The sequence below is a fragment of the Gordonia sp. NPDC003376 genome, assembly GCF_053589235.1.
Map to the genome: position 1 here is coordinate 159,279 of NZ_JBSFRM010000005.1, position 57,671 is coordinate 216,949.

General features: G+C 68.0%; 51 protein-coding genes and 1 pseudogene (1 of these 52 only partly in view). 41 read left to right on the top strand and 11 right to left on the bottom strand.

Annotation, left to right across the window (positions count from 1 at the left end):
• From ACWDUA_RS07975 to ACWDUA_RS08025, 11 genes are all read left to right on the top strand, one after another.
• Positions 1-875: the 3' portion of a DAK2 domain-containing protein gene (locus ACWDUA_RS07975; RefSeq protein ID WP_449750473.1), read on the top strand. 787 nt of this gene lie to the left of the window's left edge; 875 of the gene's 1,662 nt are visible here — the last part of the coding sequence; its start codon lies off the left edge, out of view; it ends in the stop codon at positions 873-875.
• Between the two features lie 45 nt (positions 876-920).
• The gene (locus ACWDUA_RS07980; protein WP_449750538.1) at positions 921-3,203 is read left to right on the top strand and encodes an ATP-dependent DNA helicase RecG; all 2,283 of its coding nucleotides are present in this window, start codon (positions 921-923) and stop codon (positions 3,201-3,203) included.
• The gene (locus ACWDUA_RS07985; RefSeq protein ID WP_449750474.1) at positions 3,157-3,945 is read left to right on the top strand and encodes an HNH endonuclease family protein; all 789 of its coding nucleotides are present in this window, start codon (positions 3,157-3,159) and stop codon (positions 3,943-3,945) included. Before ACWDUA_RS07980 ends, ACWDUA_RS07985 begins: the two co-directional genes overlap by 47 nt.
• A 163-nt stretch (positions 3,946-4,108) precedes the next feature.
• A complete protein-coding gene (locus ACWDUA_RS07990; protein WP_449750475.1) occupies positions 4,109-5,395 on the top strand; it encodes a glutamate-5-semialdehyde dehydrogenase in 1,287 nt (428 codons plus the stop codon).
• Positions 5,395-6,330: an AAA family ATPase gene (locus ACWDUA_RS07995; protein WP_449750539.1), complete on the top strand. Its 936-nt coding sequence runs from the start codon at positions 5,395-5,397 to the stop codon at positions 6,328-6,330. The genes ACWDUA_RS07990 and ACWDUA_RS07995 overlap by 1 nt, the downstream gene beginning before the upstream one ends.
• Positions 6,327-7,763 carry a vWA domain-containing protein gene (locus ACWDUA_RS08000; protein WP_449750476.1) on the top strand — a complete coding sequence of 479 codons (1,437 nt, stop codon included), beginning with the start codon at positions 6,327-6,329 and terminating at the stop codon, positions 7,761-7,763. The genes ACWDUA_RS07995 and ACWDUA_RS08000 overlap by 4 nt, the downstream gene beginning before the upstream one ends.
• A gap of 48 nt (positions 7,764-7,811) precedes the next feature.
• The gene (gene nadD, locus ACWDUA_RS08005; protein WP_449750477.1) at positions 7,812-8,504 is read left to right on the top strand and encodes a nicotinate-nucleotide adenylyltransferase; all 693 of its coding nucleotides are present in this window, start codon (positions 7,812-7,814) and stop codon (positions 8,502-8,504) included.
• Positions 8,505-8,529: 25 nt separating this feature from the next.
• On the top strand, positions 8,530-8,907 hold the full coding sequence (rsfS, locus tag ACWDUA_RS08010; protein WP_020792627.1) for a ribosome silencing factor: 378 nt from the start codon (positions 8,530-8,532) through the stop codon (positions 8,905-8,907).
• Positions 8,904-9,617, top strand: coding sequence for a histidine phosphatase family protein (locus ACWDUA_RS08015; RefSeq protein WP_449750478.1), 714 nt, complete (start codon positions 8,904-8,906; stop codon positions 9,615-9,617). The genes rsfS and ACWDUA_RS08015 overlap by 4 nt, the downstream gene beginning before the upstream one ends.
• A 5-nt stretch (positions 9,618-9,622) precedes the next feature.
• On the top strand, positions 9,623-10,384 hold the full coding sequence (gene octT / locus ACWDUA_RS08020; protein ID WP_449750479.1) for a diglucosylglycerate octanoyltransferase: 762 nt from the start codon (positions 9,623-9,625) through the stop codon (positions 10,382-10,384).
• A 29-nt stretch (positions 10,385-10,413) separates the two neighbouring features.
• Positions 10,414-11,280: a DegV family protein gene (locus ACWDUA_RS08025; RefSeq protein WP_449750480.1), complete on the top strand. Its 867-nt coding sequence runs from the start codon at positions 10,414-10,416 to the stop codon at positions 11,278-11,280.
• Positions 11,281-11,411: 131 nt separating this feature from the next.
• On the opposite strand, the gene ACWDUA_RS08030 is transcribed toward ACWDUA_RS08025, so the two are convergent.
• Entirely contained in the window at positions 11,412-12,569 is a 1,158-nt protein-coding gene (locus tag ACWDUA_RS08030) for a TerD family protein (RefSeq protein WP_449750481.1), read from the bottom strand.
• 185 nt (positions 12,570-12,754) lie between these two features.
• On the opposite strand from ACWDUA_RS08030, the gene ACWDUA_RS08035 reads away from it, so the two are divergent.
• From ACWDUA_RS08035 to holA, 3 genes are all read left to right on the top strand, one after another.
• On the top strand, positions 12,755-13,726 hold the full coding sequence (locus ACWDUA_RS08035) for a ComEA family DNA-binding protein (protein WP_449750482.1): 972 nt from the start codon (positions 12,755-12,757) through the stop codon (positions 13,724-13,726).
• A gap of 5 nt (positions 13,727-13,731) precedes the next feature.
• Positions 13,732-15,213, top strand: a complete 1,482-nt coding sequence (locus ACWDUA_RS08040; protein WP_449750483.1) for a ComEC/Rec2 family competence protein — start codon at positions 13,732-13,734, stop codon at positions 15,211-15,213.
• A gap of 382 nt (positions 15,214-15,595) precedes the next feature.
• Entirely contained in the window at positions 15,596-16,567 is a 972-nt protein-coding gene (gene holA / locus ACWDUA_RS08045; protein ID WP_449750540.1) for a DNA polymerase III subunit delta, read from the top strand.
• A gap of 193 nt (positions 16,568-16,760) precedes the next feature.
• On the opposite strand, the gene rpsT is transcribed toward holA, so the two are convergent.
• A complete protein-coding gene (gene rpsT, locus ACWDUA_RS08050; RefSeq protein ID WP_449750484.1) occupies positions 16,761-17,021 on the bottom strand; it encodes a 30S ribosomal protein S20 in 261 nt (86 codons plus the stop codon).
• 344 nt (positions 17,022-17,365) lie between these two features.
• Here rpsT and ACWDUA_RS08055 point away from each other — a divergent pair, with 344 nt between their 5' ends.
• The 4 genes from ACWDUA_RS08055 to ACWDUA_RS08070 all read left to right on the top strand — a co-directional run bounded on the left by ACWDUA_RS08055 (position 17,366) and on the right by ACWDUA_RS08070 (position 22,295).
• Positions 17,366-18,544, top strand: a complete 1,179-nt coding sequence (locus ACWDUA_RS08055; RefSeq protein WP_449750485.1) for a sulfotransferase family protein — start codon at positions 17,366-17,368, stop codon at positions 18,542-18,544.
• Between the two features lie 138 nt (positions 18,545-18,682).
• Positions 18,683-20,470, top strand: coding sequence for a circularly permuted type 2 ATP-grasp protein (locus tag ACWDUA_RS08060; RefSeq protein WP_449750486.1), 1,788 nt, complete (start codon positions 18,683-18,685; stop codon positions 20,468-20,470).
• A complete protein-coding gene (locus ACWDUA_RS08065; RefSeq protein ID WP_449750487.1) occupies positions 20,467-21,450 on the top strand; it encodes an alpha-E domain-containing protein in 984 nt (327 codons plus the stop codon). The genes ACWDUA_RS08060 and ACWDUA_RS08065 overlap by 4 nt, the downstream gene beginning before the upstream one ends.
• Positions 21,447-22,295, top strand: a complete 849-nt coding sequence (locus ACWDUA_RS08070; protein WP_449750488.1) for a transglutaminase family protein — start codon at positions 21,447-21,449, stop codon at positions 22,293-22,295. Before ACWDUA_RS08065 ends, ACWDUA_RS08070 begins: the two co-directional genes overlap by 4 nt.
• A 25-nt stretch (positions 22,296-22,320) precedes the next feature.
• Here ACWDUA_RS08070 and ACWDUA_RS08075 read toward each other — a convergent pair whose 3' ends face one another.
• Entirely contained in the window at positions 22,321-22,755 is a 435-nt protein-coding gene (locus ACWDUA_RS08075; protein WP_449750489.1) for a type II toxin-antitoxin system PemK/MazF family toxin, read from the bottom strand.
• Positions 22,752-23,414, bottom strand: coding sequence for an alpha/beta hydrolase family protein (locus ACWDUA_RS08080; protein ID WP_449750490.1), 663 nt, complete (start codon positions 23,412-23,414; stop codon positions 22,752-22,754). The genes ACWDUA_RS08075 and ACWDUA_RS08080 overlap by 4 nt, the downstream gene beginning before the upstream one ends.
• Positions 23,415-23,480: 66 nt before the next feature.
• Here ACWDUA_RS08080 and lepA point away from each other — a divergent pair, with 66 nt between their 5' ends.
• The 9 genes from lepA (at position 23,481) to ACWDUA_RS08125 (ending at position 34,627) form a co-directional block, all read left to right on the top strand.
• A complete protein-coding gene (gene lepA, locus ACWDUA_RS08085) occupies positions 23,481-25,397 on the top strand; it encodes a translation elongation factor 4 (RefSeq protein WP_449750491.1) in 1,917 nt (638 codons plus the stop codon).
• Complete coding sequence (locus ACWDUA_RS08090; protein WP_449750492.1) at positions 25,397-27,469, top strand: M3 family metallopeptidase; 2,073 nt, start codon at positions 25,397-25,399, stop codon at positions 27,467-27,469. The genes lepA and ACWDUA_RS08090 overlap by 1 nt, the downstream gene beginning before the upstream one ends.
• Positions 27,470-27,510: 41 nt before the next feature.
• A complete protein-coding gene (locus ACWDUA_RS08095; protein ID WP_449750493.1) occupies positions 27,511-28,419 on the top strand; it encodes a cation diffusion facilitator family transporter in 909 nt (302 codons plus the stop codon).
• Between the two features lie 167 nt (positions 28,420-28,586).
• Complete coding sequence (locus ACWDUA_RS08100) at positions 28,587-28,793, top strand: hypothetical protein (RefSeq protein WP_449750541.1); 207 nt, start codon at positions 28,587-28,589, stop codon at positions 28,791-28,793.
• Positions 28,794-29,005: 212 nt separating this feature from the next.
• Entirely contained in the window at positions 29,006-30,121 is a 1,116-nt protein-coding gene (locus ACWDUA_RS08105; protein WP_449750494.1) for a sulfate ABC transporter substrate-binding protein, read from the top strand.
• Entirely contained in the window at positions 30,118-30,999 is an 882-nt protein-coding gene (gene cysT / locus ACWDUA_RS08110) for a sulfate ABC transporter permease subunit CysT (RefSeq protein ID WP_449750495.1), read from the top strand. The genes ACWDUA_RS08105 and cysT overlap by 4 nt, the downstream gene beginning before the upstream one ends.
• Positions 30,996-31,925, top strand: coding sequence for a sulfate ABC transporter permease subunit CysW (gene cysW, locus ACWDUA_RS08115; protein ID WP_449750496.1), 930 nt, complete (start codon positions 30,996-30,998; stop codon positions 31,923-31,925). Before cysT ends, cysW begins: the two co-directional genes overlap by 4 nt.
• 1 nt (position 31,926) lies before the next feature.
• Positions 31,927-32,922 (top strand): sulfate/molybdate ABC transporter ATP-binding protein, encoded by a 996-nt coding sequence (locus ACWDUA_RS08120; protein ID WP_449750497.1) that lies wholly within the window; start codon positions 31,927-31,929, stop codon positions 32,920-32,922.
• Between the two features lie 469 nt (positions 32,923-33,391).
• Positions 33,392-34,627, top strand: coding sequence for an IS110 family transposase (locus tag ACWDUA_RS08125; RefSeq protein ID WP_449750498.1), 1,236 nt, complete (start codon positions 33,392-33,394; stop codon positions 34,625-34,627).
• Between the two features lie 1,316 nt (positions 34,628-35,943).
• Here ACWDUA_RS08125 and ACWDUA_RS08130 read toward each other — a convergent pair.
• The 5 genes from ACWDUA_RS08130 to ACWDUA_RS08150 are packed head-to-tail and all read right to left on the bottom strand — an operon-like array spanning position 35,944 to position 41,507.
• Positions 35,944-36,726, bottom strand: a complete 783-nt coding sequence (locus ACWDUA_RS08130) for a sirohydrochlorin chelatase (protein ID WP_449750499.1) — start codon at positions 36,724-36,726, stop codon at positions 35,944-35,946.
• Entirely contained in the window at positions 36,723-38,039 is a 1,317-nt protein-coding gene (locus ACWDUA_RS08135) for a sulfate adenylyltransferase subunit 1 (protein WP_449750500.1), read from the bottom strand. The genes ACWDUA_RS08130 and ACWDUA_RS08135 overlap by 4 nt, the downstream gene beginning before the upstream one ends.
• Complete coding sequence (gene cysD, locus ACWDUA_RS08140; RefSeq protein ID WP_449750501.1) at positions 38,039-38,983, bottom strand: sulfate adenylyltransferase subunit CysD; 945 nt, start codon at positions 38,981-38,983, stop codon at positions 38,039-38,041. Before cysD ends, ACWDUA_RS08135 begins: the two co-directional genes overlap by 1 nt.
• Positions 38,980-39,732 (bottom strand): phosphoadenylyl-sulfate reductase, encoded by a 753-nt coding sequence (locus ACWDUA_RS08145; protein ID WP_449750502.1) that lies wholly within the window; start codon positions 39,730-39,732, stop codon positions 38,980-38,982. The genes cysD and ACWDUA_RS08145 overlap by 4 nt, the downstream gene beginning before the upstream one ends.
• Positions 39,729-41,507 (bottom strand): nitrite/sulfite reductase, encoded by a 1,779-nt coding sequence (locus ACWDUA_RS08150; RefSeq protein ID WP_449750503.1) that lies wholly within the window; start codon positions 41,505-41,507, stop codon positions 39,729-39,731. Before ACWDUA_RS08150 ends, ACWDUA_RS08145 begins: the two co-directional genes overlap by 4 nt.
• Positions 41,508-41,965: 458 nt before the next feature.
• Here ACWDUA_RS08150 and hemW point away from each other — a divergent pair, with 458 nt between their 5' ends.
• Complete coding sequence (gene hemW / locus ACWDUA_RS08155) at positions 41,966-43,141, top strand: radical SAM family heme chaperone HemW (protein WP_449750542.1); 1,176 nt, start codon at positions 41,966-41,968, stop codon at positions 43,139-43,141.
• A gap of 9 nt (positions 43,142-43,150) precedes the next feature.
• Here hemW and ACWDUA_RS08160 read toward each other — a convergent pair whose 3' ends face one another.
• Positions 43,151-43,615, bottom strand: a complete 465-nt coding sequence (locus ACWDUA_RS08160) for a type II toxin-antitoxin system VapB family antitoxin (RefSeq protein ID WP_449750504.1) — start codon at positions 43,613-43,615, stop codon at positions 43,151-43,153.
• Positions 43,616-43,765: 150 nt separating this feature from the next.
• Here ACWDUA_RS08160 and hrcA point away from each other — a divergent pair, with 150 nt between their 5' ends.
• From hrcA to ACWDUA_RS08225, 13 genes and pseudogenes are all read left to right on the top strand, one after another.
• Positions 43,766-44,800, top strand: coding sequence for a heat-inducible transcriptional repressor HrcA (hrcA, locus tag ACWDUA_RS08165; RefSeq protein ID WP_449750505.1), 1,035 nt, complete (start codon positions 43,766-43,768; stop codon positions 44,798-44,800).
• A 96-nt stretch (positions 44,801-44,896) separates the two neighbouring features.
• On the top strand, positions 44,897-46,057 hold the full coding sequence (gene dnaJ, locus ACWDUA_RS08170; RefSeq protein ID WP_449750506.1) for a molecular chaperone DnaJ: 1,161 nt from the start codon (positions 44,897-44,899) through the stop codon (positions 46,055-46,057).
• Between the two features lie 10 nt (positions 46,058-46,067).
• Positions 46,068-46,817, top strand: coding sequence for a 16S rRNA (uracil(1498)-N(3))-methyltransferase (locus ACWDUA_RS08175; protein ID WP_449750507.1), 750 nt, complete (start codon positions 46,068-46,070; stop codon positions 46,815-46,817).
• Positions 46,818-46,870: 53 nt separating this feature from the next.
• On the top strand, positions 46,871-47,656 hold the full coding sequence (locus ACWDUA_RS08180; RefSeq protein ID WP_449750508.1) for an alpha/beta hydrolase family protein: 786 nt from the start codon (positions 46,871-46,873) through the stop codon (positions 47,654-47,656).
• A 128-nt stretch (positions 47,657-47,784) separates the two neighbouring features.
• The gene (locus ACWDUA_RS08185) at positions 47,785-49,947 is read left to right on the top strand and encodes a PhoH family protein (RefSeq protein WP_449750509.1); all 2,163 of its coding nucleotides are present in this window, start codon (positions 47,785-47,787) and stop codon (positions 49,945-49,947) included.
• Positions 49,944-50,528, top strand: coding sequence for an rRNA maturation RNase YbeY (gene ybeY / locus ACWDUA_RS08190; RefSeq protein ID WP_449750510.1), 585 nt, complete (start codon positions 49,944-49,946; stop codon positions 50,526-50,528). The genes ACWDUA_RS08185 and ybeY overlap by 4 nt, the downstream gene beginning before the upstream one ends.
• On the top strand, positions 50,525-51,946 hold the full coding sequence (locus ACWDUA_RS08195; RefSeq protein WP_449750511.1) for a hemolysin family protein: 1,422 nt from the start codon (positions 50,525-50,527) through the stop codon (positions 51,944-51,946). Before ybeY ends, ACWDUA_RS08195 begins: the two co-directional genes overlap by 4 nt.
• Complete coding sequence (locus ACWDUA_RS08200) at positions 51,943-52,284, top strand: cytidine deaminase (RefSeq protein WP_449750512.1); 342 nt, start codon at positions 51,943-51,945, stop codon at positions 52,282-52,284. The genes ACWDUA_RS08195 and ACWDUA_RS08200 overlap by 4 nt, the downstream gene beginning before the upstream one ends.
• Positions 52,281-53,192: a GTPase Era gene (era, locus tag ACWDUA_RS08205; protein ID WP_449750513.1), complete on the top strand. Its 912-nt coding sequence runs from the start codon at positions 52,281-52,283 to the stop codon at positions 53,190-53,192. Before ACWDUA_RS08200 ends, era begins: the two co-directional genes overlap by 4 nt.
• Positions 53,193-53,225: 33 nt before the next feature.
• Positions 53,226-54,623 (top strand): annotated as a pseudogene (locus ACWDUA_RS08210) (YhgE/Pip domain-containing protein); the annotation flags it as partial.
• Positions 54,624-54,935: 312 nt separating this feature from the next.
• On the top strand, positions 54,936-55,709 hold the full coding sequence (gene recO / locus ACWDUA_RS08215; protein ID WP_449750514.1) for a DNA repair protein RecO: 774 nt from the start codon (positions 54,936-54,938) through the stop codon (positions 55,707-55,709).
• Entirely contained in the window at positions 55,709-56,527 is an 819-nt protein-coding gene (locus ACWDUA_RS08220) for an isoprenyl transferase (RefSeq protein ID WP_449750515.1), read from the top strand. The genes recO and ACWDUA_RS08220 overlap by 1 nt, the downstream gene beginning before the upstream one ends.
• Complete coding sequence (locus tag ACWDUA_RS08225) at positions 56,524-56,934, top strand: hypothetical protein (protein ID WP_449750516.1); 411 nt, start codon at positions 56,524-56,526, stop codon at positions 56,932-56,934. Before ACWDUA_RS08220 ends, ACWDUA_RS08225 begins: the two co-directional genes overlap by 4 nt.
• An 84-nt stretch (positions 56,935-57,018) precedes the next feature.
• Here ACWDUA_RS08225 and ACWDUA_RS08230 read toward each other — a convergent pair whose 3' ends face one another.
• On the bottom strand, positions 57,019-57,534 hold the full coding sequence (locus ACWDUA_RS08230) for a Fur family transcriptional regulator (RefSeq protein WP_449750517.1): 516 nt from the start codon (positions 57,532-57,534) through the stop codon (positions 57,019-57,021).
• Positions 57,535-57,671 lie beyond the last annotated feature (137 nt).

Genomic DNA, 57,671 nt, shown 5'->3' on the forward strand with positions numbered 1-57,671 from the left:
TGCGTTCGGCCCTCGACGAACTCGGTGACGCGGTGGTGATCGTCGGTGACTCGTCCGGCGGCGACGGCGAACGCTTCTCGGTGCACGTGCACACCTGTGAGCCGGGCAAGGCCATCGAGGCGGGTCTGGCAACCGGCCGCATGTCCGAAATCCGGATCAGCTGTTTCGCGCTCGACGCCATCCGCTCCCAGATCGACTCCGCCGAACCGCCACCCCGGCACAAGCGGGCGGTGGTGGCGGTGGTCCGCGGGGAGGGTGCGGCGAGCCTGTTCACCGACGCCGGCGCGGCGGTGGTGCGTGCCGACGGGACGCTGCGCCCGGAAGACCTGGTCGCGGTGATCCGTGACACCGACGCCGCTCACGTCATCGTGATGGCCAACGGGGCCATGACCAGCCAGGACCTGGTGTCGGTGGCCGCCGAGGTGCGGTCGGCGCAGCGGTCGGTGATCTCGCTGCCGACCATGTCGATGACCCAGTGTCTGGCCGCGCTGGCCGTGCACGATCCCACCGAGACCGCCGACGCCGACGCCTATGCGATGGCCGAGGCCGCCGCCGGTGCGCGGTGGGGGTCGTTGCGCCGCGCCGACACCCGGATGATGACCCTCGCCGGTACCTGTGAGGTGGGTGACGTGCTCGGTCTCATCGGATCGGATGTGCTGGTGATCGCCCACGATCAGACGCAGGCCGCGACCGCGCTGGTGGACCTGATGCTCGCCACCGGCGGCGAGCTGGTGACGGTACTCGCCGGAGCCGACGTGGACGAGGCGGCGCTGACGGCGCTCGCCGACCACATGCGTCGCAACTTCGCGGGTATCGAACTCGCGGTGTATCCGACGGGCCAGTCCGACGACCTGATCCAGGTGGGGGTGGAATAGGTGGTCGCGCTGACCGACCCACTCGAGGAGATCCTCGGGCCGAAGATGACCGAAGGGCTGGGCACACTCGGTGTGCACACCGTCGGCGACCTGCTGCGCTACGCCCCGCGACGCTACCTGCACCGTGGTCAGGCCTCGGCCGGACAGGAGCTCGAAGAAGGCGAGTGGATCACCGTCGTCGGCCGGATCGGCAAGTCCCAGATGATCTCGATGAAGCGGCGGAACGGCAAGTTCCTCAAGGTCACCGTCTCCGACGAGAAACATGTCTACGAGGCGTCGTTCTTCAACGCCTGGGCGATCCAGAACGCCTTGAAACCCGGGGTCCGGGTGATGATGGCCGGCGCGATCAAGCTGTTCCGCGGCACACCGCAGCTGACCCACCCGCAGTGGATGGTGCTGCCCGAGCCGGACGCCGAACTCGAGAAGATCGTCGGCTCACCCATGATGGCCGAGATGTATGCGCTGGAGTTCGAGCTGACCGGGGCCAATGCGGGCAAGGCCGACGCCCCCGCCTCGAATCCGATGGCCCAGTTCGAGCGTCCGATCCTGCCGATGTACCCGGCCAACCGCACGTGTCAGACGTGGGAGATCTGGTCGGCGGTACGGCGGGTCCTCGACCTGATCGACACCATCCCCGATCCACTCGACGACGCCGAACGCGCCGAACGCGGCCTGATGGATGCCGACGCCGCGATCCGGGCGGTGCATCTACCCGAGCGGGAATCGGAGATCGAGCCCGCCCGCGAACGGATGAAGTTCGACGAGGCACTGGCCATCCAGCTCGTCCTCGCGCAGCGGCGGGCCGCCGGTCGCGGACAGTCGGGGCCGGCGTGTCGGCACGTGCCGGGTGGGCTCGAGGACCGGCTGCGGGACAGATTGCCGTTCACGCTCACCGACGGGCAGGAGACGGTGCTCGCCGAGGTCGCCGACGACCTCGCCGCCACCGAACCGATGAGCCGCCTGCTGCAGGGTGAGGTGGGCTCGGGCAAGACCCTCGTCTCCCTGCTCGCGATGCTGCGCGTGGTCGACAACGGCCACCAGTGTGCACTGCTGGCTCCCACCGAAGTGCTTGCCGCACAGCACTATCGGACCATCACCACCCAGCTCGGCGAGCTGGGGCTCGCCGAGCGACTCGGCGCCGCCGACGGTGCCACCGCGGTGGCCCTGGTCACCGGCTCGATGCGCACCAAGGAGAAGCGCGAGACGCTGCTCGACGTGGTGACCGGCAAGGCCGGGATCGTGATCGGCACCCATGCCCTGCTCGAGGAGAACGTGTCGTTCTTCGATCTCGGCATGGTGGTGGTGGACGAGCAGCACCGCTTCGGCGTGGAGCAGCGCGACGTGCTGCGCCGGCGCGGCCGTGACGGTGTGGTACCCCATGTGCTGGTGATGACCGCCACCCCGATCCCGCGGACGGTCGCGATGACCGCCTTCGGTGACCTCGACACCTCGGTACTGGCCGAACTGCCGCGCGGCCGGCAGCCGATCAGCTCCAGCGTGGTGCCGCTGACCAACCAGAAGTGGGTGGACCGGACGTGGGAGCGGGTCGCCGAGGAGGTCACCGACGGCCGGCAGATCTACGTGGTGTGTTCACGGATCGGTGACGAGGAGCAGCCCAAGAAGGGCAAGGGGAAGGGTGGCAAGAAGTCTGCCGCCGACGACCCGGAGATGCTCGACATGCCGGACCTCTCCGACGACCCGGAGGCCGCGGAGGTCGAGACCACGTCGGTGCTCGACCAGTACGAGAACCTGCTCGCCGGTCCGCTGGGCCGGTCGCGGATCGCGATGCTGCACGGGCGGATGCCCGCCGAGGACAAGGCCGACGTGATGGACGCCTTCGGCCGGGGCGAGATCGACATCCTGGTCTCGACCACGGTGATCGAGGTGGGTGTGGACGTGCACAACGCCACCATGATGGTCGTCGTCGACGCCGAGCGGTTCGGTGTGAGTCAACTGCATCAGCTGCGTGGCCGCGTCGGCCGTGGCGGGCATCCCGGACTGTGCCTGCTGATGACCCGGTCGCGGGATGGTTCGCCGACATTGGAACGACTGAAGGCCGTCGCTGCGTCCAATGATGGATTCGAATTGGCCCGGATCGACTTGCAGCAGCGGAGGGAGGGTGATGTCCTGGGTTCGCTCCAGTCGGGCGGTACCTCGTCGTTGCGCTTTCTCTCGCTCCTCGACGACGCCGACATCCTCGCCGACGCGCAGGAGTTCGCCCGCGGTGTGGTCGAGGATGACGTCGAGCTCCTCGGACGCCCTGCGCTGGCGGGTCTGGTGGATGCGGTCCTGGCTCCGAACAAGATCCGTTACCTGGACAAGTCGTAGGTTCCTCACCCGGTGCGGGCTGCAGATCGGTCGGGCCGTCCCCGATGACCGGGCGGTGTGGCCGGCGCGGCGCTGGCTGATCCTGGTCGTGTGTGCGACGACCGCGGTGGCCGTTGCCGTGGTGGTGCAGCGTGACCGGCCGCCCCCCGATCCGCGCGTGCACGCCGCGGCACAGCATGCCCGGCAGATGTTGGGCGCACTGGATGTGGTCCCACATCGGTTGCACCGCAACGACTATCAACGATCGGCCTTCGGCTCGGCATGGACCGATGCGGTCTCGGTGGCCGGTGGGCGCAACGGCTGCGACACCCGCAACGACATCCTCGGCCGCGACCTCGCCGAGGCGGGTACCGGCCCGATCGACACCTGCCCGCGAGCGATCCTCGCCGGACGGCTGCGCAGTCCGTACACCGGGGAGTGGATCGTGTTCCGGCGTGGCCGTACCGCCGGTGCGGTCCAGATCGACCACATCGTGGCGCTGGCCTACGCCTGGGACATGGGTGCGTGGGCATGGCCGGCCGACCGCCGTGCCGACCTCGCCAACGACCCGGCCAATCTGGTGGCCGTGGACGCCACCTCGAACCAGGACAAGGGCGACGCCCCGCCGGGCCGGTGGATGCCGCCGCTCGTCGCGTTCCGGTGCCGCTATGCCATCCAGTTCATCGCGGTGGTCGCCGCCTACCGCCTTGCGGTGGACGCCGACTCGCGGGGGGTACTCGGTGAAGTGCTCGCCGGTTGCTGAGCCGATGGTCGCCGTGTGGGCGACCCCGGTCCGGGTGTCCGGAATCGGCCCGACGGGTGGGCGGGGTGGCCGATGCGGAGACGGCCGATCCCGGATGGGCGGCGTGATCGAGCACACGTACTCTGGTGGTCGACATAACCGAGCAGGCGACATCGAGGAATCCATGAGCGCACCCACTGTCTCCCCGGCCGATCCGGTATCGGGTCATGCCGACGTCGAGAAGGTCGTCACCGGCCTGGCCCGGTCCGCGAAGGCGGCCTCACGGTCGCTGGCGCAGCTGACCACCGCCACCAAGAACGACGTGCTGCTCGCCGCGGCCGACGCGATCGAGGCGGCCTCGGAGTCGGTCCTCGCGGCCAACGCCGCCGACATCGCACGCGCCGAGGAGGCCGGGACCGAGGGGTCGCTGCTCGACCGTCTGCGCCTGACCGACGCCCGTGTCACCGGCATCGCCAACGGCCTGCGCCAGGTCGCCGCCCTCGACGACCCGATCGGTGCGGTCATCGCAGGCAAGACCCTGCCCAACGGGCTGCGGCTGCGGCAGCAGCGGGTGCCGCTCGGTGTGGTCGGCATCGTCTACGAGGCCCGACCCAACGTCACCGTCGACGCCTTTGGTATCGCCTTCAAGTCGGGCAACGCGGTGCTGTTGCGCGGCTCGTCGTCGGCGGCGTCGTCGAACGCCGAACTCGTGCGCATCCTGCGGGAGACGCTGGGTGGCAAGGGTGTCACCGCCGACGCCGTGGCCCTCCTGCCCAGCGAGGACCGCTCCTCGGTCACCGCACTGATCCGTGCCCGCGGACTCGTCGACGTGGTGATCCCGCGCGGCGGCGCCGGCCTGATCACTGCCGTGGTCACCGACGCCACCGTCCCGACCATCGAGACCGGCACCGGCAACTGCCACGTCTACGTCCACGCCGACGCCGACGTCGACCTCGCCACCCGTGTGGTGCTGAACTCCAAGACCCGCCGGCCCAGCGTGTGCAACACCGCCGAGACCGTGCTGATCGACAAGAAGATCGCCGACGACGCGCTGCCGAAGATCAGGCAGGCCCTACAGGCGCAGGGGGTGGTGATCCACGGCGACGAACCGGGCATGGAACCGGCCACCGAGGCCGACTGGGCCGAGGAGTACCTGTCGCTGGACATCGCGATGAAGGTGGTCGACGATCTCGACGCCGCCGTCGCACACATCGACCAGTGGGGCACCGGGCACACCGAGGCGATCATCACCACCGATCTCGCCGCCGCCACCGAGTTCACCGAGCGGGTCGACGCCGCCGCGGTGATGGTCAACGCGTCCACCGCCTTCACCGACGGTGAGCAGTTCGGGTTCGGTGCCGAGATCGGCATCTCCACCCAGAAGCTGCACGCCCGCGGTCCGATGGGCCTCCCCGAACTGACCTCCACCAAGTGGGTCGTGTGGGGCGACGGCCAGATCCGGCCGGCGTGATGTCGGCGCAGACCACGGCGTCCGCCGTGCCCGGAAACGCTCCGGTCGTGCCCTCGTTCACCGCTGTGCCCGAGGTCGTCTCGCGGCTGCGGGAGACCGGCTATCTGGCCGACGACGCCACCGCCACCTCCACCTTCCTTGCCGACCGCCTCGGCAAACCGCTCCTGGTGGAGGGTCCGGCCGGCGTCGGCAAGACCGAACTGGCCAAGGCGATCGCCGCCGCCACCGATGCCGAACTCGTCCGCCTGCAGTGCTACGAGGGCATCGACGAGGCACGTGCCCTCTACGAGTGGAACCACGCCAAGCAGATCCTGCACATCCAGGCCACCGGCACCCGCGACTGGGCCGACGCCAAGACCGACATCTTCTCCTCGGAGTTCCTGCTGCCGCGGCCGCTGCTCACCGCGATCTCCCGACCGGGTGCCACGGTGCTGCTGATCGACGAGATCGACAAGGCCGACGTCGACATGGAGGGGCTGCTGCTGGAGGTGCTCAGCGACTTCGCCGTGACCATCCCCGAGATGGGAACGGTCGTGGCACAGCGCCGTCCGATCGTGCTGCTCACCTCCAACGCCACCCGCGAGCTGTCCGAGGCGCTCAAGCGACGCTGCCTCTATCTCTACATCGACTTCCCGGATGCTCAGCGCGAGAAGGAGATCCTCGCATCTCGCGTGCCGGGGCTCTCGGATTCGCTTGCCGCCGAACTGGTGCGCGTGATCGGGGTGTTGCGCACCCTGGACATCCGCAAGAAGCCGTCGGTTGCCGAGACCATCGACTGGGCCAACACCCTGCTCGCGCTCGGCGTCGGTGAGGACACCACCGGCACGTCCGGTCGCGGCCTCGACGCGGGTCTGATCGCCCGCACGCTCGGGGTGGTGCTCAAGCACCGGCCCGACCTGACCACCGCGATCAAAGAACTCAAACTCCGCGGATGACCGGCCCCGCGCAGGCGGTGCGGACCGCGCCGTTCGTCGCCCACCTCACCGACTTCGTCGACGAACTGCGTCGGCGGGGCGTGGTGGTGGGACCATCGTCGCTGATCGATGCGGCGCGGGCGGTCGAGGTGCTCGACCTGCTCGATCGCACGAGTCTGCGCGAGGGCCTGGCGACCACCCTGCTCGCCGATCACCTGCACCGGCCGGCGTTCGACAGACTCTTCGACCTGTGGTTCCCGGCGGCCCCTGGGGCGCGCACCGGTGATGACGAGTTGCCGCGCACCGACGACGGCGAGATCGACGTGCCGGCGACCCGGGACATGCTGGCGCAGATGCTGGCCGATCCCACCGCCGAGGCCGACGGGCGACTCGACGCCATGGTGGCGCAGATCGTCGAGGAACTCGGCCGCTATGACTCCGCCCGCGGACAGGCGTACTCGGCGTACCAGGCGCTCTCGGCGATCGACCCGCAGACGCTGATCGCACGGATCGCGGCGGCGATGGACGCCGGTGACCCCACCGACCTCGGTGCCGGCACCGACCCGGTGATGCGGCGCGCCGCCCGGGAGAAGGCCAACCTGGTGCGCGCGGCCGTCGAACGCGAGACCCAGCGCCGGATGGCCGAACGCAATGGTCGCGAACGCGTCGGCGAGTACGCGGTCCCGACGCTGCCCGAACACATCAACTTCCTCTCCGCCGGCGCCAAACAGCAGGCCGAACTGCGGCGCACCATCGACCCGCTGGCCCGGTTGTTGGCCTCGCGGCTCGAGATCCGGCGTCGCCGCGCCCACCGCGGGGCGGTGGACGTGCGCCAGACCCTGCGGGCGTCGATGTCGACCGGGGGCGTGCCGATCGAACTCAAACATCGCAAACCCCGTCCCGGACGTCCCGAGCTGATCGTCATCTGCGACGTGTCCGGATCGGTCGCCGGCTTCTCGCAGTTCACCCTGAACCTGGTGTACGCACTGCGCCAACAGTTCTCGAAGGTGCGGGTGTTCGCCTTCGTCGACACCGTCGACGAGGTGACCGAGATGTTCGACCCGTCCACCGGCGACAAGGCGGGCTTCGGCATGGATGCCAAGGCGGCCATGCGCGAGATGATCACCACTGCCCGGATCGTCACGCGCGACGGCCATTCCGACTACAGCCACATGCTGCGCGGATTCGTCGAGAACTATGCCGACTCGCTCACCCACCGCGGGGCGCTGCTGATCCTCGGCGACGCCCGCAACAACTATCACGATCCCAACGCCGAGATCCTGCGCGACCTCGTGGAACGTGTGCGTCACTCGTACTGGCTCAACCCGGAGGCCGCCCGCGACTGGGGGACCGGTGATTCCGCGGCCGACGCCTACGGCGAGGTGATCGACATGTTCGAGTGCCGCAACGCACAGCAGTTGGGCAAGGTCATCGCCGATCTGCTGCCGGTGTGAGTCGAGCTGACCGTCGCGTCCGATCGTGACCCGATAGACTTTCCCTTCATGTCTGCCGAGCGTCCCCCCGTGCGTCGTCGCATCGGAGTCATGGGTGGCACCTTCGACCCGATCCACAACGGTCACCTGGTGGCCGCCAGTGAGGTCGCCCACCGTTTCTCCCTGCACGAGGTGATCTTCGTCCCCACCGGACGGCCCTGGCAGAAGGTGGGGGAGGCCGACGAGACCGACGGCTCACACGCAGCCAAACACGTCAGTGCCGCCGAGGACCGCTACCTGATGACGGTGATCGCCACCGCGTCGAATCCGAGGTTCTCGGTCAGCCGCGTCGACATCGATCGTGAGGGTGACACCTACACCGTCGACACCCTGCGCGACCTGCACGCGATCCTGCCCGACGCCCAGCTGTTCTTCATCACCGGCGCCGACGCCCTCGAGTCGATCCTGTCGTGGCAGAACTGGGAAGAACTGTTCGACCTCGCGAACTTCGTCGGCGTGAGCCGGCCCGGCTATGAGCTGTCGGCGAGTCATCTGTCACAGCATCTGGAGAAGCTCCCGCCGGAGACCCTGCAGATGCTGGAGATCCCCGCGCTGGCCATCTCGTCCACCGAGTGCCGTGAGCGCGCCGCGCAGGGCCGGCCGGTCTGGTACCTGGTGCCCGACGGAGTCGTTCAGTACATCGCCAAGCGCAGGCTGTATCGTCCGCTGCGGAACAACTCGTCGAGGGTGTCGGCGCCGTGAGCGCTCCACCGATGGAAGGAATCGTGTGACTGCATCACCCGAGGCATTGGAGATGGCGACGGTCGCCGCGGCGGCCGCCGAGGACAAGCTCGGAGTCGACGTCACCGTCATCGACGTCTCCGAGCAGTTGGTGATCACCGACCTGTTCGTCATCGCATCCGCCGACAACGAGCGTCAGGTCAACGCGATCACCGACGAGATCGAGGACAAGATGCGTGACGCCGGGTACAAGCCGGTGCGCCGCGAGGGCACCCGTGAGGGCCGCTGGACGCTGCTCGACTACATCGACATCGTCGTGCACATCCAGCACAGCGACGAACGCTCCTACTACGCGCTGGAGAGCCTGTGGAAGGACTGCCCGACGGTGGAGCTCGGTGACGGCCGATCCGGGGGCTCCGCGTGAGCGGCGGACCCGATCAGACCGACACCTCCGTCGAGCGCCTGACCCCGGTGGTGCGGCGCCTGATCCTGTTGCGGCACGGCCAGACCGGTTACAACGCCACCGGCCGGATGCAGGGTCAGCTCGACACCGACCTGTCCGAACTCGGTGTGCAGCAGGCGAAGACGGCTGCGGCCGCGCTCGCCGAGAAGAACCCGATCCTGATCCGGTCGTCGGATCTGCGCCGGGCCCGCGACACCGCGGAGGCGCTCTCGCTGGCGACCGGCCTCGGCGTCGACACCGACGTGCGCCTGCGCGAAACACATCTCGGTGAGTGGCAGGGCATGAGCCACACCGAGGTCGACCACGCGATGCCCGGGGCGCGCAGTACGTGGCGCGACGACGCCACCTGGCGTCCGCCGGGCGGGGAGAGCCGGGTGGACGTGGCCGCCCGGGTCACGCCACTGATCGACGAGCTGGTGGCCGGTGTCCCCGGTTGGGGTACCGGTGACACCCCGGAGGCGCCGGTGGTGCTCGTCGCGCATGGTGGGGTGATCGCCGCGCTGACCGCCGCTCTGCTGGACCTGCCGGTGGAGAAGTGGCCGGTGTTCGGCGGACTGGCCAACACCAGCTGGGTGCAGTTGTCCGGGCACGGCGTCGCCGACGCACGACCCCACTGGCGGCTGGACGTGTGGAATGCGTCGGCGGAGAGCTCCGACGCCGCGATCCAGTGACCCCGGTGCCCGCGGATGTGGGGCCGGACGAAGCGCCGGCCGGGGAGATCCTCGTGCTGACGGACTCGCTGAGCTACTACGGTCCCCAGGGCGGCCTGCCCGCCGACGATCCGCGGATCTGGCCGAACCTCGTCGGCGACGTACTCGGTATGCGGGTGAAGCTGTTCGGCCGCGTCGGTTGGACCTCCCGCGACGTGTGGTGGGCGCTGACCCAGGACCCCAACATCTGGGCGTCGGTACCGACCGCGTCGGTGGTGGTGCTGGCCGTCGGCGGGATGGACTCGCTGCCGTCGCCGCTGCCGACCGCGGTTCGCGAACAGATCCGGTATCTGCGTCCGTCCCGGCTGCGGCAGCTGGTGCGTGACAGCTACCAGTGGGTGCAGCCACGTGCCGCCCGTCTCGGCTGGCCGATGGCACTGCCCCCGCGCGTGACCGCCGAGTATCTCGCGAAAATCGGTGGGGCACTGCGACAATTGCGGCCGGATCTGCCGATCGTGGTGGTCCTGCCCTCGACCCATCGCAGCCCGTACTACGGGAATGTGCATGGCGGCCGTATCCCGACCACCGCCGCGATGCTGCGGTGGGCGGAGTCGGCGGGAGCGCCGACGGTGGACCTGTACCCGATCACGCGGGATGCCTTCGACGACCCGATGTCGGAGATGAACCCCGACGGCATCCACTGGGGCTTCGAGTGCCATCGGCAGATCGCGGTGGCCGCGGGCCCGGTGATCGCGGCCGCGACAGGAGTGTCGGCTCCCCACGCATGAGCCCGATGCGTACCGGCTAACGTAGGTACGTGCCTGTCGTCGTCGTCACAGATTCCTCCTCGCGCCTTCCGGCGGGGATCGTCGAGCACTACCGCATGGGTGTGGTGCCGCTGCATCTGTCGCTCGACGGTGTCGACTACCGCGAGGGTGTCGACGACATCCCCGACGATCTGCTGACCAGTCCCGGCGTCACCACGTCGGGGGCCAATCCGCACGACCTCGGTGAGGTGTTCGGTGAGGCCGTGCAGGCCAGCGACGGTGCCGGGGTGGTGGCGGTGATGATGTCGCGCAGGCTGTCGGGGACGTGGAGTGCCGCGCGCCTGGCCGCCGAGAAGTATCCCGGGCTGATCCGTGTCGTGGATTCGCGATCGGTGGGACTTGCGGTGGGCTTCGCGGCGATCGCCGCGGCCCAGGCCGCCGAGGCGGGCGCCGACCGGGACCGTGCCTACGAGGCCGCGATCCGGCAGGCGGCGAGCATCGAGTCCCTGATCGCGGTGCAGCAGTTGGACAATCTCCGCAACAGCGGCCGGATCAGCGCGGCCAGCCGGCTGCTGGGGTCGGCGTTGTCCATCAAGCCGATCCTCGCGCTCGACGACGGCATGCTGGTGCTGCGGGACCGGCACCGCACGTTCTCCAAGGCGATCACCCGACTCGTCGAGACGGCCGTGGAGTTCGCCGACGGTCGGGCGGTGACCCTCGGTATCCAGCATTGTCAGGCCCCCGAGGCGGCCGCCGAGCTCGCCGGCGACCTGCGGTCGAAACTGCGGGTGGTGACCTCGCAGCTGACCGTCGACCTCGGTCCTATCCTGGGCTCGCATATCGGTCCCGGAGCTGTGGGAGTCTCCGTGGCCACCCACCTCGAACCCATCCCGGGCGCCGACGCCATCCCGGAGTAGTCGCCGTCCCGGAGTAGGTGTCGCGATCCCGTTGATCGGGCGCCAATCCTCGTTGACCGGGCGCCAGTCCACGTTGACCGGGCGCCACTTTCCGTTGATCGGGCGCCAATCCTCGTTGACCGGGCGCTGCGTCAGAGGAACTGCCGCGCCTGCTTGGCGGCCTTCTTCGGGGTCCGGGCCCGGAATCCCTCGCCGACGGCGCGCAGCTTCCATTCACCGTTCTGCCGGTCGATGACGGCCATCAGCATCGCGGTGTACGGCACCTTCTCGTTGAGGGTGTACCGGGCGAGTTCGGCGCCGGTGGTGGAGTCCACCAGGCGGCAGTAGGCGTTGCGCACCGATTTGAACGACTGCCCCATGAACGAGGTGACGGTGAAGCCGAGTCTGTCGATGTGGGGTGGAATCCGTTGCAGTGCAAGCGAGATGGTCTCGTCGTCGCCGTCCCCGCGGCCGGTGAGGTTGTCCCCGGAGTGCACGATGGAGCCGTCCTTGCTGCGCAGGTGGTAGAAGCAGACGATCTCCACGCACTCGTCGCCGGAGTACATCAGCACCGAGGCGTCCAGATCGATCCGGCCGCCGCGGGCCGGGTCCCAGCCGAGGCCCATGGTGATGTCGGTGAGCGGGACGCCACCGTCCTTGCGCAGCACCACCCGCTGGCCCTTGGCCAGGCTGACCGGGCGGGCCTTGCTGAGACTGATCTCCGGGGCCGGTGGCGCAGTGCGGACAGGCGGCGGCGCGGCCGCGGGTGTCGGCTGGGTCGGCGATGGCGTCGGCTGGGGTGCGGGCGGTTCGTCGTCGACCCTCACCCCGTGATCGCGCACCAGCTCGGCGAAACCGCCGGCATATCCCTGCCCGATGGCGCGGACCTTCCATTCCTGGTTGCGTCGGTAGACCTCGACGGCCACCACCACCGACTCGCTCGACAGCCCGTCGATGGCGAACGAGTACAGTTCCGCCCCGTTCTGGTCGAGCAGTCGGGCGGTGGGCGCCGGGAACCCGCCGAAGGTCAACCCGGCGTCGTCGAGGGTGAGAACCATACGGACAGCGGAGATCTCGGCAGGGACCCGCTCGGTGACGATGTGTAGACGGCCCAGTCGTCCGGGACCGGGCCGCAGGTCGACGCCCGGCCCGCTCGGCTGGTTGTAGAAGACGAAGTCGGCGTCGCTGCGCACCACGGCCTGATCGGTCACCAGCAGCGCCGACACGTCGGCGAGTGCCGCGAACTCGACGTCGACGATGATCTCCGGGGCCGTCAGCGGACCGTTCTGGCCCTTGATGAGTGCGCTCACGGTGGCAGCCTACCGTGCCGAAAGGGTCGAACACGCGAGTCCGCGTGCCGATTACGCTGCGCGAATGGCATCGGCACACGGCGCCGAGCGAGCTCTTGTGCACAGAACCGTTGCGATCCACAGATCGTCCAAGACCTCGACGCAGCCGGCCTGAACCGGTTCCCGGGACGCCCTACCGTGGCCGCATGAGCGAGACTTCTGGGACAGCACGATCCGGCCCGCGCCGAGCGTCGGGGCTGGACCGGCTGTCTCCGCCCCCGGTCCCGGAACGTGTCGAGGATGTCGACGAGGTGCCCGATCCGGGCTGGCCGCCGTCGGCGATCCCGGCGTGGCTCGACACCTCGGCGTCCGACTTCGAGGTCGACGACCACGACGACGATGTCGAGGGCGACCCTGATGACGACGACCCGGGTCCCCGCCCACGTCGGCGATTCGTGGTGGCGCCGCCGGGGGCGATCGCGATCATCCTGGTCGGTGTGATCGCCTGTGCAGTGGCCGCTTACGGACTCTTCGGTCAGTCCGAGTCGGCGCCGCTGGTGGACTTTCCCGCGGCCGGTCCGACGACCGCCGTGGCGTCGGGCGGGGTGGCATCGACCGGAGTTGGGGCCGACGAGACAGGAGGAGAGCGATCTGTTGTGCCTCCGGAGGCCCCGATGACCGAGGTGGTGGTGAGCGTCGTCGGACTCGTCCACAAACCGGGACTGGTGCGATTGAGGCCGAACTCCCGTGTGGCGGAGGCGATCGCCGCAGCCGGTGGTGCGCGGACCGGCGCCGACACCGTCTCCCTGAACCTCGCGCAGATCGTCCACGATGGGGACCAGGTATTGGTCGGATACGCGGGTGGCGAAGGCCAGATGTCGTTGCGTAGCACGGTCGTCGCAACCGCGGGTGCCGCCGCCCCGACCGCGTCGGGTGGTTCGAGCGGGTCGGAGTCGCCGGGAACAGTGGGCACCACCACGGTAACGGGCCTGGTCGACCTGAACACCGCGACCGCCGGTCAACTCGACGCCCTGCCCGGGGTCGGTCCGGTGACGGCCCAGGCGATCATCGACTGGCGCACGCGCAACGGTCGGTTCGGGTCGGTGGACCAGCTCGGTGAGGTCGACGGGATCGGCCCGGCACGACTGGCCAAGCTCCGGTCACTGGTCACCGTCTGACATCCGTGGATCTGCGCCTGGCACTTCCGGCCCTGGTGGTGTGGGTGATCACCGCGATCTGCCTCGGCGCGTCGCCGATGACGGCCATGGGCATCGCCACCGGTGCGTTCATCGCCGGTATCGCCATCCTCGTGGGTCAGCGAAAAGGATTGCTGCGCTGGGAGATCGCCGGACCCATCGTGGTGGGTGCGGCGATGGCCGCAACCTGCGCGGCCGCAATGGCGTTGCGACTGGAGGTTCGCGATTCACATCCGCTCCGGGACATACGGGGAAAGGCCACGGTGGTGGTGACCGTCCGCGAGGACCCGGTGGACTTCGGACCCGCCGGTGGGAGGCGGGTGCGGATCAGGGCCGACATCGACGAGGTCGGGTCTCGCGCGGTTCGTTCCGCACCGGTGGAGGTGATCGCCACCGAGACATGGAACGGTCTGTCCCCGGGACAACACGTCCGTGCGGTGGTGTCGATCCGAGCGGCACCGTCGCCGGGACTGGTCGTCGCCCGGTTGACCGCATCCGGAGAACCCCGGCTGCTCGGGCGGCCACCGCCGCTGCAACGGGCCGCGACGCACATCCGGGAACGACTGCGGCAGAGCACGTCGCGGTCACTGCCCGCCGATGCAGCCGGACTGTTCCCCGGCCTGGTGCTCGGTGACGACGCCGCCCTCGCCCCAGACCTCGAGGACGACTTCCGGGCGGCTGGGCTGAGTCATCTGACCGCGGTCAGCGGAGCCAACTTCGCCATCGTGTGTGGTGCGGTGATCGGGTTGATCCGGTTGCTCGGTGCGCCACCCAAGGTGGTCGCGGTGTGTGGGGTGCTGGTCATCCTGGGTTTCGTCGTGGTGGTGAGGCCGACGCCGAGTGTGTTGCGAGCGGCGATGATGGGAGTGATCGGGCTGCTGGCGTTGGTGACCGCGCGCCGGTCACAGGCATTGCCGGCGTTGGGGGCGGCGGTGATCGGGGGAGTGCTGTGGTGGCCGGAACTCGCGCGGGCGCCGGGGTTCGCGTTGTCGGTGGCGGCAACCGCGGGCCTGGTCATGGTGTCGCCGTCGGTGCGGGATGTGCTCCGATCATGGTGGGTTCCGCCGGGGTTGGCGGAGGTGCTGGCGATGGCGATCGCCGCCCAGGTGGTGACCGCCCCGTTGATCGCACTCGGGTTCGGCACGTTCTCGGTGGTGTCGGTGATCGCGAATGTCGCGGTGGCGCCGGTGGTCGGGGTGATCGGGATCGTCGGGACCGCGGCGGCGGTGGCCGCGGCGCTCGGGCCGGCCGACGGGTGGTCGATGGTGGTGTCGGAGTTGTTGATCCGGTCGCTGTCGGCGGAGCTGTGGTGGATGATCTGGTGCGCCCGACATCTCGGGTCGTGGAAGTGGGCGCAGATCTCGGTGCCCGAGGGCTGGGTGGGTGCGGTGCTCGTCGGCGGGGTGACGCTGGTCGTCGGCGCGGGGATCGTGTGGCTGCGTCGTCGGGTCGTCGAGGGGCAACGGTGACCGTGTCGATCAGGCCGGGAGCGATCCGAAGCGGGAGGACCTGTGTCGAGGTCTCCGCAGTGTGCGTTGGGTGGTGACCGTGTCGGAGGTGGTCACGTCGGCGAGTTCGGCCTGCGGAGATTTCGACTCGACTTGTCGCTGCGCTCCTCACCGGCTCAATCATCGTGCTGGTGCTGGTGCTGATGTCCGGGGTGGTCGGTTTGGGTGTGTGGCCTGCGGAGATTTCGACACGACTTGTCGCTGCGCTCCTCGTCGGCTCAATCATCGTGGCGGTGGTGGTGGGTTCGCGATCGGCGTGGGTGGCTATGTCGGGTCCATCGTCGTGGTGATCACCACCCAGACCCGCGAACCGGCCGTCGGTGCCACCTGGCAGCATGGTCGTGTGAGCGAACGTCTGCATCTGCTGCTGGGGGACGACGACTTTCTGACCGGCCGGGTGATCGACGCGGTGGCCGTGGAACGGTCGGAGGCCAGTGGCACCGATGTCCCGGTGACCCGGGTGCGCGCCGGTGACGTCACCGGCCCGGAGATCGCCGAGTTGCTCAGCCCGTCGCTGTTCGCCGAGGAGCGGATCGTGGTTGTGGAGGCGGCTGCGGAGGCGGGCAAGGCGCCGGCCGCCCTCGTCTCCGAGACCGCCGCGGCATTGCCCGACGGCGTGACCCTGATGGTCATCCACACCGGTGGCGGACGCGCCAAGTCGATGGTGTCGGATCTGCGCAAGGCCGGCGCCACCGAGCACACGTGTGAGACGCCCAGGTGGCCGTCGGAGCGGATGACCTTTGTCCGCAACGAGTTCCGGCAACTAGGGGTACGGGCGTCGAACGACATCGTGGAACTGGTCGTCGAATCCGTCGGTGCTCAGTTGCGTGAGCTCGCCGCAGCGTGTGCTCAGCTCGTCGCCGATACCGGCGGCAAGGTCACCGAGGAGAAGGTCCGGCTCTATTATCAGGGCCGCCCAGAGGTCACGGGCTTCGAGGTAGCCGACCGCGCTGTCGCGGGAGATCGTGCCGGGGCGCTGGAGTCACTCGCGTGGGCGCTGCATCACGGCGTGGCGCGGGTCCTGCTCGCCGATGCGCTGGCCGAGGCGGTCCACTCGATCGCCCGGGTACGTGCCATGGGAAACGTCGGGGCGGCGTCCGCGGCGTCCGAACTGGGCATGCCGCCCAAGCGGGTGCAGAAGGTCCAGACGCAGGCGAAAGCCTGGGACTCGGCGTCGATCGCACAGGCCGTCGTGGTGGTCGCCGGCCTCAACGGGGACGTGAAGGGCCAGGCGGCCGACGCCGATTTCGCATTGGTGAGTGCGGTGTCGAAGGTGGCCGATCTCCGGCCGGCGGGACGTCGTCGGGCAGGATGAGATCGTGTGGCGGGCACATGCCCGCCACGTCCGGACCGACCCACCTGGGGAACGCACTTCACCCCGGTGACCGCGTGGCGTCACCGGGGTGAGTGTTGGGGATCACCGGCCCAGGACCGCCGGAGGCGGGAGCCGCCGACCGATCGCAGGAGGCGACCGGTCGGGAGGTGTGAACCGGGAAGAGTCGGAAGGCTCAGAGCTTGTTCAGCGCCAGGGCCATCGCCGACTTCTTGTTGGCTGCCTGATTGGCGTGGATGATGCCCTTGCTGGCGGCCTTGTCGAGCTTGCGGCTGGTGCTGACCAGCAGCTCGCCGGCCTTGTCCTTGTCACCTGCGTCGACGGCCTCGCGGAAGCCGCGGACCGCGGTGCGCAGCGACGACTTGATCGACTGGTTGCGCTGACGGCGGACCTCGTTGGTGCGGTTGCGCTTGACCTGCGACTTGATGTTAGCCACGCGTTTATACCTCGTCTGTCTGTTCGGGAATGTCTTCTCGTGCGGTTGTCGGGTGGGTCTCGCCCGGACAACCCGTCACCCACGCGATCATGGGTGTGTGGGGCGCCGACTCGGTCGGGACTGCTCCTGAGCAGCTCCGACGGCGACACCCGGGGGTGATCACGACCGACGCTGCGACAGCGATCGAGTTTACCAGCCGGACACGTGGCGCCCAAAATCCCGGCAGAACGGTACCCGGACGGCGGTCCGGGCAGGGCCTTCGAGCACGGCCGGCAACCGATCGCACCGTAACGTTACCGTCCCGGTCGAACTGTCAGGTTCGTCCCCTAGGCTCTGCAGTCATCATGTCTGCCGTCTATGTCCACGTCGGGTTGCCGAAGACCGGAACCACCCATCTGCAGGATCGGTTGTGGCGCAACCGTGACCTCGCGCTGCGGGAATCCGGGCTGCTGTATCCCGGGAACGTCATCTCCGACCACTTCCACGCGGCGGTACACCTGCAGCCCGGGCGGTACCTCGACTGGGTGGACCCGGCGTTCGACAACGCCTGGCCGACGCTGGTCGCCCAGATGCAGGCGTGGCCGCAGACCTCCCTGATCTCCCACGAGTTGTTCGCCACGGCCACCGAGGAGCACATCGCCGAGCTCGTCGGCGACCTCTCCTTCGCCGACGAGGTACACGTGGTGGCCACGGTCCGCGACCTCGGACGACAGCTTCCGTCGGTGTGGCAGGAGAACGTGAAGAACCAGCGGCGGGCGTCGTTCGCCGAGTTCATCGACTCGGTGCGGGTCCACACCCGACCGGTCGACGGTCAGCTGTCGTTGTCGGTCGGCGGTCTGCTCCCCGACGAGGAACCGTTCTGGGAGTTCCAGGACCACGTCGGAATCCTGCGGCGCTGGGCGCATGTGGTCGGCCCCGACCGTGTGCACGTGGTCACCGTCCCGCGTACCCGCAGGGTGCCCGGCGACGGGCTGTGGGAACGCTTCCTTCAGGTCCTCGGTGTGGATCCGGCAGCTCTCACCATCCCGGTGCCGAGTCTCAACTCGTCGCTGTCGGCGCCCCAGGCCGAGTTCCTGCGCGGGCTGAACCTGCGGCTGCAGCCCGACGACATCGCCTGGGAACGCTACGAGCGCGTCGTGAAGGGCGAGTTGATCGGTCAGATCCTGTTCCGGGACCGTGATGGCGTCCCGCAGGGACTGTCCCCGGCGCAGCGCCTGTGGGCCGCAGAACAGGCCGACATCATGGTCAACGCGGTCACGTCGGCCGGCTATCACGTGGTCGGCAGCCTCGACGACCTACGCGTGCCCCGCGAGATCACCGACAGCCACCTCGAGCCCACCGCCGAGGAAGTGCTCGACGTGGCGCTCGACACACTCGCCGAACTCGTCAAGACGATGCCGATGCCCAAACAGGGACCGGCGGCGCGGACGCGGGCGATGAACGTGGTGCGCCGGGCCCGGCGCAAAGCGCTGGCGGTGCGCCGTTCGATCGGACTCGACGAGGGAACACGGCCAGGGCACTGACCCGACTCGACCAGGGGCCTGTGGACGCCCGAACCGGTGCCGATCACCGGCGGTGGCCGTGGCCCGTGATCGGGCAGTGGTGAACTCAATCGCCGACCGTCGTGCCGAACTGACGGTTTTGTAGCACCATGTCAGGTTATGAGTGCCGCGTCGACGAATGTGCCTGCGAAGAAGGTGCGCAAATCCAGCCCCACGAAAGCCACCACCAAGGCCGCAGTGAAGACCGAGGGCGCGGGGAAGTCCGAGAGCAAGGCGAAATCGAATGGCCGTACGGTCAAGTCGAAGTCGTCGACGGTCTCCGTAAAGCCCACGGACACCGGTATTTTCGCCGGCTACGAGGATGCGAAATCGTTCGGACCCGCCTTTGACGAGATGTTCGACAACGACGGCGACGTCCGCTCGGCGTACAAGGGCATCTTCAAGGTGATGGCCGAGTCCGAGCGTTCGGACATCGAGGCGCGGATCGATGCCCTCGGCCGTGCGTTCATCGATCAGGGCATCACGTTCTCACTGTCGGGCAAGGAGCGGCCGTTCCCGTTGGACGTTGTGCCACGGGTGATCTCGGCGTCGGAATGGACCAAGCTGGAATCCGGCATCACGCAGCGGGTGCAGGCACTCGAGCTGTTCCTCGACGACATCTACGGCGAGCAGGAGATCCTGCGCGACGGCGTGCTGCCGAAGCGACTTGTCCACTCGTGTGAGCACTTTCACCGTCAGGCCGCAAACATCCGGCCGCCCAACGGGGTTCGCATCCACGTCGCAGGCATCGACCTCGTCCGCGATGCCAACGGCGATTTCCGGGTCCTCGAGGACAATCTGCGGTCGCCGTCGGGTGTGTCGTATGTGATGGAGAATCGGCGCACCATGGCGCGCGTCTTCCCGGATCTGTTCTCCTCGCATCGGGTCCGGGCGGTCGCCGACTATCCGAGTCACCTTCTGCGCGCGCTGCGGGCCTCCGCGGCGTTCAACGAGGCCGACCCGAACATCGTGGTGCTCACCCCGGGTGTGGCCAACTCGGCGTACTTCGAGCACTCCCTGCTCGCCCGGCTCATGGGTGTGGAACTCGTCGAGGGCCGAGACCTGTTCTGCCGCGACAACGTCGTCTACATGCGCACCACCGAGGGTGAGCAGCGCGTCGACGTGATCTACCGGCGGATCGACGACGACTTCCTCGACCCGATGCAGTTCCGGCCCGATTCGATGCTCGGTGTCGCCGGACTCCTCAACGCCGCCCGCGCCGGCAACGTCGTCATCTCCTCGGCGGTCGGCAACGGTGTCGGCGACGACAAGCTGATCTACACCTACGTGCCCGAGATCATCGACTACTACCTCGGTGAGAAGCCGATCATCGCCAACGTCGACACGCTGCGGTGCTGGTTGCCGGAAGAGTGTGAAGAGGTTCTCGACCGCATCGACGAACTGGTCGTCAAGCCGGTCGAGGGGTCGGGCGGATACGGGATCGTGTTCGGTCCGGAGGCCACCAAGGCCGAGCTCGACACCCTGGCTCGCAAGGTCCGCAACGATCCGCGCGGCTGGATCGCCCAGCCGGTCGTGCAGTTGTCGACGGTGCCGACCAAGGCGGGCGACTACCTCAGTCCCCGGCATGTCGATCTGCGTCCGTTCGCGGTCAACGACGGCGAGTCGGTGTGGGTGCTGCCCGGTGGTCTGACCCGTGTCGCACTACCCGAGGGCTCGCTGGTGGTGAACTCCAGTCAGGGCGGCGGTTCCAAGGACACCTGGGTGCTCGCGTCGCGCAGCTCGCCGGAGGAGCGGGAGATGAGTGGCGCCAAGGTCGTCACCAAGAGTGGTGTGGCCGCGGCGCGCCCTGCCGAGAGCGCGCCCGACCCGCTGCACACCCAGACCCAGCAACAGCAGCAGGGCCAGGTCGGCGGTGGCATGTCAGATGTGGGAGGTACGAACCAATGATGTTGGCCCGCAATGCCGAATCGCTGTACTGGATCGGGCGCTACGTCGAGCGCGCCGACGACATGGCACGCATCCTGGACGTCTCGATCCACCAGCTGCTCGAGGACACCACCGCCAACGCCGACAGTCTGGTGCGCCTGGTGATCCAGGTGCTCGGCCTCACGCCACCCGAACCCGGTGAGACCCTGGACGTGTGGTCACTCACCGAGCGCGTGGCCTACGACGCGGATTCGGTGGGGTCGATCGTCGACCTGATCGGGTCGGCCCGCGAGAACGCCCGCGGTGCGCGCGAGGTCACCTCCAGCGAGATGTGGGAGTGCCTCAACACCACCTACAACGGTCTCGGTGACGCCGAGCGGCGTTCGCGGCGGCTCGGCCCGCACGAGTTCCTCTCGTATGTGAAGAACCGGGCGGCCATGTTCGCCGGTCTCGCCGACGCAACACTCAGTCACGACGACGGCTATCGCTATCTGCTGGTGGGACGGTCGGTGGAACGCGTCGACATGACCATTCGTATGCTGCTGGCGCGTGCCGGGGATCGTTCCGGCTCGCCGGCATGGGTCAACGTGCTGGTGTCGGCGGGCGCCCACGACACCTTCCTGCGCACCTACCGCGGGGTGATCAACGCCCAGAACATCGTCGAGTTCATGCTGCTCGACCGGTTGTTCCCGCGATCGGTGTTCCACGCCCTACGGGTGGCCGAACACAACCTCGCCGAACTGGAGAAGGGCCCGAGCCGTACCGGGGCCCAGGCCGAGGCACTCATGCTGCTCGGCCGCGCCCGCAGTTCGCTGGAGTTCCTCGAACCCGGTGACCTGCTCGACGGTCTGCAGGAGCGGCTGCTCGACCTGCAGGACACGTGCCGGTCGGTCAACGAGGCGGTCACCGCCCAGTACTTCCATGTCTCGCCGTATGTCTCGTGGGCCGACGCCCGGGTCAGCAACGGTGAGGAGCATGTCATCGAGGAGAGTGAACTGTGAGCTGGCGACTGAGAGTCGTGCATTCGACGGGCTTCGCGTACCTGAGCCCGGTGACCTCGTCCTACAACGAGGCCCGGTTGACACCGCGCAGCGACAACCGCCAGAACGTGATCGTCAACCGGGTGGAGACCGTCCCGGCCACGCGCTCCTACCGCTACACCGACTATTGGGGGACCGCGGTCACCGCATTCGACCTGCACGCCCCGCACGAGGAACTCGAGGTCTCGGGGATGTCGGTGGTGGAGACCGAGCCGGGTGAGCGTCCCGGCGCCGAACGCGCCCGTGACTGGGACGGGATCCGCACCGAGGCGGTGGAGGACCGCTACGACGAGATGCTCTCCAACACCGCATATGTCCCGAAGAACCGGTCGCTGGTGGCCACTGCCCGGCGGCTGTCCAAAGGACTCGACCCGGAGGCGGCGGTCGAGGCGGTCTGCCGCTTCGTCCACGAGGAGATGGAGTACGTGCCCGGCACCACGGGGGTGCACACCACCGCCGTCGACGCCTGGAACGAGCGCAAGGGTGTCTGCCAGGACTACGCGCACCTGACCCTGCTGATGTTGCGCGGGTTGGGGATTCCGTCCCGCTATGTGTCGGGCTACCTGCATCCCAAGCCCAACGCCGAGATCGACAAGACCGTGGAGGGTCAGAGCCACGCGTGGATCGAGGCCTGGACCGGGGGCTGGTGGGGCTACGACCCGACCAACGCCACGCCGATCACCGAACAGCATGTGTCGGTGGGGGTGGGTCGTGACTACTCGGACGTGTCGCCGCTCAAGGGCATCTACACCGGCGGGCAGGCCAGCGACCTCGACGTGGTGGTGGAGATCACCCGCCTGGCCTGACGTCGGGACCGCCGGCCGTTCGGGGTCACCGCCAGCGGTAGCGGCCGCGCAGCTCGGCGGCGACGGCGGCGAATCGTGTCTCGTCGAGGATCGCGCCCTCCCGGCGGATCGTGTCGTCGTCGATCACCAGCACCCGGTCGAGCCGGATGAAGCTCTCGCGCTGCTCGGAATCCCACGCACCGGCCCCCAGCGACATCCAGCTCTCGTCGTCGCGTCGATGTTCCTTGCTCGAGAGCATCAGTCCGAGTACGTGATCGGGATCGTCGTCGCGCGGATCCCGGCCGACGACGAGCACCGGGCGATCCTTGCCCTGGGCCGGATCGTCCTCGAAGGGCACCCAGGTCCACACGATCTCACCGGGGTCGGCGTCGCCGTCGAGTTGCGGTGTGTAGAGCACTTGTCGGGCGAGAGCGGCGGTGGCTGCGCGACGCGGTGTGCGCCGGGGCGTGGGACGGGTCATGAGGCCCCTCCGGCGAGCAGGGCGGTGACCGCGGCGGCGGCCTCCGGCGCGGTGGGTTTGCGGTCGGGTTTCAGGTCGTGGCCGCCCTTGTCGATCTCCACGAGCCGGGTCGGTGCCGGGATCAGGGCGAGCGCAGCGGTGATCTCGTCGGTGGTGGCGAACGGATCGTTGGAACCGTGCACCACGACCGTGGGCACGGTGATGCCGGGCAGATGCTCGACGCGGGCCCGCTCCGGCTTGCCCGGCGGGTGTAGTGGATAGCTGCTGAGCAGCAGCAGATCGGCGCCGTCCCCGCTCTGGTCGACCCCGTCCTCGCTGATCACCATGGACACCTGGCGGCCGCCGTAGGAGTGTCCGCCGACGACGAGCGGGCCGTCGGCCTCACCGCGCAGCGCCGCGATCGCGGCCCGGATGCCGTCGCGGTCGGCGCCGGACGTGGCCGGACTCGGCGGCCCCTTGGGGCGGCGTTGCCGGTACGGCAGGTCGATCCGGGCGACGACGAATCCGCGCCCGCAGAACTCGTCGGCGTAGGCGTGCAGGATCTTCGCGTCGCGGTTGCCGCCGGCGCCGTGGGCGAGCACGACCAGCCCGATCGGGTCGGTGGCGGGGCGGTGCACATCGGCGACGACGCCGTCGGCGGTGAAAGGCGAGACCGTCATGGAGAGCAAGCGTAGGCCTCGCCGGTTGACGATCGGAGCCGCTGCCCGGTGCCCGGGCGGGGGGACATGACAAACTGGAGAGAAACACCCACCCCGCCTGTCGTGCCCGCCGGGCGCGCCAACCAGGAGCCGATCCCGATTTCCAGCTTCGCCGACACCACGTTCACCGATCCCGCGCAGATCCGGAACTTCTGCATCATCGCGCACATCGACCACGGCAAGTCCACCTTGGCCGACCGGATGCTGCAGCTCACCGGCGTCGTCGAGGAACGGCAGATGCGTGCGCAGTACCTCGACCGGATGGACATCGAGCGTGAGCGCGGCATCACCATCAAGGCGCAGAACGTGCGGCTGCCGTGGGCGGTGGGTGATCAGAACTATGTCCTGCACCTGATCGACACCCCCGGTCACGTCGACTTCACCTACGAGGTGTCGCGTGCTCTCGAGGCGTGCGAGGGTGCGGTGCTGCTCGTCGACGCCGCGCAGGGCATCGAGGCGCAGACCCTGGCGAACCTGTACCTCGCCATGGAGAACGACCTCACCATCATCCCGGTGCTCAACAAGATCGACCTGCCGGCCGCCGACCCGGACCGCTATGCCGGGGAGATCGCACACATCATCGGCTGCGAGCCCGACGACGTGCTGCGGGTGTCGGGCAAGACCGGTGAGGGTGTGCCCGCACTGCTCGACGAGGTGATCCGGTTGATCCCGGCCCCGGTCGGTGATCCCGACGCGCCGGCCCGCGCGATGATCTTCGACTCGGTCTACGACACCTATCGCGGTGTGGTGACCTATGTCCGCGTCGTCGACGGCAAGATCGTCCCGCGCGAGAAGATCGCGATGATGTCCACCGGCGCCACGCACGAACTGCTCGAGGTGGGCATCGTCTCGCCGGAACCGAAGCCGTCCAAGGGACTCGGCGTGGGGGAGGTGGGCTATCTGATCACCGGCGTGAAGGACGTGCGCCAGTCGAAGGTGGGTGACACCGTCACCGCCGCCCGCAACGGCGCGACCGAGCCGCTCACCGGATACCGCGAACCGCGGCCGATGGTGTACTCGGGCCTGTATCCGGTGGACGGATCGGACTACCCGGTGCTGCGTGACGCGCTGGACAAGCTGCAGCTCAACGACGCCGCGCTCACCTACGAGCCGGAGACGTCGGTGGCGCTGGGCTTCGGTTTCCGCTGCGGCTTCCTCGGTCTGCTGCACATGGAGATCACCCGGGAACGGCTCGAGCGCGAGTTCGGTCTCGACCTGATCTCCACCGCGCCCAACGTGGTGTACCGCGTGGTGATGGAGGACGGCACCGAGCACGTCGTCACCAATCCGTCGGACTGGCCGGACGGCAAGGCCCGCAACATCTTCGAGCCGATCGTCAAGACCACCATCATCGCGCCCAGCGAGTTCATCGGCGCGATCATGGAACTGTGCCAGACCCGCCGCGGTGAACTGGGCGGCATGGACTACCTGTCGGAGACCCGTGTGGAGATGCGCTACACGATGCCGATGGCCGAGATCATCTTCGACTTCTTCGACTCGCTGAAGTCCCGCACCCGCGGGTACGCCAGCCTCGACTACGAGGAGGCCGGCGAGCAGGAGGCCGACCTGGTGAAGGTCGACATCCTGCTGCAAGGTGAGGCGGTCGACGCGTTCAGCGCCATCGTGCACCGCGACGCGGCCTACGCCTACGGCAACAAGATGGCCACCAAGCTCAAGGAACTCATCCCGCGTCAGCAGTTCGAGGTCCCGGTGCAGGCAGCGATCGGGTCCAAGATCATTGCGCGCGAGAACATCCGGGCGATCCGCAAGGACGTGCTCGCCAAGTGTTATGGCGGCGACATCAGCCGTAAGCGCAAGCTGCTCGAGAAGCAGAAGGAAGGCAAGAAGCGGATGAAGACCATCGGGCGAGTCGAGGTGCCGCAGGAGGCCTTCGTGGCCGCACTCTCGACCGACTCGGCGGGTGACAAACCGAAGGGGAAGTGATGGCGTCTGCCGAATCGAACGTGAATCCTGTTCTTGCACCGAGTGGCCTGCCCCATGGGCTCCCGGACTTCGCGTCGATCTCGGACGACGACTTCCTACCCGCGTTCACCGCGGCGACGGCCACTCATCTCGGCGAGGTCGCCGCGATCGCCGACAACCCGGAGTCGCCGTCCTTCGCCAACACGATCGAGGCGCTGGAACTGTCGGGCCGCGATCTGGCGCGGGCCTCGGGCATCTTCTTCAACCTCGTCGGCCCGGACACCAACCCGCGGCGCAACGAGATCTCCCAAGAGCTGTCCACCCTGCTGACCGATCACGCCAACACCATCGCGATGAACCCGGGCCTGTTCCAGCGGATCTCGACACTCCATGACGCCGCCGACACCCTCGACCTCACCGAGGACCGGCGCCGGTTGCTCGACACGCGCTACCGGGAGGCGGTGCGCGCGGGGGCCGGACTCGACGACGCCGGACAGCAAGAGATGCGTGCCATCTCCTCGCGGCTGGCCTACCTGACCACCACCTTCTCGCAGCAGATCCTCGATGACACGAACGCATCGGCGGTACTCGTCGACGACGCCGCGGCCCTCGACGGACTGGGCGCCGGGGAGATCGCCGCGGCCCGTCGTGCGGCCACCGCTGCCGGCCACGACACCGGTCACCTGATCACCCTGGAACTGCCGACCAGCCAGTCGGTACTCACCGAACTGGACGACCCGGCCACCCGTCGGCGTGTGTTCGACGCATCGGTGCACCGGTGCTCGCGCGGCAACGAGTTCGACACCCGCGACATGGTCCTCGAGATCGTCCGCCTACGCGCCCGTCGTGCCGAACTGCTCGGCTACCGTGACCACGCCGAATACGTCATCGCCGAACAGACCGCACCGAGTCCGGCCGCCGTCGACGAGTTGCTCGGCGAACTGATCGGGTCGGCGATGCGGGCCGGAGACCGGGAACTGGCCGCGCTCACCGAGTTCGCCCGCGGTCAGGGCGTCACCGCCCCGATCGGTCCCGCCGATGTCACGTATTGGCTGACACGGCAACGACGTTCGCAGTCGGAGGTGTCGCTCGAGGCGTTCACCGACTACTGCGAACTCGACACCGTGATCACCGAGGGCGTGTTCTACGCGGCAGGAAAGCTGTACGGGCTGAGCTTCACCGAACGTCCCGACCTGCACGCCTATCACCCCGACGTGCGGGTGTGGGAGGTGTTCGACGAGGCGGGGACCAGCATCGGACTGTTCCTCGGCGACTACTTCGCGCGGCCGTCCAAGCGGGGCGGTGCGTGGATGAACAACATCGTCGACCAGTCGGGTGTGCTGGCGACCGCACCGATCATCGTCAACGTGCTCAACCTGACCAGGCCCGACGACGGCGAACCGTGCCTGCTCTCGATCGACCAGCTCACCACGCTGTTCCACGAGTTCGGGCACGCGCTGCACGGACTGCTGTCGGCGGTGGCCTACCCCTCACAGTCGGGGACCTCGGTGCCCCGCGACTTCGTCGAGTTCCCGTCCCAGGTCAACGAGATGTGGGCGCTGCACCCGGATGTGTTGGTGCACTACGCCCGTCACCACGAGACCGGCGAGCCGATCCCGGCCGGGCTGGCCGAGGCGGCCCGCGTCGACGCCGGTGCCGACACCGCCCACGGCACCATCGAGTATCTCGCCGCATCCGCACTCGATCTGGCCTGGCATCGGCTGTCGACCGAGGCGGCGGGCGCCGTCACCGACGTCGAGGCGTTCGAGGCCGACGCGCTGCGCGCCGCCGGGGTGGGTACCGCTCTCATCCCGCCGCGGTATCGCAGTGCGTACTTCAACCACATCTTCGGTGGCGGCTACTCGGCCGGCTACTACTCCTACATCTGGTCGGAGGTGCTCGACGCCGAGACCGAGCAGTGGTTCCTTGCCGAGGGCGGTCTGCGGCGGGACAGCGGGCGACGGTTCGCCGATGCCACACTGTCCCGCGGAGACAGCGTGGATCCGCTTGTCGCGCACGAGAAGCTGATCGGACGACAGCCGGGGATCGAACCGCTGATGCGGCGTCGTGGACTGGTCGAGGCACTGGGTTGAGACGACCCGCTGCCCGGACCGCGGTGTGATCTGATGGTCGGGTGACCGTCGTCGACGAACGTCCGGACCTGTCCCGTTACGCGTTGCTGAGCGTCGCGGCCGCGCTCGCGACCATCGTGCTGAAGGTCGCGGCCTGGCAGGTGTCGGGGTCGGTGGGTCTGCTGTCGGATGCCGCGGAATCCCTGGTCAACCTCGCCGCGGCGATTGCTGCCTTCATCGCATTGCGGGTGGCCGCGCGCCCGGCCGATGCGGGACACAACTTCGGCCACTCCAAAGCCGAATACTTCTCGGCGGTGTTCGAGGGTGTGCTGATCATCATCGCGGCGATCGCGATCATCGTGAGTGCAGTGGACCGGTTGCTGCATCCGCACGAGCTCGAACGGATCGGCCTCGGCCTGATCATCTCGCTGGTCGCCGCGGCGGTGAACGGCGCGGTCGCGCTGGTGTTGTTGCGGGCCGGAAACCGTCACCGGTCGCTGACCCTGCAGGCCGACGGCAAACACCTGATGGCCGATGTGTGGACGTCGGCGGGGGTGGTGGTGGGGGTGGCACTCGTCGCACTCACCGGATGGCTGCCACTGGATGCGCTCGTCGCCATCGCGGTGGCGATCAACATCCTGGTCGTCGGGGGACGGGTGATGTGGCGCTCGGCAGCGGGCCTGATGGATGCCGCGATGCCCGCCGACGACCGCGCGATGATCGACGAGGTACTCGCCGGGTTCGCCGCCGACGATGTGCGATTCCACGATGTGCGGACCCGCGAGTCCGCGCACGAACGGTTCGTCCAGTTCCACATGCTGGTGCCCGGTGACTGGCCGGTGACCAGGGGCCACGACCTCGCCGAGGATGTCGAGGCCGCCCTTGCCGCCCGCCTCGACCACATCCGGCCGACCATCCACGTCGAACCGATCGAGGACGCGCGCTCCTACGAGAACTGGCGGCTGGACTGAATCGGGGGCCGCGGCGGGCCAGGCGGTGACGGCGGGATTCTCGGCCTCGGCGCGAGCGATAGGATGGTCGAGGACTCGCGTCCGGGGGTGCTCGACCGAGAGCGCGCCGGGGACAAGTTCGAATCACGCTGAATTGAAGTCCGGTGGCGACCGGAGTGGACGAGGTGATGGTGGTGGACGGCGTGCTCGCGTGGTGGGACGGCGTCGAGGAATGGCTCACCGGACTGTCGTTCGTCCCGCAGCTGCTGGTCACGCTGATCGTGGTGGTCCCACTGGCCATCGGGATGGCGATCGTGCTGAATCTGCTGGTCGATGGCGTGATGTCGGTGATCGATCGTCGACGGTTCGCCGACGACGACGGAAAGGGTTTGTAGGACGTGATCCGCTCACGCGTGACCATGGCGCTGCTGGCGCTCATCATTCTGGTTCTCCTGGCGTGGCTGTTGACCCGATAGCACGTCGCCCTGCGTAACTCCAGACCCGGTTTCCGGGTGGTGATCGGCCGGCTCGGCGGTTGTTAGCGTTATCCGGTCCCCGCCGGTCACAGCCATTTTCGACCGGCCCCCACTGAGCCCTGGAGGAAGCAGTGAGCGCTGGCCCCGTCACGCGACGCGGCACCCCCGTACTGGTGTGTCTGTTGGCACTGGCGATGGTGCTCGTCGCGGGCTGTGGAGGCGGATCGACCGACGAACCCGGTGGAGTGGATATCTCCAGCGGGAGTCGGCATCTCGATCTGGTCGCCTACGCAGTTCCCAAGACCGGTTACGACGAGATCATCCCGGCGTTCCGCGCCACCCCGGAAGGTCAGGACATCGGTTTCTCGGTGTCCTACGGCGCCTCCGGTGACCAGTCCCGCAAGGTGGCCCGCCGAGTTCCCGCCGACGTGGTGAACTTCTCGGTGGAGCCCGACATCACCCGCCTCGTGAAGGCCGGTCTGGTCGACAAGGACTGGAAGGAACAGGCACCCAACAACAGCACCCCGTTCGGTTCGGTCGTCGCGCTGGTGGTCCGCAAGGGCAACCCGAAGAACATCCACGACTGGGCCGATCTGCTGAAGCCGGGTGTGCAGGTGGTGACCCCCAACCCGGGCAGTTCCGGCTCCGCCAAGTGGAACCTGCTGGCGCCGTATGCCGCACTCAGCGACGGTGGCCGCAACTCCCAGGCCGGCCTCGACTACATCTCCGAACTGGTGCGTGACCACATCAAGGTGGTGCCCAAGTCGGGTCGTGAGGCCACCACGGCCTTCGAGCAGGGTCAGGGCGACGTGCTGATCAGCTACGAGAACGAGGCGATCATGCTCGACCGGGCGAATGCGACGGCCGCGCCGAACAGCCAGGTCGAGTATGTGATCCCGCCGCAGACCTTCAAGATCGAGAACCCGGTCGCGGTGGTGAACACCTCCAACGATCTGGCGGGAGCCCGATCGTTCGTGAACTACCTGTTCACCCCGGAGGCCCAGCGGATCTGGGCGGAGCAGGGATTCCGCCCCGTCGACGCGGCGATCGCCGCACAGACCCGGGACCTGTTCCCGGGTGACATCGAAAAGCTGTGGACCATCAAAGAACTCGGCAAGGTGCTCGGTGCGGGCACCGCAGAGGACAACGACGGCAAGGACCTGACCGGCTGGAAGGCCGTCGACGAGGCGCTGTTCGGCAAGAAGGGCGCCATCACCAAGATCTACGACTCAGGGGGTAGGCAGTGACCTCGGTCGACTCGACGACGTCGGCAACCGCGACACCGGTTCCCGACTCCCAACCACCGGGCGGATTCCTCGGCCGCTCGCGCACCTTCGCCGGCGTCAGCCCGGCGACCATCGGGATCGCCTGGCTGTGGCTCAGCATCATCGTGCTGCTGCCGCTCGCCGCGATCACCGTGCAGTCCTTCGACGACGGGTGGAGCGGTTTCTGGGATGCGATCACCGCACCCGCGGCCCTCGACACCCTGTGGATCACCGTGGTCGTCTCGGTGATCGCGGCGCTGATCAACGTGGTGTTCGGCACCCTCATCGCGTGGGTGCTGGTTCGTGACGACTTCCCCGGCAAGGGGTTCGTCAACGCGATCATCGACCTGCCCTTCGCGCTACCCACCATCGTGGCCAGCCTCGTGTTGCTGTCGCTCTACGGGCCGAACAGTCCCATCGACATCCAGCTCAACGCCACCAAACCGGCGCTCGTCATCGCGCTGACCTTCGTCACCCTCCCGTTCGTGGTGAGGCAGGTGCAGCCGGTGCTCATCGAACTCGACGTCGACGTCGAGGAGGCCGCAGCGGTGCTCGGTGCCGACAACCTCACGATCTTCCGCAAGATCGTGCTCCCGGCTCTGCTGCCCGCCATCCTCACCGGTGCCGGCCTGGCGTTCACCCGGGCCATCGGCGAATTCGGTTCGGTGGTGCTCATCGGCGGCAACATCCCCGGTGAGACCCAGGTGGCATCGCAGTACATCCAGCAGCAGATCGAGATCGACGCCCCGGTCGACGCGGCCGCGATCTCGGTGGTCCTACTACTGATCGCGTTCGTGACACTGCTCGTCCTGCGGGTCGCGGGCCGGTGGCAGTCCAAGCGAGAGGACGCCGACCGATGAAGGTTTCGCCACTGACCAGGTACGGACTGCGCACGATCGCACTCGTCTACCTGTTCATCCTGCTGATCGTGCCCGTCGGCACCATCTTCTACCGCTCGTTCGAACACGGCATCGTGCAGTTCTGGGAGTGGATCACCACCCCCGCGGCCATCTCCGCATTGCAGATGAGCCTGCTGATCGTCGTCATCGTGGTGCCACTGAACGTGGTGTTCGGTGTGGTCACCGCCTTGGCGCTGGCCCGCGGAAAGTTCCCTGGCAAGGGAGTGCTCCAGGCCGTCGTCGATCTGCCATTCGCCGTGTCGCCGGTGGTCGCCGGCGTCGCGCTGATCCTGCTGTGGGGCTACGGCGGCTGGTTCGGGGGCATCGAGAGTCTCGGCTTCCGAGTGATCTTCGGGTTCCCCGGCATGGTGCTCGCGACGTTGTTCGTCACCCTCCCCTTCGTCGCCCGTGAGGTGGAGCCGGTGCTCCGCGAGATCGGCACCGAGCAGGAAGAGGCTGCGGCAACCCTGGGAGCCAATGCCTGGCAGGTGTTCTGGCGGGTCACCCTGCCGGCCATCCGCTGGGGCCTGACCTACGGTGTCGTCCTCACCGTGGCGCGAGCCCTCGGTGAATACGGTGCGGTGACCATGGTGTCGTCGAACTATCCGGGAATCTCGCAGACCCTGACACTGCTGGTTCATTCCCGCTACACCGATGACTACAACGAGTTCGGCGCCTACGCCGCGGCGACCCTGCTGATGTTCGTCGCCATCCTGGTGCTGGTCCTCATGTCGCTGATCGAACGGCGTGCCAAGTCACGACTGGCCGATGCCAGCGAATCCACCTCGGGCGACCTCGAACTCGTCGAACCCGACCTCACCCCGCCGCATGGTCCCGAACCCGTCGATGCCAAGCAGCTCGTCCACCAGCACAAGGAAGGCGTGTGACATGTCCATCAAGGTGATCGGCGCGAACAAGCGCTATGGCGACTTCGCCGCCCTCGACAACGTCTCCATCGAGATCCCGGACGGCCAGCTGACCTCGCTGCTCGGGCCGTCCGGCTCGGGCAAGTCCACGCTGCTGCGTGCGATCGCCGGGCTCGACACCCTCGATTCGGGCACGGTGTTGATCGACGACGACGACGTCTCCCGCAAGTCGCCGCAGAAGCGCGACATCGGGTTCGTGTTCCAGCATTACGCGGCGTTCAAACACCTCACCGTGCGCGACAACATCGCCTTCGGCCTCAAGATCCGTAAGCGACCGAAGCAGGAGATCGACGCCAAGGTCGACGAGCTGCTCGACGTCGTCGGGTTGACCGTCTTCCAGAAGCGGTTCCCGGCGCAGCTGTCGGGTGGTCAGCGGCAGCGTATGGCGCTGGCCCGCGCACTCGCCGTCGACCCCAAGGTGCTGTTGCTCGACGAGCCGTTCGGTGCGTTGGACGCCAAGGTCCGTGACGATCTGCGCCGTTGGCTGCGTCGCCTCCACGAGGAGGTGCACGTCACCACCGTGCTGGTCACCCACGACCAGCAGGAGGCGCTCGACGTCAGCGACCGTATCGCCGTGCTCAACAAGGGCCGCATCGAGCAGATCGGTACGCCCGACGACCTCTACGACCGCCCGACCAACACCTTCGTCGCGTCGTTCCTCGGCTCGACGGTGCGGCTCAACGGCGACCTCGTGCGGCCGCACGACATCCGGCTCGGCCGCACCCCGGAGATGGCGTCGCCGGCCACCGACGCGTCGCTCGACACCGGTGTGCTCAAGGCGACCGTCCAGCGCGTGGTGAACCTCGGGTTCGAGACCCGCGTCGAGCTGATCGCGTCCGCATCGGGCGAGGAGTTCGCCGCCGAGATCACCCGTGGTGACCAGAATGCCCTCAACCTGCAGGCAGGGGAGACCGTCTACGCCCGCGCGACCAAGGTGGCCGCACTCACCGAGGCGTGACGTCCAGCTCGACCGTTGCGCGACTCACGGTGATCGACCCGCGGAGGAGCGTAGCGACGAGGCGTGTCGAAATCTCTGTCGGCTGGGGTCGGGTGGTGAGTACCTCGGAGGTGGGTGCGTTCGGTACGACGCTGCGGAGATTTCGACTCGGGTCCTCGCTCTGCTCGGTCCCGGCTAATGGGAATTGCTGAGGTTGACGACGAAAGTTGGCACACTCAGTGTTTGGTAGCCGCCGATCGGGTGAGCATTCGTCCCGGCCGGGCCTTTGATGAGCCCTTGGTTGAGAACATGCCCCCGATTGGTAGCGCCAACGGAGTGTGATCGCTGATGGGATGTCGCGCCGGCCCTTTTTCGCCGCAGTGAAAAGGGGCGTGAGTTCTTCTCCATTAGCCCGCGATTTCCTCCACCGGCCCGGCTGCCGCCCTGACACGCCGTGTTGGGGAAACAACCAGGAAAGGAGGAATCACGAATGCTGTTCGTCGGAGATGACTGGGCCGAAGATCACCACGACCTGGCGGTCCTCGACCCCGAGGGACGTGTCCTCAAGCAGGTACGGGTACCCGAAGGAGTCGACGGGATCACCGCGTTCACCGAGACCGTTGCCGGGTGTATGTCCGATGATGACGACGGTGATCCATCCGAGGTGTTGGTGTGTATCGAGATCGACCATGGTCCATGGGTGCAGGCACTCCAGGCCGCGGGGTACCGCGTGTTCGGGGTGGACCCGAAACAGGCCAAGCGCCATCGGGAGAGCGTGTCGAGTTCGGGTGCCAAAAGTGACAAGTCCGATGCTCGGGCATTGGCCGATATGGTGCGTACCCGTCGCCTCCAGTTACGTGAGTCCGGTGGGGATTCGGAACTGGCCGAATCGATCAAGGTGGTTGCTCGTGCCCATCAGCGGGCGGTATGGGATCTGGCCCGGCACAGCAACAGGATGCGGGCAGTGTTGCGTCTGTACTTTCCGGTGGTGTTGACGATTGCTTCTGAGCTCGATGTGGCGTTCTCGAGTTCGGTGATCCTTGGTTTGCTCGACAAGTGTGCCGCCCGACCGGTCAAGGCCCGCAAACTCACTGGGCCACAGGTCAAGTCGTTGTTGTATCGGCGGCGTGAGCAAGACCTGAAGACTGCTCGGATTCGGGAGTTGTTGCGGGAAGAGCCTCTACCTCAGTCCGAGGTGATGCTCCAGGCGTATGCCACCACGGTGCTGGCCGAAGTCGCGATCCTGCGCGCGATCGCAGGGCAGGTGAGGGTCCTGGAGAAGGAACTCGCCGGCCACTTTTCCCGGCACCCGCTAGCCGAGATCTACCTCAGCCAGCCGGGTGTGGGCGCGACGATCGGTCCTCGGCTCCTCGGCGAGTTCGGTGATCTGCCCGATCGGTATCGCAGTGCCAAGGCTCGTAGGAATGCGGCTGGGACCAGTCCGATCACCAAACAGTCGGGGAAATCGAAAGTGGTCCATGCCCGACATTTCACCAATTCGTGGTTGTTGGATGCGGCGATACAACAGGCAGGGGAAGCCATCCAATACGACTCTCATGCGCGAGCCTTTTACCTCAAGCAAAGAAAGCGGGACGTCAAGCACAATGCTGCGCTTCGACAACTCGCGAACAAGCTCATCGGAATCCTTCATGGGTGCCTCGCCCGGCACGAGCTCTACAACCCCTCAATCGCCTGGTCACAGGCCCAAACACAGCCGGCTGCTTGACAAGTTCCCTCCAGGGATGTCTCAATCAGCGGTGGGATGCCGCTGGGGAGCGTAGCGACGAGGCGTGTCGAAATCTCTGTCGGCTGGGGTCGGGTGGTGAGTACCTCGGAGGTGGGTGCGTTCGGTACGACGCTGCGGAGATTTCGACTCGGGTCCTCGCTCTGCTCGGTCCCGGCTCAATCAGCGGTGGGATGCCGCTGAGGAGCGTAGCGACGAAGCGTGTCGAAATCTCTGTCGGCTGGGGTCGGGTGGTGACCACGGCAGGTGACAGAGGTTTCGACGGCCGGTCGGCCTCGCTGGCGCGAGGACGTCCTGCTCAACCATCGTGTGGGGTGCGGCTTTTGGTGATTGAGCCGCTGAGGAGCGTAGCGACGAAGCGTGTCGAAATCTCCGCAGGCTGAGGTCGGGTGGTGAGCACCTCGGAGGTGGGTGCGTTCGGTACGCTGCGGAGATTTCGACTCGGGTCCTCGCTCTGCTCGGTCCCGGCTCAATCAGCGGTGGGATGCCGCTGGGGAGCGTAGCGACGAAGCGTGTCGAAATCTCCGCAGGCTGAGGTCGGGTGGTGAGCACCTCGGAGGTGGGTGCGTTCGGTACGACGCTGCGGAGATTTCGACTCGGGTCCTCGCTCTGCTCGGTCCCGGCTCAATCAGCGGTGGGATGCCGCTGGGGAGCCTGGCGACGAGGCGTGTCGAAATCTCTGTCGGCTGGGGTCGGGTGGTGACCACGGCAGGTGACAGAGGTTTCGACGGACGGTCGGCCTCGCTGGCGCGAGGACGTCCTGCTCAACCATCGTTTGTTGCTGATTGAGCCGCTGAGGAGCGTAGCGACGAAGCGTGTCGAAATCTCCGCAGGCTGAGGTCGGGTGGTGAGCACCTCGGAGGTGGGTGCGTTCGGTACGACGCTGCGGAGATTTCGACTCGGGTCCTCGCTCTGCTCGGTCCCGGCTCAATCAGCGGTGGGATGCCGCTGAGGAGCGTAGCGACGAAGCGTGTCGAAATCTCCGCAGGCTGAGGTCGGGTGGTGAGCACCTCGGAGGTGGGTGCGTTCGGTACGACGCTGCGGAGATTTCGACTCGGGTCCTCGCTCTGCTCGGTCCCGGCTCAATCAGCGGTGGGATGCCGCTGGGGAGCGTAGCGACGAGGCGTGTCGAAATCTCTGTCGGGTGGGGTCGGGTGGTGAGTACGGCAGGTGACAGAGGTTTCGACGGCCGGTCGGCCTCGCTGGCGTGAGGACGTCCTGCTCAACCAGCGTGTGGGGATCGTCCTGCTCGACCATCGAAGTGGGATCGTCCTGCTCGAAAACCGATGGGGAAGACGTCAGCGACGTGGTGCGAGAACGGGATCGGGCCGCATCTGACGTACACCGGCGCGGTACTTGTCACAGATCGCATCGATCAGGGCGGGGTGTGCACCGATCGGGCCCGCCACCAGTGAAGCCGGGGCGAGGGTGTCCAGCGCTCGCTCTGCGCGTTCGGTCAGCAGGCCGGCCGAAAGGAAATACGGGCTCAGGACGATCCGGGTGGCGCCGGCATTGTGCAGGCGACGGACGGCGGTGCGCAGCTTGATGTTCCCGACGCCCAGCGCGGTGGCGAAAACGACGTCGACCGGGCGGTGCAGACGGGTCGACAACTCCACCGCGCGGCGCCGGACGAGGCGCTCGGCGGACGGCTGCGATGAACCCACGGCGGTCAGCAGGATGCCGTCGTCGGGCGTCATCCCGGCCTCGTACAGGCGATCGGCCAGCGCTTCGGTGAGGGACAGGGAACCGACGACATCGGTGGTCACCACCGGCGCGGTGGGCGCCGCCGCGGCGATGATCGCGGGCAGATCGACCGACGAGTGATAGCCAGGGGCCAGCAGCAGGGGGACCACCACCGCTGCCCCGGACACGGCGGCCACCTCGTCGGCGACCAGCGGAGAATCCAGATCCAGATACGAGATCCGCACGGCGACGTGCGGCAACCGCCGGGCCACCGCCCCCCGCACCCGCTTCGCCGTGTCGGCGAAACGGGGATCACGGCTGCCGTGCGCGACGAGCAGCAGTGTCGGGGGTGGACCGGCGACCAGGCCGCCGATCACGTCGTCGTACGGTGCGCTCACACCAGCTCTTTGAGATGCAGCGACGCCAGGGCATCGCCCACCAGGCCGGCAGCGAGGGTGTTGCCGCCCTGCGGATCGATCAGCAGGAAGCTGCCCGACTCGCAGTTCACCTGGTAGTCGTCGGCCGGGACGGCCTCGGCGGTCTGCACCGAGATCCGACCGATCTGGTTGAGCTCCAACACGTCCGGGGCGTCGCTCAGCGTCAGGTTCTGCTCATCGAACAAGGCGTCCAAAGCGCCGACGATGGCCTGGGTGGTGCGGGTGCCGTGCTTGAGCAGCAGGCGCGCACCGGGGCGCAACGGCTTGTCGGCCAGCCAGCACACGGTCGCGGTGAACTGCTGGATCGGCTCGGGCGCATCGGTCACGGCACTGATCAGGTCGCCGCGTGAGATGTCGACGTCGTCGGCGAGCAGCAGGGTGACGCTGCGGCCGGTGTGTGCCGTCGACAGCCGGCCATCGGCCGTGTCGATCTGGGTGATGGTGGTGCGGGTACCGCTGGGGAGCACGACCACCTCGTCACCGACACTCACCCGGCCCGCGGCGATCTGACCGGCGTACCCGCGGTAGTCGGGGTACTCGGCGGTGCGCGGACGGATCACATACTGCACCGGGAACCGCAGACCCACCTCGTGGCGGTCGGTCACGTTCGGCACCGTCTCGAGATGCTCGATCAGCGTCGGACCCGAGTAGAACGGGGTGTTCTCGGAACGGGTCGCGATGTTGTCGCCGTGCAGCGCCGACACCGGAATCGAGGTGACCTGCTGGTCGGCCCACCCGAGCGTGCGGGTCAGTTCGGCGAAATCGGCCTTGATCGAGGCGAACACGGACTCCGCGTCGTCGACCAGGTCGATCTTGTTGACCGCCAGCACCAGCTGCGGCACACCGAGCAACGCCATCACCGCGGCGTGGCGACGGGTCTGCGCGACGACCCCGTTGCGGGCGTCGACCAGCAGGATCACCAGCTGCGCGGTGGAGGCGCCGGAGACGGTGTTGCGGGTGTACTGCACGTGGCCGGGGGTGTCGGCCAGCACGAAAGAGCGTGCGGGCGTGGCGAAGTAGCGGTAGGCCACGTCGATGGTGATGCCCTGTTCGCGCTCGGCACGCAGACCGTCGACCAGCAGCGACAGGTCGGGGGTGTCGAGTCCGCGATCGACCGACGCCTTGGTGACGGCGTCGATCTGGTCGGCGAGAACAGATTTCGTGTCATAGAGCAGACGGCCCACGAGGGTCGACTTGCCGTCGTCCACACTGCCTGCGGTGGCGATGCGGAGCAGATCGGGGGCCGGGGCGAGGCCCGCGGTGGAGTCGGTCATCAGAAGTATCCTTCTCGTTTACGGTCTTCCATGGCCGCCTCGGAAACCCGGTCGTCACCACGGGTGGCGCCACGTTCGGTCAGCCGCGACGCGGCGACCTCGGCGAGTACGGCCTCGTTGTCGGCAGCCTCGGAAAGGACTGCGCCGGTGGTCGATCCGTCACCCACGGTGCGGTAACGCACGGTGCGGGTCTCGACGGTCTCGTGCTCGCGCGGTCCGCCCCACGGACCGCTGGTCATCCACATGCCGTCGCGCGAGTACACCTCACGCTCGTGCGCGTAGTACAGCGGTGCGAGAAGCACCTGTTCGCGGGCGATGTAGCGCCAGATGTCGAGTTCGGTCCAGTTGCTCAGCGGGAACACGCGAACGTGCTCACCGGGGGCGTGGCGACCGTTGTACAGGTTCCACAGCTCCGGACGCTGGCGCTTGGGATCCCACTGGCCGAAGGCGTTGCGCAGCGAGAAGATCCGCTCCTTGGCGCGCGAACGCTCCTCGTCGCGCCTGCCACCGCCGAACACGGCGTCGAAGCGGTTCTCGGTGATCGCATCGAGCAGCGGGATGGTCTGCAGCGGGTTGCGGATGCCGTCCGGGCGCTCGGTCAGGCGGCCGTCGGCGAGGTACTCCTCGACCGAGGCGACGTGCAGACGCAGCCCGTGCCGCTCGACGATCTCGTCGCGGAACCGGATGATCTCCGGCAGGTTGTGTCCGGTGTCGACGTGCAGCAGCGAGAACGGCAGCGGCGCAGGCCAGAACGCCTTGAGTGCCAGGTGCAGAAGGACGGTGGAGTCCTTGCCGCCGGAGAACAGGATCACCGGTCGCTCGAACTCGCCGGCCACCTCGCGGAAGATGTGGATGGCCTCGGACTCGAGGGCGTCGAGTGTGGTGAAGTCGTCGGACTCGGCGACGTCGCGGGCGGCGCCGGTCGAGGAATCGGTGATGGTCATGCGTGCAGCCCACATTCTGTCTTGGTACGGCCGGCCCACCGGCCGCTTCGGGGATCGGATCCGGGTTCGGGTTTGGCGGTGCAGGGGGCGCAGCCGATCGACGGATACCCCTCGTCCACCAGCGGATTGACCAGCACCCCGTTGTCGGCGATGTAGCCGTTCATCTCCTCGTCGGACCATGGTGCGATCGGATTGATCTTCACCAGACCGAACCCCTCGTCGAAGGAGATCAGCGGGGCGTTGGCCCGGGTCGGGGCCTCCACCCGTCGGATGCCGGTGACCCACGCGTCATAACGTGACAGTCCGGCCTTGAGCGGGACCACCTTGCGCATCCGGCAGCACTCACCGGGATCACGCGCGAACAGGTTGCGCCCCAACAGCTCGTCCTGCTCGGCGACGGTGTGCTCGGGGGTCAGGTTGACCAGGTCCACGCCGTACACCTGCTCCACCGCGTCCCGCGTGCCGATGGTCTCGGCGAAGTGGTAGCCGGTGTCGAGGAACAGGACCTTGACCGGTGCGCCACCGAGCAGTTCGCGGTCGACGTGCTTGACCGCGAGGTCGACCAGCGCGGCGTCCTGCATGTTGGAGGCGACGACGAAGTTGGTGCCGAAGGTCTCCGCGGTCCATCGCAGCAGTTCCTGCGGGGACGCGTCGGTACCGAGGTCGGCGGCGCCGCGTTCGGCGATCGCCCGCAGCTCGTCCTCGCCGAACCGGCGGCCGGTGGCGGCGTCGGTGGTGGCGGTGGTCATCGGAGGGCCTCCTCGTCTGCGCGAACGGCCCACTGGGCGAACCGTTCTCCCTCGTCGCGCTGGTCGATGAAGTTGCGCACCACCCGCTCGATGTAGTCACCGATCTCGGTGGAGAGCACCTTGTGCTGGCGGAGCTTGCGACCGAAGCCGGAGTCCATGCCGAGGCTGCCGCCGAGGTGTACCTGGAAGCCCTCGGTCTGGCCGCCGTTGCCGTCCTCGACGAGCTGGCCCTTGAATCCGATGTCGGCGATCTGCGAACGCGCGCACGAGTTGGGGCAGCCGTTGATGTTGACGGTGATCGGGACGTCGAGTGCGGAGTTGATGTCGGCCAGCCGCTGCTCGAGCTCGGGAACCAGCACCTGCGACCGCTTGCGGGTCTCGGTGAACGAGAGCTTGCAGAACTCGATTCCGCTGCACGCCATCAGGTTCCGGCGCCAGTTTGACGGCCGGGCGGAGAGCCCCTGGGCGGCCAGCTCGGTGATGAGCTGCTCCACCTTGTCGTCGGCGACGTCGAGGACGATCAGCTTCTGGTACGGGGTGAAGCGGATGCGGTCGGACCCGGCACGCTCGGCGGCGTCGGCGACGGCGGAGAGCTTGGTGCCCGACACGCGGCCGGCGATCGCGGCGAAGCCGACTGCGTTGAGCCCGTTCTTGAGCTTCTGCACACCGACGTGGTCACGCGGGGCGGTCAGTGGCTCGGGGGCCGGACCGTCGATCAGCTTGCGGCCCAGGTACTCGTCCTCGAGGACCTGACGGAACTTCTCGATGCCCCAGTCCTTGATCAGGAACTTCAGACGCGCCTTGGTGCGTAGGCGGCGGTAGCCGTAGTCCCGGAAGATCGAGACCACACCTTCCCACACGTCGGGCACCTCGTCGAGCGGAATCCACGCACCGACCCGTTGCGCCAGCATCGGATTGGTGGACAGACCGCCACCGACCCACAGGTCCAGACCTGGGCCGTGCTCGGGGTGTTCGACGCCGATGAAGGCGATGTCGTTGATCTCGTGCGCGACGTCCTGCAGACCCGAGATGGCGGTCTTGAACTTGCGCGGCAGGTTCGAGTACCGGGGGTCGCCGATGTAGCGGCGGACGATCTCGTCGATCGCGGGGGAGGGGTCGAGGACCTCGTCGACGGCCTCACCGGCCAGCGGCGAACCGAGCACCACGCGGGGGCAGTCGCCGCACGCCTCGGTGGTCTTGAGGCCCACGCCCTCGATGCGCTTCCAGATCTCCGGCACGTCCTCGATCCGGATCCAGTGGTACTGGACGTTCTCGCGGTCGGAGAGATCGGCTGTGTCCCTGGCGAACTCGGTGGAGATGCCACCGAGGGTGCGCAGTTGCTCGACGTTGAGGGCACCCGCATCGCAGCGGATGCGCATCATGAAGTGGTTGTCCTCGAGGATGTCGATGTTCTCGTCGCCGGTCCAGGTGCCGTCATATCCCTCGGCGCGCTGGGTGTACAGACCCCACCAGCGCATCCGGCCGCGCAGGTCCTGCTTGTCGATCGAGTCGAAACCCTGGTGCGCGTAGATGTTCTCGATCCGCGCACGCACGTTGAGCGGGTTGTCGTCCTTCTTGACCTGCTCGTTGGGATTGAGTGGCTCGCGGTAACCGAGCTTCCACTGCCCCTCGGCGCGACGCTTGGCCGGGCGGGCCTTCTTGCGTGCCGGACGTTCACCTGTCGCCGCAGTGCGAGCGGGACGCTCGGCACGGGCCGGCGGCGCTGCGGGCTCGGCGGCGTCGCCGGTCGCGGTGATATCGGTCGTAGACGTCATGGATTCTCCTGCGCCGGGGCACGCGTGCTCCGGCCGATCAAGGGCTGGGCAATGAACGTGACGTGGCGGCACACCCGCGAACGTGCAGCGGGGCTTCTCAGGGCCGGGGCGTCGTCTAGAGGCGACAGCAAGCGCTGCAGACGCGCTTGAGATCAACGTGGCGTCGAGCTGCGAGCCACACCCCGGGGAAATTCACGTCGTCCATAGTGCCACGTCCGTCTGTCGCTCGTCTACTTGGGAATACTTTTCTCCACGCTGAGGCAAAGTCGATCCATCGGGGACCGCCGGTGACCTCGCACGACGCCGACAGTGATGTTCGACACAACCGGGTGGGGTGCGGATGTATTCCGCGCACAGAGCGCCGAATTGGGCCGCGCGGGCTTCACGCGCATGATGGACGGGTGAGCAGTACGAGTCCGTCGGTCCCCGGCCTCTCCGCGTCGGCGCCCGAATCGGACATCCGGGCGGCGGCCGCCTCGGTCGACCCCACCGTCGGGTTCGGCCTGTACATCCACGTCCCGTTCTGCGCCACACGCTGCGGCTATTGCGACTTCAACACCTACACCGCCGGAGAACTGGGCACGTCGGCATCGCCCGAGTCGTGGTTCGACGCGGTGACCACCGAGCTCGACATCGCCGCGGCGGCGCTGAGCCCTTCGCGGCCGGTCTCCACGATCTTCGTCGGCGGCGGCACGCCGTCGTTGCTCGGCGGCGACGGGCTCGCCGGTCTGCTCGGCGCGATCACCGACCGATTCGAGCTGACCGACGACGCGGAGGTCACCACCGAATCGAATCCGGAATCGACCTCACCGGCATTCTTCGACACGCTGCGTACCGCGGGCTACACCCGCATCTCGCTCGGAATGCAGTCCGCCGCACCGCATGTGCTCGCCACCCTCGACCGCACCCACACCCCGGGACGGGCCGTCGTCGCCGCCCACGAGGCCGCAGCGGCGGGCTTCGATCACATCAATCTCGACCTCATCTACGGCACACCGGGCGAGCGCGACGCCGACCTCGACGCCAGCCTCGACGCGGTGCTCGCCGCGCCGGTCGACCACGTGTCGGCCTATGCGCTCATCGTCGAGGACGGCACCGCACTGGCCCGCCGCGTGCGGCGGGGCGAGATCCCGGCACCCGACGACGACGTGCTCGCCGGCCGGTACACGCGCATCGACGAGCGGCTCCGCGGCGCCGGCTTCGACTGGTACGAGGTCTCCAACTGGGCCCGGAGCACCGCCGGACAGTGCCGCCACAACCTCGCCTACTGGTACGGCCACGACTGGTGGGGTGTCGGCCCGGGCGCGCACTCACACGTCAACGGCGTGCGCTGGGCGTCGGTGAAGCATCCGACCCGCTATGCCACGACCCTCGCCGGCAAGGCCATCCCGGTGGCCTCGCACGAGGTGCTCGCGTCGGCCGACCGCCACCTCGAGGCCGTCATGCTCACCACACGCTGCCGCAGTGGACTCCCGCTGACCCTGCTCGACGCCGCCGAGACGGCGGAGGCACGGCGGCTCGTCGACGACGGGCTGCTCGTCGTCGACGGCGACGTCCTGGTGCTCACCGACCGTGGCAGGCTCCTGGCCGATGCGGTGATCCGCGACATCGTCGTCGCCGGGGATCTCGGCTGAATCAGGGCTCTACCAGCGCTGTTGCGGTGGGGGTGGGGTCCAGCCGGTCGAGCGTGCGGGACGCCGGTGCGCCCCCGGGTCGCGGGTGGGCGGATCGCGCGGGCTGTCGGAGACGATCGGCAGCGTCTGGGCGTCGCCGAGCTGCTCGTCGAGGGTCGGGGCACCCGGCCGCAGGTCGAAGGCGTCGAGATCGAGCATCCGCGCGTGGATCACATGCCGGTTGCGCAGGGCCGAACGTACCGCGCGATGCAGGCCGTCCTCGAGGTACATCTCGCCCTGCCAGCGCACCACGTGCGAGAACAGATCGCCGTAGAAGGTGGAGTCCTCACTGAGCAGCCGATCGAGCGCCAGCACGGTGGTGACCGTCACCAGCTCGTCGAGTCGGAACTGGCGGGGCGGGATCTTGGCCCAGCCTCTCGGGCTGAGTCCGTGGTCGGGATAGGGTTTGCCCTCCCGAACCCCCTTGAAGATCATGGTGATTCGTCCTGTGCTGGGTCCTCACCTGCGATGACGCGTGATCAGGCGGCTCGCCGGCATCACGCACCGCCGAGGCGCGCTGCGGTTTCGTAGAATGGATCTCACCCACTGTATGGCAGACAGCGGGACCGAGAGGAGGTCTGGCCGGTGTCGAGCACCGATGATCGACGGTTCGAGGTTCTGCGCGCCATCGTCACCGACTTCGTCGCCACGCAGGAGCCGATCGGCTCGAAGGCGCTGGTGGAGCGTCATCAGCTGGGGGTGTCCAGCGCAACGGTCCGCAACGACATGGCGGTGCTGGAGGCGGAGGGGTACATCGCGCAGCCGCACACCAGCTCCGGGCGCATACCCACCGACAAGGGCTACCGGATGTTCGTCGACCGGATCAGCGAGATCAAGCCGCTGTCCGCGGCCGAACGTCGCGCGATCCTGTCGGTCCTGGATTCCGGGGTCGACCTCGACGATGTCCTGCGCCGCTCGGTGCGCCTGCTCGCGCATCTGACCCGACAGGTGGCGGTGATCCAGTACCCGGTGCTCTCGACGGCCACCGTCCGGCATCTGGAGGTGGTGTCGCTGACGCCCTCGCGGCTGCTGCTCGTGGTGATCACCGACACCGGCCGTGTCGAACAGCGCATGGTGGCCCTGGCCGACGAGCTCTCCGACGACGAGACCGCACGGTTGCGGGCCATGTTCTCCGAGGCGCTGGACGGCAAACGGCTGGAGGAGGCGTCGGCATCGGTCGCCGAACTGGCCAATGCCGCGCCCGAGGACCTGCGTCAGGCGGTGGTCACCGTGGCGACCGTGTTGGTGGAGACCCTCGTCGAACGTGGTGAGGACCGACTGGTGCTCGGCGGCACCTCCAACCTGGCGCGTGCGGCCGCGGATTTCGCACCCAGCTACGGCGGGATGGACTCGGTGCTCGAGGCCCTCGAAGAGCAGGTGGTGGTGCTCAAACTGCTCGCCACCACCCAGCGGATGGGTCGGGTGACGGTCCAGATCGGCGAGGAGACCCAGACCGAGAACCTGCGTGGCACCTCGGTGGTGTCGACGGGGTACGGTGCTTCGGGCACCGTGTTCGGCAGTGTCGGCGTGGTCGGGCCCACCCGTATGGACTATCCGGGAACCATTGCGTCGGTGGCCGCCGTTGCCAAGTACGTGGGCGAGGTACTCGCCGAACGGTGAGCCCGCAGCCGGGCGTCCCCGGGTCGGAAACGGTCCCGCGGAGCGCTTCAGGCTGCGCAACCAGTGAGTGTGTGAGAACGAAGGACCGAGACGACCGTGGCAACTGACTACTACGGACTGCTGGGCGTTGCCAAGGGCGCGACCGATCAGGAGATCAAGCGCGCCTACCGGAAGAAGGCCCGGGAGTTGCACCCCGACGTCAACCCCGGCGAGGAGGACCGCTTCAAAGAGGTCACCACCGCCTACGAGGTGCTCAGCGACCCGGAGAAACGACGCATCGTCGACGCCGGTGGCGACCCGCTCGCGGGCCCCGGCCAGGGCGGCTTCGCCGGTGGGTTCGGGGGTGGAGGCCTCGGTGACGTGTTCGAGGCGTTCTTCGGCGGTGGTGGCGGAGGCTTCGGCGGCGGTTTCGGCGGTGGCCGCGGACCCCGCTCGCGGGTGCAGCCCGGCGAGCCCGCCCTGGTGGGCGTGGAACTCGACCTCGAGGAGTGCGCGGCCGGCGTCAACAAGGAACTGACCGTCGACACCGCGATCCTCTGCGACGTCTGCAAGGGTGCGGGTACCAACGGTGATTCCAAGCCGGTCTCCTGCGACACCTGCCATGGTGCGGGCGAGATCCAGGCCGTCCAGCGTTCCCTGCTCGGCCAGGTGATGACGGTGCGCGAGTGTCCCACCTGCCACGGTGTCGGCGAGATCATCCCCGACCCCTGCCGCAAGTGTGGGGGCGAGGGTCGCGTCCGCTCCCGCCGCACCATGACCGTCCGCATCCCGGCCGGGATCGAGTCCGGTATGCGGGTGCGGCTGGCCGGTCAGGGCGAGGTCGGCCCGGGCGGCGGTCCCGCCGGTGACCTCTACGTCGAGATCACCGAACGCCCGCACGAGGTGTTCATCCGCGACAAGGACGATCTGCACTGCACCCTGCGTGTGCCGATCGTCGACGCCGCGCTCGGCGGCACCTTCGATGTGCAGACCATTCTCGGCGACGCCGTCACCGTCACCATCGACGCGGGCACCCAGCCCGGACAGGTCGTCAAGCTGCGCGGGCAGGGTATGCCGCACGTCAACACCGGTGTGCGTGGCAACCTGCACGTTCATCTCGACGTGACGGTGCCGACCAAGCTGGATTCGGCGCAGACCGAGGCGCTCGAGAAGTTCCGCGACGCCTCCGAGGACACGATCGACCTGGTCACCACGTCGGCGGCGGCCGCACCGGGCGGACTGTTCTCCCGCCTGCGTAACGCCTTCGCCGGCCGCTGATCGGCTCGGCGTGAGCCCACCGCTGTTCTGGGTCGACGAGGTCCCCTCCGCCGGGGCACAGGCCACGCTGTCGGGTCCGGAGGGACGGCATGCCGTGACCGTCGCACGGTTGCGTGTCGGCGAGCCCCTCTTGCTCGGCGACGGTGCCGGGTCGCTCGCGACCTGTGAGGTGACCGGCATCGACGGCAAGGACACCCTCCGCGCCCGCGTCGGCCGGTACGAGTTCACCGACCGTCCGACGCCGCAGGTCACGGTGGTCCAGGCGCTGCCCAAGTCCGAACGGTCCGAACTGGCCGTCGACCTGGCCACCGAGGCCGGGGTCGACCGCATCGTCCCGTGGCAGGCGGCGCGCTGTGTGTCCCGGTGGACCGGCAAGGCCGACAAGGGTGTCGCCAAGTGGACTGCCGCGGCGTCGGCGGCCGCCAAGCAGAGCCGCCGACCCTGGATTCCCGAGGTCACCGACCTGGCGACCACGATCGACGTCCGCGCCCGCTGCGCGGAGGTGGTGGGCGCCGGTGGGGTGGTGGCGGTGTTGCACGAGGAGGCCGCCGAACCGCTGCGCGATCTGTCGCTGGCCGAGGCGCCCCACGTGGTGCTGGTGGTGGGTCCCGAAGGGGGCCTCGACGACGCCGAGATCGCCGACCTCGCCGCGCTCGGCGCGCGGCCGGTGCTGCTCGGCCCGGAGGTCCTGCGTACGTCGACCGCCGCGGCGGTGGCGCTTGGTGCGATCGGGGCACTGACCGATCGGTGGGCCCGATGAGCATGAAACCCCGATCATCATGAAACCCCGATCATCGTGAAACCCCGATCATCATGAAACGCTGTGCGGTGCACCGATCGCGTGTGCACTACGGTGACGGACCCTCGCAGTTCGGCCACCTCTACCACGCCGCCGATCAGGCCGACCGGCCTGCGGTGATGCGCCCGATCGTGCTCGTCCACGGCGGGTACTGGACCACCGAGTTCGCGTTGACCATCGAGACCGCGATAGCCCGGCAGTATGCCGAACGTGGTGCGCTGGTGTGGAACATCGAGTACCGCCGGGTGGGGGAGGAGGGCGGCGGCTGGCCGAACACCGGCCGTGACGTCGTCGCCGCGATCCGAGCCCTCGACGGCCCGGTGCGCGCCGTGCTGGATCCCGATGTGGCCGCCCGTGTGGACTGGGAGTCGGTGGCCGTCGTCGGCCATTCCGCCGGCGGGCAACTCGCGGTGTGGGCGGCCACCCAGCTCGGGGCACGCACCGCCACCGCCCGGATCGACACCGTCGTCGCACAGGCCGCGGCCTTGGATCTCGTTGCGGCAGGCCGGGTTGCGCGACCGTCGGTGGTCAAGCTGCTCGGTGGCCCGTACGAGTCCCGCCCGGAGCGGTATCGGTCTGCGTCGCCGGTGGACCTCGAGCCGATCGATGCCCACATCGTGGTGATCCACGGTGACAAGGACACGGCCATCTCGGTGGAGCACAGCCGCGAGTACGTGCGTCGGGTCGCCGAGCGCGGGCAGTCGGTGGAGCTCATCGTCGTCGGAGAGGAAGGCCACGACGCCTTCGTCGACCCGAGCAGCGCATGCAATCGGCGGACGATCCGTGCCCTTGGTCTGTGAACCGTCGATGTGCGAACCGGAATATTCGGTGGTGGGCGCGTGGGCGGCGAGGGATAGACTGACACCACCCCGACGCCAGGGACACCACGTTCCGGGCGTGCCCCGACCTTTCAGGAGTGATCTCATACGTGAGTGACGACGACCCCGACGTGAGCGCCGCCAAGCGCGGGACCCCACCGGGCCGACCTGTGGTCACATCGAATGTCGAGGTTCCCTCCGAGGTGGTGTTCGGGCTGCTCGGTGCCGGTGATGTCAATCTGCGCACCCTGGAACAACTGTTGCCCGCCGACATCCACGTCCGTGGCGATCAGATCACCCTTCGCGGTTCGGCTGCCGACGTCGCCGCATCCGAACGGGTGATCGCCGAGCTGGTCGACCTCGTCGGCCGTGGTACCCCGCTGACCCCGGATCTGGTGCGGCACAGCGTGTCGATGCTGTCCGAGGGGGTCTCGGAGTCGCCGGCGGAGGTGTTGTCCCTGGACATCCTGTCCCGGCGTGGCAAGACGATCCGGCCCAAGACGCTCAACCAGAAGAAGTACGTCGACGCGATCGACAACAACACCGTCGTGTTCGGCCTCGGCCCCGCCGGTACCGGCAAGACCTACCTCGCGATGGCCAAGGCCGTGCAGGCGCTGCAGGCCAAGGACGTCACCCGGATCATCCTCACCCGTCCCGCGGTGGAGGCCGGTGAGCGTCTCGGCTTCCTGCCCGGCACGCTGAGCGAGAAGATCGACCCTTACCTACGGCCGCTGTACGACGCCCTGCACGACATGATGGATCCGGAGTCGATCCCCAAGCTCATGGCCGCCGGGGTGATCGAGGTGGCACCACTCGCGTACATGCGAGGACGCGCGCAACCGGTGTCCACGCGTGTGCTGACGCCATCGGGCTTCCGTCCGATCGGTGACCTGCGGGTCGGGGACGAGGTGATCGGCTCGGACGGACGACCCACCGAGGTGCTCGGCGTGTACCCGCAGGGCTTCAAGGACATCGTGCGGGTGACCACTCAGGATGGCTCGACCACCTTGTGTTCGACCGACCACCTGTGGTCGGTGTACACGCGGTCCGATCGCCGGCGCGGTGAGGGCCCGAGGGTCCTCGAGGCCAAGGAGATGATCGGCAACCTCCGTGCCCCGCACCGTCACCGATACGAACTCCCGCTACTGAGTGCTCCGGTCGACTTCGCGTCGCAGTCGGTACCGCTCGACCCGTATGTGCTCGGGCTCATGCTCGGAGACGGTTGCGTGGCCGGCCAGACCACGCCGACCTTGACCACCACCGATCCCGAATCGGCGGAGGCGTTGGAGAACGCGATCTCGGGGATCGTCCTGCGCGGCAAGTCGGAGATCGGCCATGTGTGCAACCGGATCGCCACGCCCGGTGACGTGACCGCCACAGCGAACCCGGTCACCGGTGCCTTGCGGCGGCTCGGGTTGTGGGGAACGACGTCGCGGACGACGTTCATCCCACGGCAGTACCTGTTCAACACCGCAGATGTTCGGCTCGCGGTGTTGCAGGGACTCCTGGACACCGATGGCGGCCCCGTGACCCAGGCGGCACGAACCCCCCGGGTGCAGTACACGACGGTATCGGATCGGCTGGCCGACGATGTCGCGTTCCTCGTGCAGTCCTTGGGCGGCGTGGTCCATCGGCGTATCCGCGTCGCGGAGGGCCGGACACCCGGACGAGCCAGAGGACGCGACGTCCCCGACAACCACGTACTCGACATCCGTCTGCCGGCCGGGATGATGCCGTTCCGGTTGGACAGGAAGATCGCGAAGTACGCGGTCACCGAGCCCGAACAGCCCAAACGCTACATCGAGTCGATCGAATCGGCCGGTACCGACGAGGCCGTGTGCATCCGGGTGGCGGCGGCGGATTCTCTGTATGTGACAGAGGATTTCCTGCTGACCCACAACACGCTCAACGATGCCTTCATCATTCTGGACGAGGCCCAGAACACCACCGGCGAGCAGATGAAGATGTTCCTGACACGTCTCGGATTCGGGTCGAAGGTGGTGGTGACCGGCGACGTCACCCAGGTGGATCTACCGGGTGGGGCGCAGAGCGGTCTGGTCGCCGCCAGTCGCATCCTCGAGGGGATCGACGACATCCACTTCTCGATACTCACGAGTGCAGATGTGGTGCGGCACAGGCTCGTTGCCGACATCGTCGACGCGTACGGACGTGCCGAGGAGGCCGAGCGCGCCAACCCGCGATTCCGCGACACCGACCGACTGCCCGGAAACCGCGCCACCCGGCGCGCTGGAAACCATGGACGACGCTCATGAGTATCGAATTCGCCAACGAGTCCGGGGTCGACGTCCCGGCCGACCTCGTCCTGGACGCGGCCAGGTTCGCGATCGCCGCGATGGACGTCCATCCCGGTGCCGAACTGTCGGTGCTGTGTGTCGACGAGCCGACAATGGCCGACATGCACGTGCAGTGGATGGACCTGCCCGGACCCACCGATGTGATGAGCTTTCCGATGGACGAGCTGGTACCCGGTGCCCGACCCGACGCCGCCGAACCCGGCCCGGCGATCCTCGGTGACATCGTCCTGTGCCCGGAGTTCGCGGCCAAGCAGGCACGCGAGGCACGTCGGTCCTTCGAACACGAACTGGCCATGCTCACCGTCCACGGCGTGCTCCATCTGCTCGGCTACGACCACGCCGAACCGGAGGAGGAGAAGGAGATGTTCGGACTGCAGAACCAGTTGCTCGAGGAGTTCTACGCCGAACGTCACCGCGCCGCCCAACGGCAACGACAGTCCGACCGCGACAGTCGTCTGCTGACCAACATCGGGTTCACCGAGACCACCGGAGGTGAACCCGGTCCCGCGCTCGGTGGCGCGACCCCGGACGAACGGTGAGTACCACCACCGACATCTGGCTCGGGATCTGTGCGATCCTGCTCGTCGCGCTCAGCGGTGTCTTCGCCGCCGCCGACACCGCCGTGTCGACCGTCTCGATGGCGCGGGTCGAGGACATGGTCAAAGAACACCGCGCCGGTGCCGCACGTCTGGCGAAGGTGCTCGAATCACGGGCCACCTACGTGGGTCTGGCGGTTCTGCTGCGGGTGGTCTGCGAGACCGCTGCGGTGGCGTTCATCGCGGTGATCGCCGTCGACGGACTCGGCCTCGGCTGGGGTCTGACCGTGACCATTCTCGGGATGGCCGTGGTGTCGTATGTGGCCGCCGGGGTGGGGCCGCGCACGCTCGGCCGCCAGCACGCCTACTCGATCTCACTGATGTCGGCGGCCGTCCTGCAGGCCATCGGCGTGCTGCTCAAGCCGGTGACCCGGCTGCTGATCCTGATCGGCAACGGACTGACCCCGGGCAAGGGATTCCGCAACGGCCCGTTCGCCACCGAGGTGGAGGTGCGGGAGGTCGTCGATCTCGCCGAGGCGCGCGGTGTGGTCGATGCCGACGAACGCCGGATGATCCAGTCGGTCTTCGAACTCGGCGACACCAACGCCCGCGAGGTGATGGTGCCGCGTCCGGAGATGATCTGGATCGAGCACGACAAGACCGCCGCACAGGCGGTCAGCCTGGCCGTCCGGAGCGGCCATTCCCGAATACCGGTGATCGGTGAGAACCCCGACGACATCCTCGGTGTGATCTATCTGAAAGACCTCGTCGCACAAGGTCTCTCCGGGGTCGACGGCAAGACCGTCCCGGTGGCCGAGGTGATGCGTCCGGCCGAGTTCATCCCCGATTCCAAACCCCTCGACAACGTGCTCGAGGACATGCGCCGCACCCACAACCACATGGCGTTGCTCGTCGACGAGTACGGCGGCATCGCCGGACTGGTCACCATCGAGGACGTCCTCGAGGAGATCGTCGGCGAGATCACCGACGAGTACGACACCGACGAGGTCGCCCCGGTCGAGGACCTCGGCGACGGCAGCTACCGGGTGTCGGCCCGGCTGCCCGTCGAGGATCTCGGGGAGCTCTTCGACGTCGACATCGACGACGACGAGGTGGAGACCGTCGGCGGACTGGTGGGGTTGGAACTCGGCCGCGTGCCGTTGCCCGGCGCCCAGGTGTTCAGTCACGGTCTGCATCTGGTGGCCGAGGGTGGTCCCAACCGGCAGGGGCGTCAGCGCATCACCACGGTGGTGGTGACCCGCGCCGAACCCCGTGTCGCCGAAGTCGACACCGACCACGGCGAATACCCTGAGCACGCCGACAACCGATCCGGACACAACCGATCCGGAGACAGCAGATCCGGAGACAAGCGGTCCCGGGACAACCGATCCGGTGACAACCGACGCAAGGAGGCGATGTGAGCGAAGCGCTCACCGACGAGGACCAGAAACTGGTCGTCCTGGCCCGCGGGGCGCGGGGCCGCGCCCAGACCGCCTCCGGGGCGGCGGTCCGCGACGGCGACGGTCGGACCTACGCCGGCGCCGACGTCACGACAGCCACCCTGACGTTGTCGGCGTTGCAGGTCGCCGTGGCCACCGCACTGTCGAGTGGTGCCGAATCGTTCGAGGCCGCAGTGGTCGTCGGTGGTGACGCCGACGATCCGGGCCGCGCCACCCTCGCCGAGATCAGTCCGGTCGCGGCATTCGTCGTCACCGACCCGGCCGGCACCCCGCTGACCCGTCTGGATGCGCGGGGATGAGCGAATTCCGTTCCGGCTTCGTGTGTTTCGTCGGCCGGCCGAATACCGGCAAGTCCACCCTCACGAATGCGCTGGTGGGGGAGAAGATCGCGATCACCTCCAACCGGCCACAGACCACCCGCCACACCATCCGGGGCATCGTCAACCGGCCGGATGCGCAACTCGTCCTGGTGGACACCCCCGGACTGCATCGTCCACGCACCCTGCTCGGTCAGCGCCTCAACGACCTGGTCCGCGACACCTACTCCGAGGTGGACGTGATCGGCGTGTGTGTGCCTGCCGACGAGAGGATCGGCCCGGGCGATCGCTGGATCGTCGAACAGGTTCGCCAGATGGCACCCGGCACCACCGTGCTGGGTATCGTCACCAAGATCGACACCGTCGGCCCGGAGAAGGTGGCCGCGCAACTGCTCGCGCTGTCGGAGCTGCTGGGTCCGTCGTCGGAGGTGGTGCCGGTCTCGGCGCGTTCCGGCAGACAGATGGACATCCTCGGTGACGTGCTGGTCTCGTTGATGGAACCGGGACCCGCCTTCTACCCGGACGGTGAGCTCACCGACGAGCCTGAGCAGGTGCTGATGGCGGAGTTCATCCGCGAGGCCGCGCTCGAAGGAGTGCACGACGAACTGCCGCATTCGCTGGCGGTGGTGATCGAGGAGATCATCCCGCGCGAGGACCGGACCCCCGAACAGACGCCGATGGTCGACGTCCATGCCATCCTGTACGTCGAGCGCGACAGCCAGAAGGGCATCATCATCGGCAAGAAGGGTGCCCGGCTGAAGGCGGTGGGCACCACCGCGCGCGGCCAGATCGAGGCGTTGCTGGGGGTCAAGGTGTATCTCGACCTGCACGTCAAGGTCGCCAAGGACTGGCAGCGTGATCCAAAGCAGTTGGGGCGCATGGGCTTCTGAGGTGCGCCACACCGATCGGAGGGAGTTCACAGGGTGGGCAAGCATGAGGTGGGCGGGGAGTCCGACACGGTCGTGACCCCCGACGTGGGAGCCCATGAGGCACACGAGGCGGAGGCCCAGGCCACCAAGACCATCTCCGAGGTCCTCGGCTCGCCTCGCTTCTGGCTGATGCCGGTGCTGCTGGTGGTGGTCGTCATGTCGTTCATGGCGGCGCTGTACATGGGCGCCATCGCCGACCCGGAGAAGAACCTGCACGACTTCCCGATCGCGCTGGTCGACGAGGACTCCGGTGGCACCCTCGACAACGGCAACGGCACCACCACCGCCGTCGACTACGGCAAACAGGTCGGCGACGGGATCATCACCAACGCCGCCGAGAGCGGGATCGTGGTGCACCGCGCCGACCGCACCACCGCACTCAACGAACTCAACTCGGGCAAGGTCTACGGCGTCGTCGTGATCGGGCCCAATTTCACCAACTCGACCATCTCCCTGGGCAAGGCCACCGTGCTGACCGCACGTCCCGACCCGGTGACCATCGACATCTACATCAACCGCGGGTCGGGCACCTTTGCCTCGGCGATCACCACCACCTTCGCAGAGCGGGTGTCGGAGCAGGTCAACGACCAGATGGGCAAACAGCTCACCGAGACCGTGCGGTCGCAGCTGGCCAAGGCCGGCGTCAATTTCTCCGGTGCGGCGCAGCGGGCGCTGTGGAACCCGGTGAATGTCGCCATCGTCGAGCCGACACCGCTGCCGAGTGGCTCCGGGAACGGTCTGTCGGCGTTCTACTACACGCTGCTGCTGATCCTGGCCGGGTTCACCGGCGCGATGATGGTGAGCATCGTCGTCGACGGCATCCTGGGACAGACGCCGGTCGAGTTCGGTCCGTTCTATCAGCTGCGGATGCGGCTGGCGATCTCACGGTGGGGCACCCTGGCCGCCAAGTGGACGGTGATGGCGATCATCGCGGTGATCCAGTCGGGATTGTTCATCGGAGTCTGTGCGGCCGTCGGCACCTCGCTGCCGAACGCCTTCTCACTGTGGCTGTTCGGGGTGGTGGTGATCTTCGCGGTGGGGGTGTCGGCGAGCTCGATGATGGCCGTGTTCGGCAACGTGGGCCTGATCCTCAACCTGGTGTTCTTCGTGATCCTCGGCCTCCCGTCGTCGGGCGGGACGGTCCCGTTGGAGGCCAGCCCGAAGATCTTCGCGTGGATCGCGGCGGTCGAGCCGATGCATCTGGTGTACCTGGGCGCGCGGGCGATCCTGTTCTTCGACGCCGACTGGGACGCCGGCCTCGGGCGATCGGTGATCCAGACCTTCGTCGGTCTGGGCGTCGGTTTGCTGCTGGGCTGGCTGGGCACCAAGTTCTACGACCGCAAGGGCTGGCACCGCTACCCGGGCGGTATGCAGCTGCCCACGAAGCTGGCCGCCGCGCTGGACAAGACCGGGACCCCGACCATCACGGTCCCGGCACCGCATCACGTGGCCGGTACGACCCCGCGCCCGTCCGTGGACGCCGCCTCGACCCAGCAGACCGCGGTCGCCGAAGCACCCCGGCCGGGGGTGGGCGCCGAACCGTCGCCGGTGGCCGAATCGGACGACGCGTCGCGTGACGGGGCTGCAGCGGAGTCGCGGTCCGACGAGTCGTCGGGGGAGGCAGAGTCCGGCGACTCCCGGGTGTGAGCAGGATGCGGAGTGTCCCGCTCGGGTGCCGTCGGTGCTCGGTGGGACAATGGCCCGGTGAGGTTCTACCGGGATGAGGCCGTCGTGCTGCGCCAGCACAAGCTGGGCGAGGCCGACCGGATCATCACACTGCTCACCGCCGAGCACGGCCTGGTGCGTGCGGTCGCCAAAGGCGTGCGTCGCACCCGGTCCAAGTTCGGGGCGCGGCTGGAACCCTTCGCGCACGTCGATGTGCACCTCTATCCGGGGCGGAGTCTGGACGTGATCACGCAGGTGCACAGCCTGCATGCCTTCTCCGACGCGATCGTCGCCGACTACGCCCGCTACACCACCGCGTGCGCGGTGTTGGAGACCGCGGAGCGTCTCGCCGGCGAGGAACGCGCGCCCGCACCGCGGTTGCACCGGCTCACCGTCGGCGCGCTGGAGGCCCTCGCCGACAACCGCCGACCCAATCAACTGATCCTCGACGCGTTCCTGCTGCGCGCGATGCACTGCGCCGGCTGGATGCCCGCCCTGGAGGTGTGCGCCCGCTGCGCCCAGCCCGGGCCGCACCGTGCGTTCCACGTCGCCGCCGGCGGTGCGGTGTGCCTGCATTGCCGCCCGCCCGGGGCCGCGACACCCTCGCCCGGGGTGCTGGATCTGATGGAGGCGATGTTCGCCGGACAGTGGGAGATCACCGAGTCGGCCACCGATTCGCTGCATCGTCAGGCCAGCGGACTGATCGCCGCACACCTGCAATGGCATCTCGAGCGCCAGCTGCGCACCCTGCCGCTGATCGAGCGGACAGCTCCCCATAGGCTGGTCGAGGAAGCGGTGAGAGGAGTCGGCTGATGGCGCTACGTCCCGGATCGTCGGCACGCAAGGCGGGCGCGACCCGGCCGGTGACGGTGCGACCACCCGACCCGCACCCCAGCGGTGCGAAACCACCTGCGTTGCCTGCGGAATTCGTGCCCAAGCATGTCGCATTGGTGATGGACGGCAACGGCCGCTGGGCCACCGAGCGTGGTCTGCCGCGCACCGAGGGCCACAAGCGCGGCGAGGCGGTCCTGATGGACACCGTCTGCGGCTGTATCGAGCTCGGCGTGACGTGGCTGTCGGCGTACGCGTTTTCCACCGAGAACTGGTCGCGCAGCCCGGACGAGGTGAAGTTCCTGATGGGCTTCAACCGCGATGTGATCCGTCGTCGTCGCGATGAGATGAACGAGATGGGTGTGCGGGTGCGGTGGGCCGGACGTCGCCCTCGGTTGTGGCGCAGCGTCATCAAGGAACTCGAGGTCGCCGAGGAACTGACCCGCGACAATGACGTGATGACGCTGACGATGTGCGTCAACTACGGTGGGCGGGCCGAGATCGCCGATGCCGCACGGGAGATCGCCCGTCGTGCCGCAGCCGGTGAGATCGACCCCGAGCGGATCAACGAGCAGTCGTTCGCGAAGTACCTCGACGAGCCGGACATGCCCGACGTCGACCTGTTCCTCCGGCCGTCGGGGGAGCAACGCATCTCGAACTTCCTGTTGTGGCAGTCGGCGTATGCCGAGATGGTGTACCAGGAGAAGCTGTTCCCCGATTTCGATCGGCGGGATCTGTGGGATGCGTGCGTCGAGTATGCCGAACGTGACCGCCGATTTGGTGGGGTCAAGCCACGGTGAGCTCGGAAACCCCTGCCGCCGAACCGATCTCACGCGTGCGAGTCCTGCTCGCCGAAGTCGGCGAGGTGGTGGACTCCGACGCCGACTCGGTGGTGGTTCGTGTGGGTCGGACCCGCGCGTCGGTCCGGGCGATCGACCTCGCCGAGGAACTGCGGGTACTGACCATCACCCAGCTGATCGCGCTGAACCTGCCCAACACGCCGGAACTGCGTGACGACGTCGAACACCATGACGCCCGACTCAGCTTCGGCAGTCTGCGCCGGTCCGATCCGGAGGGGGTGACCACCGATGTCCTGCTGTACTACACCTTCCCGTTCGGTGGGCTCGCCGACATCGGACTGCTCACCGTGCTGCACCTGGTGCTGACCACGGGCGCCGAGATCGCCGGGGAACTCGTCGGCGGCTGACACCGGGCGCGAACGCCCGATCAGCGGAATCGGGTACCCGTTCGACGAGTCGGGTCCCGGCCGATGGGATCGGCCCGGGGTCACCTAGTCGGGACGGCACTCCGCGCAGCGACCGAACACCTCGACGGTGTGGTTGATGTCGGTGAAGCCATGCTCGGCGGCGACCTTTGCCGCCCAGCGCTCCACAGGTTCGGCCTGGACCTCGACGGTGGTGCCACACTCGCGACACACCAGGTGATGATGATGGCCGGACGAGCAGTGCCGGTAGCGGGTCTCGCCCGAGCCGTCCCAGAGCGCGTCGATCTGACCCGACTGGGAGAGCGCCTGCAGGTTGCGATAGACGGTGGTCAGGCCGATCGACTCGCCACGGGCCTTGAGTGCCTCATGGAGCTCCTGCGCCGACCGGAAGTCATCACTGGCGGCCAGGGCGTCGGCGATGGCGGCACGCTGGCGGGTGGACCGGACACCGGTGACCGGCCGGTCTCTGGCGCCGCCGGATTCCCCGGTGTCGACCGATCCTTCTGTGGTCGCGGACCCTTCTGCGTTCGCCGACAGCTGTGCGCCGATCGGCTTCTCCGTGGTCGACGGTTCTGCACTCATGATCGCGTCCCGACGTCGGTGTGGGCATGCGGCTCGACATCGGAGGGATGTGCCGGGTCGTCGGGGGCAGTGGTGGCGTGGTCGCGGGGCTCGGTGGCGTGGTCGCGGGGCTCGGTGGCATGGTCGCGGGGCTCGGT

Bases quoted from the DNA above. Each gene is read 5' to 3' on its own strand.
- ACWDUA_RS07980 (WP_449750538.1), top strand. From the start codon at position 921: ATGACCGAAGGGCTGGGCACACTCGGTGTGCACACCGTCGGCGACCTG.
- ACWDUA_RS07985 (WP_449750474.1), top strand. From the start codon at position 3,157: ATGCGGTCCTGGCTCCGAACAAGATCCGTTACCTGGACAAGTCGTAGG.
- ACWDUA_RS07990 (WP_449750475.1), top strand. From the start codon at position 4,109: ATGAGCGCACCCACTGTCTCCCCGGCCGATCCGGTATCGGGTCATGCC.
- ACWDUA_RS07995 (WP_449750539.1), top strand. From the start codon at position 5,395: ATGTCGGCGCAGACCACGGCGTCCGCCGTGCCCGGAAACGCTCCGGTC.
- ACWDUA_RS08000 (WP_449750476.1), top strand. From the start codon at position 6,327: ATGACCGGCCCCGCGCAGGCGGTGCGGACCGCGCCGTTCGTCGCCCAC.
- nadD (WP_449750477.1), top strand. From the start codon at position 7,812: ATGTCTGCCGAGCGTCCCCCCGTGCGTCGTCGCATCGGAGTCATGGGT.
- ACWDUA_RS08035 (WP_449750482.1), top strand. From the start codon at position 12,755: ATGAGCGAGACTTCTGGGACAGCACGATCCGGCCCGCGCCGAGCGTCG.
- ACWDUA_RS08055 (WP_449750485.1), top strand. From the start codon at position 17,366: ATGTCTGCCGTCTATGTCCACGTCGGGTTGCCGAAGACCGGAACCACC.
- ACWDUA_RS08060 (WP_449750486.1), top strand. From the start codon at position 18,683: ATGAGTGCCGCGTCGACGAATGTGCCTGCGAAGAAGGTGCGCAAATCC.
- ACWDUA_RS08065 (WP_449750487.1), top strand. From the start codon at position 20,467: ATGATGTTGGCCCGCAATGCCGAATCGCTGTACTGGATCGGGCGCTAC.
- ACWDUA_RS08075 (WP_449750489.1), bottom strand. From the start codon at position 22,755: ATGACCCGTCCCACGCCCCGGCGCACACCGCGTCGCGCAGCCACCGCC.
- ACWDUA_RS08080 (WP_449750490.1), bottom strand. From the start codon at position 23,414: ATGACGGTCTCGCCTTTCACCGCCGACGGCGTCGTCGCCGATGTGCAC.
- lepA (WP_449750491.1), top strand. From the start codon at position 23,481: ATGACAAACTGGAGAGAAACACCCACCCCGCCTGTCGTGCCCGCCGGG.
- ACWDUA_RS08090 (WP_449750492.1), top strand. From the start codon at position 25,397: ATGGCGTCTGCCGAATCGAACGTGAATCCTGTTCTTGCACCGAGTGGC.
- ACWDUA_RS08100 (WP_449750541.1), top strand. From the start codon at position 28,587: ATGGTGGTGGACGGCGTGCTCGCGTGGTGGGACGGCGTCGAGGAATGG.
- cysW (WP_449750496.1), top strand. From the start codon at position 30,996: ATGAAGGTTTCGCCACTGACCAGGTACGGACTGCGCACGATCGCACTC.
- ACWDUA_RS08120 (WP_449750497.1), top strand. From the start codon at position 31,927: ATGTCCATCAAGGTGATCGGCGCGAACAAGCGCTATGGCGACTTCGCC.
- ACWDUA_RS08125 (WP_449750498.1), top strand. From the start codon at position 33,392: ATGCTGTTCGTCGGAGATGACTGGGCCGAAGATCACCACGACCTGGCG.
- ACWDUA_RS08135 (WP_449750500.1), bottom strand. From the start codon at position 38,039: ATGACCGACTCCACCGCGGGCCTCGCCCCGGCCCCCGATCTGCTCCGC.
- cysD (WP_449750501.1), bottom strand. From the start codon at position 38,983: ATGACCATCACCGATTCCTCGACCGGCGCCGCCCGCGACGTCGCCGAG.
- ACWDUA_RS08145 (WP_449750502.1), bottom strand. From the start codon at position 39,732: ATGACCACCGCCACCACCGACGCCGCCACCGGCCGCCGGTTCGGCGAG.
- ACWDUA_RS08150 (WP_449750503.1), bottom strand. From the start codon at position 41,507: ATGACGTCTACGACCGATATCACCGCGACCGGCGACGCCGCCGAGCCC.
- ACWDUA_RS08160 (WP_449750504.1), bottom strand. From the start codon at position 43,615: ATGATCTTCAAGGGGGTTCGGGAGGGCAAACCCTATCCCGACCACGGA.
- ACWDUA_RS08180 (WP_449750508.1), top strand. From the start codon at position 46,871: ATGAAACGCTGTGCGGTGCACCGATCGCGTGTGCACTACGGTGACGGA.
- ybeY (WP_449750510.1), top strand. From the start codon at position 49,944: ATGAGTATCGAATTCGCCAACGAGTCCGGGGTCGACGTCCCGGCCGAC.
- era (WP_449750513.1), top strand. From the start codon at position 52,281: ATGAGCGAATTCCGTTCCGGCTTCGTGTGTTTCGTCGGCCGGCCGAAT.
- ACWDUA_RS08220 (WP_449750515.1), top strand. From the start codon at position 55,709: ATGGCGCTACGTCCCGGATCGTCGGCACGCAAGGCGGGCGCGACCCGG.
- ACWDUA_RS08230 (WP_449750517.1), bottom strand. From the start codon at position 57,534: ATGAGTGCAGAACCGTCGACCACGGAGAAGCCGATCGGCGCACAGCTG.